The organism is Stenotrophomonas sp. CASM114 (assembly GCF_049384325.1).
In the GTDB taxonomy this organism is placed as follows: Bacteria; Pseudomonadota; Gammaproteobacteria; order Xanthomonadales; family Xanthomonadaceae; genus Stenotrophomonas; species Stenotrophomonas muris.
This window is the reverse complement of the sequence record NZ_JBMRGJ010000010.1, coordinates 1-54,600: the sequence shown is the minus strand read 5'-3', so window position 1 is coordinate 54,600 and position 54,600 is coordinate 1. Positions and strand designations below refer to the sequence as shown.

At 67.7% G+C, this 54,600-nt stretch carries 57 protein-coding genes and 1 riboswitch (1 of these 58 only partly in view); of the genes, 21 read left to right on the top strand and 36 right to left on the bottom strand.

Annotation, left to right across the window (positions count from 1 at the left end; translation table 11 throughout):
- On the bottom strand, positions 1–256 hold the start of the coding sequence (bioD, locus tag VG566_RS11835; protein ID WP_241884934.1) for a dethiobiotin synthase. Its footprint begins 428 nt before the window's first position; the window shows 256 of its 684 coding nt (coding positions 1–256); it begins with the start codon at positions 254–256; its stop codon lies beyond the left edge, outside the window.
- Between the two features lie 68 nt (positions 257–324).
- Here bioD and VG566_RS11830 point away from each other — a divergent pair, with 68 nt between their 5' ends.
- Both VG566_RS11830 and VG566_RS11825 read left to right on the top strand, forming a co-directional pair.
- Positions 325–807, top strand: coding sequence for a GAF domain-containing protein (locus VG566_RS11830; RefSeq protein ID WP_032959222.1), 483 nt, complete (start codon positions 325–327; stop codon positions 805–807).
- Positions 804–1,166 carry a TfoX/Sxy family protein gene (locus tag VG566_RS11825; protein WP_014645820.1) on the top strand — a complete coding sequence of 121 codons (363 nt, stop codon included), beginning with the start codon at positions 804–806 and terminating at the stop codon, positions 1,164–1,166. Before VG566_RS11830 ends, VG566_RS11825 begins: the two co-directional genes overlap by 4 nt.
- A 91-nt stretch (positions 1,167–1,257) precedes the next feature.
- Here the strand turns inward: VG566_RS11825 and VG566_RS11820 are convergent, their stop codons facing one another.
- Positions 1,258–1,836, bottom strand: coding sequence for a histidine phosphatase family protein (locus VG566_RS11820; protein ID WP_075076142.1), 579 nt, complete (start codon positions 1,834–1,836; stop codon positions 1,258–1,260).
- Between the two features lie 142 nt (positions 1,837–1,978).
- A riboswitch (cobalamin riboswitch) is annotated at positions 1,979–2,201 on the top strand.
- 115 nt (positions 2,202–2,316) lie between these two features.
- Between VG566_RS11820 and btuB the strand changes: the two genes are divergently transcribed.
- Positions 2,317–4,158: a TonB-dependent vitamin B12 receptor gene (gene btuB / locus VG566_RS11815; RefSeq protein ID WP_197562201.1), complete on the top strand. Its 1,842-nt coding sequence runs from the start codon at positions 2,317–2,319 to the stop codon at positions 4,156–4,158.
- Positions 4,159–4,257: 99 nt separating this feature from the next.
- Here btuB and gph read toward each other — a convergent pair whose 3' ends face one another.
- The 3 genes from gph to VG566_RS11800 all read right to left on the bottom strand — a co-directional run bounded on the left by gph (position 4,258) and on the right by VG566_RS11800 (position 6,696).
- Positions 4,258–4,914, bottom strand: coding sequence for a phosphoglycolate phosphatase (gene gph / locus VG566_RS11810; protein WP_075076144.1), 657 nt, complete (start codon positions 4,912–4,914; stop codon positions 4,258–4,260).
- A gap of 64 nt (positions 4,915–4,978) precedes the next feature.
- Complete coding sequence (locus VG566_RS11805) at positions 4,979–5,770, bottom strand: class I SAM-dependent methyltransferase (protein WP_014645816.1); 792 nt, start codon at positions 5,768–5,770, stop codon at positions 4,979–4,981.
- Positions 5,767–6,696 (bottom strand): LysR family transcriptional regulator, encoded by a 930-nt coding sequence (locus VG566_RS11800; RefSeq protein ID WP_014645815.1) that lies wholly within the window; start codon positions 6,694–6,696, stop codon positions 5,767–5,769. Before VG566_RS11800 ends, VG566_RS11805 begins: the two co-directional genes overlap by 4 nt.
- A gap of 108 nt (positions 6,697–6,804) precedes the next feature.
- On the opposite strand from VG566_RS11800, the gene VG566_RS11795 reads away from it, so the two are divergent.
- Together VG566_RS11795 and VG566_RS11790 are read left to right on the top strand one after the other, a co-directional pair.
- Entirely contained in the window at positions 6,805–7,443 is a 639-nt protein-coding gene (locus VG566_RS11795) for an NAD(P)-dependent oxidoreductase (RefSeq protein ID WP_053495240.1), read from the top strand.
- A gap of 91 nt (positions 7,444–7,534) precedes the next feature.
- Positions 7,535–8,446, top strand: coding sequence for an MBL fold metallo-hydrolase (locus VG566_RS11790; protein ID WP_241884883.1), 912 nt, complete (start codon positions 7,535–7,537; stop codon positions 8,444–8,446).
- Between the two features lie 250 nt (positions 8,447–8,696).
- Here the strand turns inward: VG566_RS11790 and dinB are convergent, their stop codons facing one another.
- A complete protein-coding gene (gene dinB / locus VG566_RS11785; protein ID WP_053495238.1) occupies positions 8,697–9,791 on the bottom strand; it encodes a DNA polymerase IV in 1,095 nt (364 codons plus the stop codon).
- Between the two features lie 191 nt (positions 9,792–9,982).
- On the opposite strand from dinB, the gene fabA reads away from it, so the two are divergent.
- Complete coding sequence (gene fabA, locus VG566_RS11780; protein WP_014035851.1) at positions 9,983–10,498, top strand: 3-hydroxyacyl-[acyl-carrier-protein] dehydratase FabA; 516 nt, start codon at positions 9,983–9,985, stop codon at positions 10,496–10,498.
- Positions 10,498–11,706 (top strand): beta-ketoacyl-ACP synthase I, encoded by a 1,209-nt coding sequence (fabB, locus tag VG566_RS11775; protein WP_049408278.1) that lies wholly within the window; start codon positions 10,498–10,500, stop codon positions 11,704–11,706. The genes fabA and fabB overlap by 1 nt, the downstream gene beginning before the upstream one ends.
- Positions 11,707–11,801: 95 nt before the next feature.
- Here fabB and VG566_RS11770 read toward each other — a convergent pair whose 3' ends face one another.
- From VG566_RS11770 to VG566_RS11760, 3 genes are read right to left on the bottom strand one after another with little or no spacing between them, the layout of a single operon-like run.
- The gene (locus VG566_RS11770; RefSeq protein ID WP_053495237.1) at positions 11,802–12,485 is read right to left on the bottom strand and encodes an HAD family hydrolase; all 684 of its coding nucleotides are present in this window, start codon (positions 12,483–12,485) and stop codon (positions 11,802–11,804) included.
- Complete coding sequence (locus VG566_RS11765) at positions 12,482–13,183, bottom strand: pseudouridine synthase (protein WP_014645809.1); 702 nt, start codon at positions 13,181–13,183, stop codon at positions 12,482–12,484. Before VG566_RS11765 ends, VG566_RS11770 begins: the two co-directional genes overlap by 4 nt.
- Positions 13,180–14,244 carry a class I SAM-dependent methyltransferase gene (locus VG566_RS11760; RefSeq protein ID WP_164166966.1) on the bottom strand — a complete coding sequence of 355 codons (1,065 nt, stop codon included), beginning with the start codon at positions 14,242–14,244 and terminating at the stop codon, positions 13,180–13,182. Before VG566_RS11760 ends, VG566_RS11765 begins: the two co-directional genes overlap by 4 nt.
- A gap of 157 nt (positions 14,245–14,401) precedes the next feature.
- Here VG566_RS11760 and VG566_RS11755 point away from each other — a divergent pair, with 157 nt between their 5' ends.
- Positions 14,402–14,665: a hypothetical protein gene (locus VG566_RS11755; RefSeq protein WP_053495235.1), complete on the top strand. Its 264-nt coding sequence runs from the start codon at positions 14,402–14,404 to the stop codon at positions 14,663–14,665.
- A 65-nt stretch (positions 14,666–14,730) separates the two neighbouring features.
- On the opposite strand, the gene VG566_RS11750 is transcribed toward VG566_RS11755, so the two are convergent.
- Positions 14,731–15,024: a DUF3247 family protein gene (locus tag VG566_RS11750; RefSeq protein ID WP_032959238.1), complete on the bottom strand. Its 294-nt coding sequence runs from the start codon at positions 15,022–15,024 to the stop codon at positions 14,731–14,733.
- A gap of 43 nt (positions 15,025–15,067) precedes the next feature.
- Positions 15,068–17,056 carry a hybrid sensor histidine kinase/response regulator gene (locus VG566_RS11745; protein ID WP_014645806.1) on the bottom strand — a complete coding sequence of 663 codons (1,989 nt, stop codon included), beginning with the start codon at positions 17,054–17,056 and terminating at the stop codon, positions 15,068–15,070.
- Positions 17,057–17,300: 244 nt separating this feature from the next.
- Between VG566_RS11745 and VG566_RS11740 the strand changes: the two genes are divergently transcribed.
- Positions 17,301–17,867 (top strand): DUF3016 domain-containing protein, encoded by a 567-nt coding sequence (locus tag VG566_RS11740; RefSeq protein ID WP_014645805.1) that lies wholly within the window; start codon positions 17,301–17,303, stop codon positions 17,865–17,867.
- Positions 17,868–17,973: 106 nt separating this feature from the next.
- Here the strand turns inward: VG566_RS11740 and alr are convergent, their stop codons facing one another.
- Both alr and VG566_RS11730 read right to left on the bottom strand, forming a co-directional pair.
- Positions 17,974–19,041 carry an alanine racemase gene (alr, locus tag VG566_RS11735; RefSeq protein WP_241884882.1) on the bottom strand — a complete coding sequence of 356 codons (1,068 nt, stop codon included), beginning with the start codon at positions 19,039–19,041 and terminating at the stop codon, positions 17,974–17,976.
- Positions 19,020–20,324: a D-amino acid dehydrogenase gene (locus tag VG566_RS11730; RefSeq protein ID WP_241884881.1), complete on the bottom strand. Its 1,305-nt coding sequence runs from the start codon at positions 20,322–20,324 to the stop codon at positions 19,020–19,022. Before VG566_RS11730 ends, alr begins: the two co-directional genes overlap by 22 nt.
- A gap of 149 nt (positions 20,325–20,473) precedes the next feature.
- Here VG566_RS11730 and VG566_RS11725 point away from each other — a divergent pair, with 149 nt between their 5' ends.
- Complete coding sequence (locus tag VG566_RS11725; protein ID WP_004140558.1) at positions 20,474–20,953, top strand: Lrp/AsnC ligand binding domain-containing protein; 480 nt, start codon at positions 20,474–20,476, stop codon at positions 20,951–20,953.
- Between the two features lie 110 nt (positions 20,954–21,063).
- Here VG566_RS11725 and VG566_RS11720 read toward each other — a convergent pair whose 3' ends face one another.
- On the bottom strand, positions 21,064–21,243 hold the full coding sequence (locus tag VG566_RS11720; RefSeq protein WP_014645802.1) for a hypothetical protein: 180 nt from the start codon (positions 21,241–21,243) through the stop codon (positions 21,064–21,066).
- A gap of 144 nt (positions 21,244–21,387) precedes the next feature.
- The gene (locus tag VG566_RS11715; protein ID WP_241884880.1) at positions 21,388–21,762 is read right to left on the bottom strand and encodes a classical arabinogalactan protein 4; all 375 of its coding nucleotides are present in this window, start codon (positions 21,760–21,762) and stop codon (positions 21,388–21,390) included.
- Positions 21,763–21,902: 140 nt separating this feature from the next.
- Here VG566_RS11715 and msrB point away from each other — a divergent pair, with 140 nt between their 5' ends.
- From msrB to VG566_RS11690, 5 genes are all read left to right on the top strand, one after another.
- Entirely contained in the window at positions 21,903–22,370 is a 468-nt protein-coding gene (gene msrB / locus VG566_RS11710; protein ID WP_005415117.1) for a peptide-methionine (R)-S-oxide reductase MsrB, read from the top strand.
- 91 nt (positions 22,371–22,461) lie between these two features.
- Positions 22,462–23,316 carry a flagellar motor stator protein MotA gene (gene motA / locus VG566_RS11705; protein ID WP_014645799.1) on the top strand — a complete coding sequence of 285 codons (855 nt, stop codon included), beginning with the start codon at positions 22,462–22,464 and terminating at the stop codon, positions 23,314–23,316.
- 3 nt (positions 23,317–23,319) lie between these two features.
- On the top strand, positions 23,320–24,270 hold the full coding sequence (motB, locus tag VG566_RS11700) for a flagellar motor protein MotB (RefSeq protein ID WP_014645798.1): 951 nt from the start codon (positions 23,320–23,322) through the stop codon (positions 24,268–24,270).
- A 97-nt stretch (positions 24,271–24,367) separates the two neighbouring features.
- Complete coding sequence (locus VG566_RS11695; protein WP_049408290.1) at positions 24,368–24,856, top strand: hypothetical protein; 489 nt, start codon at positions 24,368–24,370, stop codon at positions 24,854–24,856.
- 13 nt (positions 24,857–24,869) lie between these two features.
- Positions 24,870–25,145 (top strand): DUF4031 domain-containing protein, encoded by a 276-nt coding sequence (locus tag VG566_RS11690; protein WP_032959248.1) that lies wholly within the window; start codon positions 24,870–24,872, stop codon positions 25,143–25,145.
- Between the two features lie 55 nt (positions 25,146–25,200).
- Here the strand turns inward: VG566_RS11690 and VG566_RS11685 are convergent, their stop codons facing one another.
- Positions 25,201–25,743, bottom strand: coding sequence for a DUF6630 family protein (locus VG566_RS11685; protein WP_032959249.1), 543 nt, complete (start codon positions 25,741–25,743; stop codon positions 25,201–25,203).
- 90 nt (positions 25,744–25,833) lie between these two features.
- On the opposite strand from VG566_RS11685, the gene VG566_RS11680 reads away from it, so the two are divergent.
- Complete coding sequence (locus VG566_RS11680) at positions 25,834–26,082, top strand: DUF3297 family protein (RefSeq protein ID WP_005415112.1); 249 nt, start codon at positions 25,834–25,836, stop codon at positions 26,080–26,082.
- A 79-nt stretch (positions 26,083–26,161) separates the two neighbouring features.
- On the opposite strand, the gene VG566_RS11675 is transcribed toward VG566_RS11680, so the two are convergent.
- The 3 genes from VG566_RS11675 to VG566_RS11665 all read right to left on the bottom strand — a co-directional run bounded on the left by VG566_RS11675 (position 26,162) and on the right by VG566_RS11665 (position 29,159).
- Positions 26,162–27,811: a Na+/H+ antiporter gene (locus VG566_RS11675; protein ID WP_046428622.1), complete on the bottom strand. Its 1,650-nt coding sequence runs from the start codon at positions 27,809–27,811 to the stop codon at positions 26,162–26,164.
- Positions 27,812–27,928: 117 nt separating this feature from the next.
- Positions 27,929–28,717, bottom strand: a complete 789-nt coding sequence (locus VG566_RS11670) for a DODA-type extradiol aromatic ring-opening family dioxygenase (protein ID WP_241884879.1) — start codon at positions 28,715–28,717, stop codon at positions 27,929–27,931.
- 31 nt (positions 28,718–28,748) lie between these two features.
- On the bottom strand, positions 28,749–29,159 hold the full coding sequence (locus VG566_RS11665; protein ID WP_046428617.1) for a DoxX family protein: 411 nt from the start codon (positions 29,157–29,159) through the stop codon (positions 28,749–28,751).
- Between the two features lie 96 nt (positions 29,160–29,255).
- Here VG566_RS11665 and VG566_RS11660 point away from each other — a divergent pair, with 96 nt between their 5' ends.
- On the top strand, positions 29,256–30,137 hold the full coding sequence (locus tag VG566_RS11660; protein ID WP_046428614.1) for a LysR family transcriptional regulator: 882 nt from the start codon (positions 29,256–29,258) through the stop codon (positions 30,135–30,137).
- 177 nt (positions 30,138–30,314) lie between these two features.
- On the opposite strand, the gene VG566_RS11655 is transcribed toward VG566_RS11660, so the two are convergent.
- The gene (locus VG566_RS11655) at positions 30,315–33,377 is read right to left on the bottom strand and encodes an EAL domain-containing protein (protein ID WP_241884878.1); all 3,063 of its coding nucleotides are present in this window, start codon (positions 33,375–33,377) and stop codon (positions 30,315–30,317) included.
- A 176-nt stretch (positions 33,378–33,553) separates the two neighbouring features.
- Between VG566_RS11655 and VG566_RS11650 the strand changes: the two genes are divergently transcribed.
- Positions 33,554–35,665 (top strand): M13 family metallopeptidase, encoded by a 2,112-nt coding sequence (locus tag VG566_RS11650; protein ID WP_241884877.1) that lies wholly within the window; start codon positions 33,554–33,556, stop codon positions 35,663–35,665.
- 169 nt (positions 35,666–35,834) lie between these two features.
- On the opposite strand, the gene VG566_RS11645 is transcribed toward VG566_RS11650, so the two are convergent.
- Positions 35,835–37,007: an MFS transporter gene (locus VG566_RS11645; protein ID WP_197561753.1), complete on the bottom strand. Its 1,173-nt coding sequence runs from the start codon at positions 37,005–37,007 to the stop codon at positions 35,835–35,837.
- Entirely contained in the window at positions 37,004–38,218 is a 1,215-nt protein-coding gene (locus VG566_RS11640; RefSeq protein ID WP_423172673.1) for an MFS transporter, read from the bottom strand. The genes VG566_RS11645 and VG566_RS11640 overlap by 4 nt, the downstream gene beginning before the upstream one ends.
- A gap of 133 nt (positions 38,219–38,351) precedes the next feature.
- On the opposite strand from VG566_RS11640, the gene VG566_RS11635 reads away from it, so the two are divergent.
- Together VG566_RS11635 and VG566_RS11630 are read left to right on the top strand one after the other, a co-directional pair.
- A complete protein-coding gene (locus VG566_RS11635) occupies positions 38,352–38,939 on the top strand; it encodes a TetR/AcrR family transcriptional regulator (protein WP_014645786.1) in 588 nt (195 codons plus the stop codon).
- Between the two features lie 233 nt (positions 38,940–39,172).
- Positions 39,173–40,087, top strand: coding sequence for an IS110-like element ISStma6 family transposase (locus tag VG566_RS11630; protein WP_423172672.1), 915 nt, complete (start codon positions 39,173–39,175; stop codon positions 40,085–40,087).
- A gap of 98 nt (positions 40,088–40,185) precedes the next feature.
- Here VG566_RS11630 and VG566_RS11625 read toward each other — a convergent pair whose 3' ends face one another.
- Positions 40,186–41,115, bottom strand: a complete 930-nt coding sequence (locus tag VG566_RS11625; protein WP_164110285.1) for an oxygenase MpaB family protein — start codon at positions 41,113–41,115, stop codon at positions 40,186–40,188.
- A gap of 309 nt (positions 41,116–41,424) precedes the next feature.
- On the opposite strand from VG566_RS11625, the gene VG566_RS11620 reads away from it, so the two are divergent.
- On the top strand, positions 41,425–42,039 hold the full coding sequence (locus VG566_RS11620; protein WP_014645784.1) for a hypothetical protein: 615 nt from the start codon (positions 41,425–41,427) through the stop codon (positions 42,037–42,039).
- Positions 42,040–42,078: 39 nt separating this feature from the next.
- Here the strand turns inward: VG566_RS11620 and VG566_RS11615 are convergent, their stop codons facing one another.
- The 13 genes from VG566_RS11615 to VG566_RS11555 form a co-directional block, all read right to left on the bottom strand.
- A complete protein-coding gene (locus VG566_RS11615; RefSeq protein ID WP_241884917.1) occupies positions 42,079–42,423 on the bottom strand; it encodes a hypothetical protein in 345 nt (114 codons plus the stop codon).
- Between the two features lie 33 nt (positions 42,424–42,456).
- The gene (locus VG566_RS11610) at positions 42,457–43,227 is read right to left on the bottom strand and encodes a LytR/AlgR family response regulator transcription factor (protein ID WP_014645782.1); all 771 of its coding nucleotides are present in this window, start codon (positions 43,225–43,227) and stop codon (positions 42,457–42,459) included.
- Positions 43,217–44,476, bottom strand: coding sequence for a sensor histidine kinase (locus VG566_RS11605; protein WP_049441365.1), 1,260 nt, complete (start codon positions 44,474–44,476; stop codon positions 43,217–43,219). Before VG566_RS11605 ends, VG566_RS11610 begins: the two co-directional genes overlap by 11 nt.
- A 174-nt stretch (positions 44,477–44,650) precedes the next feature.
- Positions 44,651–46,300: a M28 family metallopeptidase gene (locus VG566_RS11600; RefSeq protein ID WP_032959265.1), complete on the bottom strand. Its 1,650-nt coding sequence runs from the start codon at positions 46,298–46,300 to the stop codon at positions 44,651–44,653.
- Positions 46,301–46,530: 230 nt separating this feature from the next.
- Positions 46,531–48,180 carry a CsgG/HfaB family protein gene (locus VG566_RS11595; protein ID WP_049419264.1) on the bottom strand — a complete coding sequence of 550 codons (1,650 nt, stop codon included), beginning with the start codon at positions 48,178–48,180 and terminating at the stop codon, positions 46,531–46,533.
- Between the two features lie 16 nt (positions 48,181–48,196).
- The gene (locus tag VG566_RS11590; RefSeq protein WP_241884918.1) at positions 48,197–48,883 is read right to left on the bottom strand and encodes a hypothetical protein; all 687 of its coding nucleotides are present in this window, start codon (positions 48,881–48,883) and stop codon (positions 48,197–48,199) included.
- 98 nt (positions 48,884–48,981) lie between these two features.
- On the bottom strand, positions 48,982–50,082 hold the full coding sequence (locus VG566_RS11585) for a hypothetical protein (RefSeq protein ID WP_014645777.1): 1,101 nt from the start codon (positions 50,080–50,082) through the stop codon (positions 48,982–48,984).
- A complete protein-coding gene (locus VG566_RS11580; protein WP_241884919.1) occupies positions 50,073–51,269 on the bottom strand; it encodes a hypothetical protein in 1,197 nt (398 codons plus the stop codon). The genes VG566_RS11585 and VG566_RS11580 overlap by 10 nt, the downstream gene beginning before the upstream one ends.
- Positions 51,270–51,375: 106 nt before the next feature.
- Entirely contained in the window at positions 51,376–52,638 is a 1,263-nt protein-coding gene (locus VG566_RS11575; protein ID WP_241884920.1) for a sigma-70 family RNA polymerase sigma factor, read from the bottom strand.
- 45 nt (positions 52,639–52,683) lie between these two features.
- Positions 52,684–53,040, bottom strand: coding sequence for a DUF1428 domain-containing protein (locus VG566_RS11570; RefSeq protein ID WP_032959272.1), 357 nt, complete (start codon positions 53,038–53,040; stop codon positions 52,684–52,686).
- Between the two features lie 23 nt (positions 53,041–53,063).
- Complete coding sequence (locus VG566_RS11565; protein WP_014645773.1) at positions 53,064–53,474, bottom strand: VOC family protein; 411 nt, start codon at positions 53,472–53,474, stop codon at positions 53,064–53,066.
- A 36-nt stretch (positions 53,475–53,510) separates the two neighbouring features.
- On the bottom strand, positions 53,511–53,933 hold the full coding sequence (locus VG566_RS11560) for a VOC family protein (RefSeq protein ID WP_014645772.1): 423 nt from the start codon (positions 53,931–53,933) through the stop codon (positions 53,511–53,513).
- Positions 53,934–54,000: 67 nt separating this feature from the next.
- Positions 54,001–54,414 carry a YciI family protein gene (locus VG566_RS11555; RefSeq protein WP_134967173.1) on the bottom strand — a complete coding sequence of 138 codons (414 nt, stop codon included), beginning with the start codon at positions 54,412–54,414 and terminating at the stop codon, positions 54,001–54,003.
- Positions 54,415–54,600 lie beyond the last annotated feature (186 nt).

The following is a 54,600-nucleotide window of genomic DNA, read 5'->3' as shown; positions in this document are numbered from 1 at the left end:
GCTGCCGCAGCGCATACGGGTTCAGATCGGCATAGTCCGGCACCGGCCAGCTGGCTGCCTGCAGCGCCAGCGCGTCTTCGTTGCGCAGGCCCTGCCCCAGGTCTTCGCTGCCGCTGGCCACCGGTTTCATACCCACCGCGCGCAGGCCGCGCCGGCGCAGCCCATGCAGCAGCGCGGTGCTGGCCGCGGTCTTGCCGATCTCCGTATCGGTGCCGGTGATGAACAGGGCGGGCGGCAGCGTAGCGGGCAACGGCATCGATGGGCTCCAACAGGGCAACAGAGCGTGCATTATCGCCGGCCCGGCGCGCTTGCTAGACTGCGGGCATGTTCGCCAATGCCTCGCTTACCGGCAGCAAGCCGGAACAATACGCCCAGCTGCTGGAACAGGCCCGTGGCCTGGTCTACGCCGAGTCCGACCGCATCGCCAACGCGGCCAACCTCTCCGCACTGGTCTACCACGCCCTGCCCGACCTGAACTGGGTGGGCTTCTACCTGTACGACGGCAAGGAACTGGTGGTCGGCCCGTTCCAGGGCCTGCCGGCCTGCGTGCGCATCCCGCTGGACAAGGGCGTGTGCGGTGCCGCCGCCAGCCAGCGCGTGACCCAGCGCGTGGACGACGTCGATGCCTTCCCCGGCCATATCGCCTGCGATTCGGCCTCGCGTTCGGAACTGGTGGTGCCGCTGCTGCGCGGCGATGAACTGATCGGCGTGTTCGACATCGACAGCCCGAAGATCGGCCGCTTCGATGCCGATGACCAGGCCGGCCTGGAAGCCATCGCCCGCGTGTTCGTCGAGGCGCTGGGATGAGCGCACCGAAGCTGCGCAACATCGGCCCCAAGAGTGCAGCGTGGCTGCGCCAGGTCGGCCTGCGCAGCCGCGAGGACCTGGTTGCGACCGGCGCAGTCGGCGCCTTCGTCAAGGTCAAGCGCGCCGGCTTCAAGCCCAGCCTGAACCTGCTGTACTCGCTGGAAGGCGCGCTGCTGGACTGCCACTGGCAGGAACTGAGCGAGCCGCAGCGTGAGGCGCTGGTGCAGGATTACGAAGCACGCATCGCCGCGCATCCGCTGAAGGCGGCCGGCCCGGCGTCGGGTCCGGTGCATGAGCAGCGCTTCGATGCCGACGATGACGCGGAAGACAGCGTGACCGAGGATGCGGACGAGGATTGACCGCACCGGTAGTGCCGGCCGCTGGCCGGCAACTGCGTGGTCTTTTCAACGATCCTGAGACTGCCGGCCAGCGGCCGGCACTACCGATGGGTTACGGCTGCTGCAGTTCTAGCAGCTCGCCTGCCAGCCCGGCTTCGCCACGTTCCAGCCGTACCCGCAGGCGCGTACCGTGGTCGATGCGCAGTGCCCAGCACAGCGACATCGGCAGGCCGCAGACCTGCGACAGCACCATGCGCAGCGGGCCGCCATGGCTGACCACCAGCGTTGGCACCGGGTCGTCATCATCGAGCAGTCGATCCAGCGCGCGCGCGATACGCCGCTCGAAGTGGCCCCAGCTTTCACCGTTGGGCGGTGGGAATGCATGCGGATCGGCATGGAAGGCCGCCAGTGCGTCCTCCGGCAGGTCGAACAGCGGCTGCCCGTCCCAATCGCCGAAATCCAGCTCTTCCCATTCCTCCTCCGCTTCCACGTCCAGCCCGCGCGGGGTGGCCAGGGCCATCGCCGTGTGCAGCGAGCGCAGCCGCGGCGAACTGATCACCCGTTCCCAGGGCTGCGCAGCATAGGCGTCGACCAGTTCCTGCGGCAGGCGGGCCAGCTGCGGTGGATCGCTGCGGCCATCGAGGAACTCATCGCGACCGTTGCCGGCATGGCGGACCAGGTCGAGGATCATGCGTGCGTCCTGTACAGACAACGCGGGAACAGCGGAAAACGGGCGGACATCGGCAACGGCACCACGGGATCGAGGGACCATTCTAAGGGCACAGCAAAGGCAGTCGGGTACGCTCGACGCTACGGGCCGCCTGCGATGCCGTAGACTGCGCCCACTTCCAGGTGACCTGCGGCCACGGCCGGCAGGTTGAAACGGGAAGCCGGTGACGCGTGAATCCACGCCAGGCCGGCGCTGCCCCCGCAACGGTAAGCACGTCAGTTCCAGGCAACAAAGCCACTGTGCCGCAGGCATGGGAAGGCGCCTGGACGGTGGCCTCGCGCCACCCGGCGGCAAGCCCGGAGACCGGCCCGGAAGCCTCAGGTCGCGGTGCGGTGGGCATGGCGCTGGATGACCGCAGCCTGCGCTGCGGCGTCGGCGCATGCCTGCCTTCGCGGCTCCTCCCCTTCGCCACGCGGGCGTGCGTGGCACCTGGAGTCCCCCATGAAGCTGCAGTCCCGAATGCTGTCCCTGGCCGTGCTGGCCGCCCTGCCCGCGCAGGCCCAGGCCGCCGATGACACCACCGCGCTCGACCAGATCCTGGTCACCGCCACCCGCACCCCGATCGCCCTGCAGGACAGCATCGCACCAGCCCAGGTGATCGACCGCGCGCAGATCGAATCCAGCCAGGCCACCTCGTTGCAGGAACTGCTGCGCGGCCGCGCCGGCATCAACCTGACCAATGCCGGCGGGCTCGGCAAGCAGAGCTCGCTGTTCCTGCGCGGCACCAACTCGGGCCACACCGTGGTGCTGGTCGATGGCGTGCGCATCAACAGTGCCGACCTCGGCCTGGCCATGTACCAGGACCTGCCGCTGGCGCAGATCGAACGCGTGGAAATCGTGCGCGGCCCGCAGTCCAGCCTGTACGGCGCCGACGCCATCGGTGGCGTGATCCAGATCTTCACCCGCCGCAACCAGGGCGATTTTGCTCCGCACTTCCAGCTCGGTGGTGGCAGCAACGGCCTGCGCGAAGCCAGCGGCGGCATCGGAGGTGGCACCGAACGCGGCTGGTTCGGCGCCGACATCGCCTACCAGCATTCCGATGGCGTCGATGCCTGCCGTGGCTCGGCGACGCTGTTCACCGGCTGCTTCGCCGACGAACCCGACCGCGACGGCTACCGCAACCTGTCCAAGAGCCTGCGTGGCGGCTACACCTTCAACGACCAGTGGAATGTGGAAGGCAGTGCGCTGCGCGCCGACGGCAGGAACCACTACGACGGCTATTACAACTACTCGGAAATCCGCCAGCAGGTGCTGGCCGGCAAGGTGCGCTACACCCCGTCCGGGCGCCTGGCCGTCACCGCCAACGTCGGCCGCAGCGACAACGAGTCGGACAACTTCGGCGACTTCGGCGCACGCGGCAGCGCGCAGACCCACCGCGACAGCGCCTCGCTGCAGGGTGACTTCACCTTGACCGGAAGCCAGCTGCTGAGCACCGGCGTGGACTGGAGCGAAGACAACCTGGATGGCAGCAGCGCGGGCTACCTTGTCGACAGCCGCCGCAACACCGGTGTATTCGTGCAGTACCAGGGCCGCTTCGGCCGCCACCAGCTGCAGGCCAGCGCGCGCAACGACGACAACCAGCAGTTCGGCAACCACGCCACCGGCAGTCTCGGCTGGGCAATGCAGCTGGACCACGGCCTGCGCGTCAATGCCAGCTACGGCACCGCCTTCAAGGCACCGACCTTCAGCGACCTGTACGACCCGTGGAGCGGCGTGCCGACGTTGAAGCCGGAGAAGTCCAAGAGCGCCAACCTCGGTGTTTCGCAGCAGGGCCAGGGCTGGCATTGGGGCCTGGACGTGTACGAGACCCGCATCGATGACCTGATCACCTACGATGCGTCCACGATGAAAATGCAGCAGGTGGAGAAGGCGCGCATCCGTGGCGCCGAACTGACCGGTGGCGTGCTGCTGGCCGGCTTCGACCTCAACGCGCAGCTGAGCTACACCGACCCGCGCAACCGCACCCATGGCAGCACCCAGTTCGACAACTGGCTGCCGCGCCGTGCACAGCAGACCGCGCGCCTGGACGTCGACCGCCGCTTCGGCGATTTCCGCGCCGGCCTGACCGTGCAGGGTGCGGGCAAGCGCTATGACGATGCCGCCAACGCGGTGAAGGTCGGTGGCTACGGCACGCTGGACCTGCGCGCCGAGTACGCGCTGACGCCGGCGTGGTCGCTGCTGGCACGTGCCGCCAACGTGTTCGACCGCCGCTACGAGACGGTGGCGTGGTTCAACCAGCCCGGCCGCGAATACCAGCTGAGCGTGCGTTACCAGCCGAAATGACCGCGACGGTCATGGTAGTGCCGGCCGCTGGCCGGCAACATCGTGACCCTCGGCAACGTCCTCGGGGTTGCCGGCCAGCGGCCGGCACTACCCCCTGCGTCAGCCCTGCAACCCCGGCAACTCACGCAGGTCGTCAATCACCGCCACCGCCTGTGCGGTGGCCAGGTCCAGGCCACGCGGATAACCGTAACGCACCAGTGCGATCGGCATACCCGCCTCTTCAGCGGCGCGGTAGTCGGTCAACGAATCACCCACCATCAGGCAGGCATCCACCGCCAGCCCGAAGTGCGCAGCGATGTGCCGCAGCGGCTCACCGCTGGGCTTGCGCTGCGGCAGCGAATCGCCGCCCAGTACCAGCGCGAACGCATCACCAATGCCCAGGTGCTGCAGCAGTGGCGGCACCAGCGCTTCGGGCTTGTTGGTGCAGATCGCCAGCGGAACAGCGCGTGCACGCAGCTGCATCAGCGCTTCGGCCACGCCATCGAACAGGCGCGGGCTGCGCAACAGGCACTCACGGTAGTGCACCATGAACACCGGCATCACTTCGGCCAGGTCGACCTCACGACCCGCGGCATGCACGGCCTGCTCGACCAGGCGGCGCACACCGTCGCCGATCCAGCCCAGAACCGTGGCTTCCGGCACGCGTGCCATGCCGATGTCTTCCAGCGTGCGGTTCAGTGCTTCGGCGATATCAGCTGCGCTGTCGACCAGCGTGCCATCAAGGTCGAACACGACCAGCGGATAGGGATACGACAAGGGACGGCACCTGCACGACATTGGGCCGCCCATTGTACGCCGCTGGTTTCTGCGCCGATCCGCCTCAACCGATCCGGCGTGCGCGGGTGGCCAAGAACGTGGGCAGGTAGCGGTCGATCAGGAAGCGCGGCTGCGGCTGCCAGTCTTCCATGAAGCGATCGATGACGAACCCCGCATCCAGCTGCCCGCCGATCAGTTCGGTCAGGCTGTGGCCAAAGGTCAGCGCATCGCCGCGGCCGAGTTTCGCCTCACGTTCTGCGGCGGGCAGGTCTTCCAGGTCCGAATAGGGAATGGCGTACTGCGGCCGGATCAGGCCCTGCGCATCGAGCTGCGGATCGCGCGCGCCGACGAACAGCACCGGGTTGTAGAAGCTGGCCATCAACATGCCATCGCGCGCCAGCACGCGGCGGCATTCGGTCCACACCGGGCGCACGTCGGGTACGTACAGGTTGGAGATCGGATGGAACACCACGTCGAAGCTGTCGTTGGCGAATACGTGCAGGTCGCGCATGTCGCCCTGCACCGTGCGCAGCTGCAGTCCATCGCGCGCCGCCACGCTGCGGTCCTGTTCCAGCTGCCCGTCTGAGAGATCGAACACGGTGACGTCGGCGCCCGCAGCGGCCAGCACCGGTGCCTGCTGGCCCCCGCCCGAGGCCAGGCACAGGATGCGGCGGCCACGCACATCGCCCAGCCAGTCCAATGGCAGCGCGCGTGGGGTCAGATGCACCTGCCAGCGGCCTTCGCGCGCGGCGGCAATGGTTGAACTTTCCACCGGGCGCGACCATTCGCGCACTTCGCTGGCCTGGCGGTCCCAGGCAGCACGGTTGTGGTCGATCAAGGCCTGTCCATGGTTCATGTGTTCTCCTTGCCCGGTGGGCGCCAATCCAGATCCTGGAAGGCCGGGCTGGCGAAACACTCGGCCAGGTAGTCCAGGAATCGCCGCATGATAGCGGGCTGCTGTCGCCGTGACGCGTACACGGCATGAATGCCGAGTTCGTCCAGGCTGAATTCGGGCAGCAGTTCGATCAGCTCGCCGGTACGCAGCAGCGGCGCCACCTGGTAGGTCGGCAGCATGGCGATACCGGCACCGGCCCGCACTGCCTCCAGCAGCAGCGAGGCCTCGTTGGCGCTGATGTTGCCGCCCACCGCCACCGACAGTGAACGGCCGTCCCGGTGCAGCTGCCACAGGCTCTTGCCGACGTAGTGGTGGGTCAGGCAGTTGTGCGCGGCCAGATGCTCGGGAGCAGTCGGCGTGCCGCGTGCCTGCAGGTAGGACGGCGTCGCGCACAGCACCGAGCGGCAGGTGGCCAGCCGCCGCGCGATCAGGCTGGGATCGATCTGGCGCGCGATGCGCACGGCCAGGTCCACCCGCTCCTCCACCAGGTTGACCGTGCGGTCGACCAGCAGCAGCTCGATGCGTGCCGCCGGATGGCGCGCAACAAAGCCGGCCACCGCCCGCGCCAGGTGGCTCTGCCCGAACGACACGCTGGCAGTCACCCGCAGCGTGCCATGCGGCTCCGGATCATCGCTGGCCAGCTCGCCCTGCAGTTCCTCGCCGATCGCCAGCATCTGCCGGAAGCGCGCCAGCGCCGCCTCGCCCGGGCCGGTCAGGCTGACCCGGCGCGTGGTCCGGTGCAGCAGGCGTGCGCCCAGCCAGCCCTCGACCTCAGCCAGGTAGCGGCTGACCATCGCCCGCGACATGTCCAGCACCTCTGCCGCCGCGGTCAGGCTGCCGCGCTCGGCCACCTCGACGAACACGGTCATGGCGGTCAATCGGTCCATATGCTCGATCCATGCAACAAACAAGCGCGTTATACGCTGTTTTTCGAGCGACTGCAGCGGCCTAGAGTGGCGCCATTCCCACCCCACAGCGCCCCACGGAGTCCTGCCATGAAGATCGCCCTCGTTGGTTCCACCGGCAACATCGGCCGCCAGATCGCCCGCCACGCGCTGGCCCGCGGCCACGAACTCACCGTCATCGTGCGCAGCGCGCAGGACCTCCCGGCCGAGCTGGCCAGTGCCCATCCGGTGATCGCCTCGCTGGATGACCAGGACGCGCTGGTTGCCGCCATCGCCGGCCACGACGTGCTCGCCAGTGCCTACGGCCCGCGCCCGGGCGATGACATCGGCCGCGTCGGCGAGGTCGCCGCGCAGCTGGTGGCTGCCGCGCGCAAGGCCGGCGTGCCGCGCCTGGTGGTGGTTGGCGGTGCCGGCAGCCTGGAAGTCGCACCCGGCGTGCAGCTGGTCGACACCCCCACCTTCCCGGAGGCCTACAAGCCGTACGCGCTGGCCCACCGCGAGGCGTTCAACCGCCTGCAGGCAGTGGACGACCTGGACTGGACCTTCTTCTCGCCGGCCGCCGAAATCGGCCCGGGTGAAGAGCGCGGCCAGTACCGCGTGCAGCCCAAGGCGTTCCTGGCCGATACCAGCGGCCACAGCCGCATCAGCTACGCCGACTATGGCGCGGCGTTCGTCGCCGAACTGGAAGCGCACGCGTATCCGAAGCAGATCATCACCGCAGCGTATTGATCCACGCACGTCCCATGTAGAGCCAAGCCCGCGCTCGGCTCTACGCGAACATGCAGCCGGGCATTGGCCCGGCTCTACACAAGGAGTTCCCATGCGTACCGCTGCCCTGCTGCTTCCCCTCGCCCTGGCCGCCAGCTTCACCAGTGCGCCGCTGCTGGCCGCACCGGCCACCACGACGCCGGCGGCGGCGACGAAATCCCAGCTGCACCTGCAGACCTTCCATCCCGGCCCGCAGGCAATGTTCTCGGTGTCCTCGGTGCTGATCGAAGGCCGCCACGACGCGATCCTGGTCAATGCGCAGTTTGGTGCCAGCGATGCGCGCAGACTGGTCGAGCTGATCCGCGCCAGCGGCAAGCAGCTGACCACCATCTACATCAGCCACGGTGATCCGGACTACTACTTCGGCCTGGCTACCCTGCAGGACGCGTTCCCGCAGGCGCGCATCGTCGCCACCGCGCAGACCGTCGCCCATATCCAGCAGACCCAGGCCGGCAAGCTGGCCTACTGGGGACCGAAGATGGGTGCCGACGTGCCCGCGCGCATCGTGCTGCCGCAGGTGCTGGATGGCGATGCCCTGGAGCTGGAAGGCCAGCGCCTGCCGCTGATCGGCCTGGATGGCCCGACCCCGGACCGCACGGTGCTGTGGGTGCCGTCGCTGCGCGCGATCGTCGGTGGCATTCCGGTGGTGGCCGGCGAGCACGTGTGGATGGCCGACACGCAGACGCCGAAGTCGCACACCGACTGGCTGCAGACCCTGCAGCGGTTGCAGGCACTGAAGCCGAAGGTGGTGGTGCCGGGGCATTACGCGCCGGGTGCGGCGCTGGATGCCAGTGCGTTGCGCTTCACCGCGGACTACATCCGCGCGTTCGATGCCGAGACGGCAAAGGCCAGGGACAGTGCGGCGCTGGTGAAAGCAATGCAGTCGCGCTACCCGAAGCTGGATGGCGTGGCATCGCTGGAGCTGAGTGCGAAAGTGGCCAGGGGCGAGATGCAGTGGCCTTAAGGTAAAGGGTTGTTTTGCAGGGCTGCGCCCTGCACCTGCTCAATGCAACGGCAACAGCTGGATATCTGTGGGTTGGCGGGGTGGGTCCGATGGCAGGGGACGCCGTGAACCCGTCCATGGGGGCTTGGTCGCGGCATCCATGCCGCTCACGCCCCCGCAACCGGACCCACCTCGCCTTCGACAGATCTCGGCAATCTGCTGGGGTCGGATCCCGTTGCTGCGCAACGGGCTCTGACCCCGCCTTTGCCGATCAGAGGGATGTGGAATCGCTCGGTCCGTGCTCGAACAATTCCCCCTGCACCATGGCCTCCTTTTCGCGGAACCCACCCAGCCCGACGCCGACCAGGCGGTAACGCGTCTCCGCCGGCAGGTCGACGCGGGCGCGCAGGGCCAGTGCGATGTCGCGCAGTTCTTCCATCGATTCCGGCGGGCGCTCCGGGGTGAAACTGCGGGTGAGGATGCGGAACTGCGCGGTCTTCAGCTTCAGCACCACGGTGTGGCCGACGCGTTCGGTCTTGCGCGTGGCATTCCAGGTCTTCTCCGCCAGTTGCACGATCGCCTCGCCCAGGTCTTCCAGCAGCAGGTCCTCGGCAAAGGTGTCCTCCGAGGAGATCGACTGTACCTGCTGGTCCGGTTCCACCGCCCGCTCGTCGATGCCGCGTGCACGGTTGTACAGGCTGCGGCCGAAACTGCCGAACGCCTCTTCCAGGTCGACCAGGGACCACTGCCGCAGGTCGCCGCAGGTGACGATGCCACGCGCGGCAAGTTTGCCTTCCATCACCTTGCCGACGCCTGGCACCCGGTTCACCGGCAGCGGCAGCAGGAAGGCGTCCACCCGCTGCGGTGGAATCACGAACTGGCCATCGGGCTTGCGCCAGTCCGAAGCGATCTTGGCCAGGAACTTGTTCGGCGCGATCCCGGCTGAAGCGGTCAGGTTCGTCTCCTCGCGGATCTGCGCACGGATGGTGCGGGCGATGTCGGTGGCCAGTTCGATGCCGCTCTTCGGCTCGGTCACGTCCAGGTAGGCCTCGTCCAGCGACAACGGCTCGACCAGGTCGGTGTGGCGCAGGAATATCTCGCGTACCTGGCGTGACACCGCCTTGTAACGTGCAAAGTCCGGCGGCACGAAGATCGCGTCCGGACACAGGCGTTCGGCGCGCAGCGCCGGCATCGCCGAACGCACGCCGAACACGCGTGCCTCGTAGGACGCCGCACACACCACCGAGCGCGCGCCGCGCCATGCCACAACCACCGGCTTGCCGCGCAGTGACGGATCGTCGCGCTGCTCCACCGACGCGTAGAACGCGTCCATGTCGACGTGGATGATCTTGCGCAGTCGGGTCATGTCAGGCGGAAAGGGCGGGGGCGTGCCGAACGGGCCACACGCCGAAGTATGGTCGTTGCACATCAACAGGATGCGCGTATTCCATTGAAAACACTACGGTTGCGTACGGTTGAAATGTTTGATCGGCGCAGTTTCCACGGGCATCCTCGAACGCTTGTTTCCCTGTTTCCCCGCTTCCAGGATTGTGCTTCATGACCCGTCTCCACGCGTTCAACCGCGAACAGCTGCTGGCCAGCGCACGCGGTGAACTGTTCGGCACCGCCGCCGGCCGTTTGCCCAACGATCCGATGCTGATGTTCGACCGCATCACCGACATCCACGAGGACGGCGGACCGCACGGCAAGGGCATGGTACGCGCCGAGCTGGATATCCGCCCGGACCTGTGGTTCTTCGGCTGCCACTTCATCGGCGACCCGGTGATGCCCGGCTGCCTGGGCCTGGACGCCATGTGGCAGCTGACCGGCTTCTTCCTGACCTGGCTGGGTGCCCCCGGCAAGGGCCGCGCACTCGGCTGCGGCGAGGTGAAGTTCACCGGCCAGGTACTGCCGGACGCCAAGCTCGTGCGCTACGAGATCGACATCAGCCGTGTCATCAACCGCAAGCTGGTGATGGCCCAGTCGGACGCCCGCATGTACGTGGATGACCGCGAAATCTACAGCGCGCGCGACCTGCGCGTCGGCCTGTTCACTGAAACCGGGAGCTTCTGATGCGTCGCGTCGTCATCACCGGCATGGGCATCACGTCCTGCCTCGGCAATGATCTGGATACCGTTTCGGCCGCGCTGCGCGAAGGGCGCTCGGGCATCACCGCCTTGGCCGACCATGCCGAAGCGGGCCTGCGCAGCCAGGTCGGCGGTCGCGTCGACCTCGATCTGGAGGCGCTGATCGACCGCAAGCAGAAGCGCTTCATGAGCGATGCGGCGGCCTTCGCTTACCTGTCCATGCGCGATGCCATCGCCGATGCCGGGCTCAGCCCCGAGCAGGTCAGCAACCTGCGCACCGGCCTGATCGCCGGTTCCGGCGGCGGCTCCAGCGAATGGCAGATCGGCGCGGTCGACCTGCTGCGCGAACGTGGCGTGCGCAAGGTCGGCCCGTACATGGTGCCGCGCACGATGTGCTCGACGGTCTCGGCCTGCCTGGCCACGGCCTACCAGATCAAGGGCGTCAGCTACTCGCTGTCGGCCGCCTGCGCGACCTCGGCGCACTGCATCGGGGCTGCCGCGGACATGATCCGCCACGGTGCGCAGGACATCATGTTCGCCGGTGGCGGTGAAGACCTGCACTGGTCGATGAGCGTGATGTTCGATGCGATGGGCGCGCTGTCGACCAGCTTCAACGAGACCCCGGCCAGCGCCTCGCGTCCGTACGACAAGGACCGCGACGGCTTCGTCATCGCCGGTGGCGGCGGCATGCTGGTGCTGGAGGACTACGACCACGCCGTTGCGCGTGGCGCGCGCATCCATGCCGAGCTGATCGGCTACGGCGTGACCTCCGATGGCGCCGACATGGTCGCGCCGTCCGGCGAGGGCGCGGTGCGCTGCATGAAGATGGCACTGCAGGGCGTCGATCGCCCGCTGGACTACCTCAACACCCACGGCACCTCGACCCCGCTGGGCGATGTCACCGAGCTCAACGCGATCCGTGAAGTGTTCGGCGATGCGGTACCACCGCTGTCCTCGACCAAGGCGCTGTCCGGCCATTCGCTGGGCGCGGCCAGCGTGCACGAGGCGATCTACTGCCTGCTGATGATGCGCGATGGCTTCGTCGCCGGTTCGGCCAACATCGGCGAGCTGGACCCGAAGGTGGAGAGCTTCCCGATCCTGCGCGAGAGCCGCGAGCAGAAGCTGGACACGGTGATGTCCAACAGCTTCGGCTTCGGTGGCACCAACGCTGCGCTGGTGTTCGGGCGGGTGTGATTGAACAGGTGTGCCGACCAACGGTCGGCACCCACCAGAAGATGTGGAGCCGAGCCCATGCCCGGCTCAGTGCCAACCAAGGTCGGCACCCACCGCTACTTCGGCAGCAGCGGCAGCAGCAGGGCGTGCGCGTCCACCAGCGAGTCGACGATGCGGTGGCCCAGTGCGCGCAGCTCTTCATCCGGATGCACCAGGTCCGGCACCTGGATCACGGTCATGCCGGCGGCCAGTGCGGCCCGCGTGCCGGCCGGTGAATCTTCCAGCGCCAGGCAACGTTCGGGCGCCTGGCCCAGCCGCTGCGCGGCCAGCAGGTAGATATCCGGCGCCGGCTTCGGCCGCGCCACATCACCACTGGTGATCACGGCATCGAAGTACGGCAGCAGGCCTGCGGCCGCCAACTTGCGGTTGGCGCGCGGCTGCCGCGTGGTGGTCGCCACCGCACGCGGTACCGCGTGCGCCTTCAGCAGCTCCAGCAGCTCCAGGATGCCCGGCCGCAGCGGCAGCCCGGTCTGCGTGCGTGCTTCGTACAGCTCATGGCAACGCGCCGCCACCGCGTCGATCACGCTGTCCTCGATGCCCTGCGCGCGCAGCAACGCATGCGTATCGTGGTCGCCGAGGCCGACCATGCGCAGGAACACCGCTTCCTCCAGGCCCAGCCCGAATTCGTCGGCGGCCTCGCTCCAGCAGGCCAGCGAGACCCGCTCGCTGTCGATCATCAGGCCGTCCATGTCGAAGATGACGGCGTCGGGCAGGAACGGCAGCGCAGCGAAGGGGGTCATGGAGCGAACAACGTATCCAGGTCGGTGGAAGTGAGCTGCCGCCATTGCCCTTCGTCCAGCCCCTGCAGGTCCAGCCCGCCGACGCGGCTGCGGTGCAGGGCCTGCACGTGGTTGCCGGTGGCGGCGAACATGCGGCGTACCTGATGGTAGCGGCCTTCATGCAGCACCAGGCGTGCGCGACGCGCCTCCAGCACTTCGAGTTCAGCCGGCAGCAGGGGCGTCTTCTCGGACTCCAGCATCAGCGTGCCGCTGGCGAACAACGCCACTTCGTCGCCGCGCAGGTCCTCGCTCAACTCGACTTCGTAGACCTTCGGCAGCTTCGACTTCGGCGAGATGATCCGGTGCAGCAGGCCGCCATCGTCGGTCAGCAGCAGCAGGCCACTGGTCTCGCGGTCGAGGCGGCCCACCGTGGACAGCACCGGATCACGGTCGCGGAAGCGCGGCGGCAGCAGGTCGTAGATCAGGCGGCCGGTGTCCTTGGTCGAACAGGTGTAGCCGGCGGGCTTGTGCAGCGCGATCGACAGCCCCACCGGCGGGTCCAGCGGCTCGCCATCGACGCGGATCGCCTCGTGCGGCACCTGGTCATCGGCGTACAGCACCTCACCGTCGGCGTCGGTGACGCGGCCTTCGCGGAACATCCACTGCACCTGCTTGCGGCTGCCATAGCCCAGGTTGGCGATCAGCTTGACCAGCTTCACTTGCCCTTCCCCTTCACTGCTTCAACCAGCTTGAAACCGTCGCGCTCGGCGACCACGCGCACCGCACCGAAGCTGTCGTTGAGGGTGTGCTCGTACGGCAGATGGCGGTTGGCCACCACGTACAGGCGCCCGCCCGGGCGCAGCGCCTGCGCGGCCACGGCGATGAAGCGCTGGCCGATGTCCGGGCGGTCGGCACGCGACGGCGTGTGGAACGGCGGGTTGCTGATGATGACGTCGTAGCCCGGCTCGATGCCGGCGGTGACGTCGCGCCACAGGAAGCGCAGCGGCAGCGCGCGCGGCGGCGGCGCCAGGTTCAGTTCGGCCAGGGCCAGCGCACGCTGCTCGGCCTCGTACAGGTCCAGCGCGGTGATCTTCGGGCAGCGTTCCAGCAGCTCGCGCGAGAGATAGCCGTAGCCTGCGCCAAGGTCGGCGGCGCGGCCGGCCAGGTCGGCCGGCAGGTGCTCGGCCAGCAGCGCCGATGCCGGATCGATGCGGTCCCAGGCGAACACGCCCGGGCGGCTGAGGAAGCGTCCGCCCATGATCGGGCGCACCGCATCCAGCGCCGACCAGCGCTTGGCCAGGTCGGCGTCGTGCTGGCCCTGCAGCGGGGCGGTCCAGTACACGCGGCAGTGGTTCTTGGTCAGGCAGCCGCCGAGACCGGCCAGCTGCTTGAGGTCGCCTTCACCGGAGCGCGCGCCTTCGTTGTTGGACTGGCAGGCGACGATACGGCCGCCCTCGGCGACCAGCGCCAGCGCGCGGGCGAACAGCGCACGGGCTTCTTCACGCTGGCGCGGCGGCAGCACCAGCACCAGCGGGTAACGGCCCTTGCCGGCCACATCGTCCAGCTGGCCGCTGACGGTCCAGCCGGCGGCCTGCTGCAGCGGCTGCGCGAACGGGGCAAAGCTCTGTTCGCAGTGCAGCTCGCGGTTGCCGGCCGCTTCGCGCAGCGGCCAGCCATCGCGGGCACGCAGGAAAGCCACCGGGCCCTCCGGCCAGCGCAGGGCGCCTTGGGAGAACGGCAGGAGCAGGGTCTGCAGGGGGGCGTCGTCGCTGGAGGCCATCGGCGCGGGTACTTCAAGCGTGAGGGCCGTCCATTGTACCGGCTTGGCCGGGCCGGCCCCGGCGGCCCGCTTTGCGAAACCCGAACGGGGCCTTGATCCGCCAGAAACATTGAAACGTTCAGGGTAGAGGCTCCCCCGGAAACCCAGGAGAACCTGCATGCGAGCCTTGTTCGTCGGTGGCGTGGTCGACAACAGTGAAATGGACCTGGAAGGCAGCCATCCGCCCGTGCACTACCCCGAGGACACCGGCGGCGGGCACTCGCGCTACCGGCTGCACCAGGTCGGCCATGGCGCCGATGGCAGCGTGGCCTATGCGGTATACGGCGCACCGGACCTGGCCGATGAAGAGGTGGCCCGGGTGGCGGAAGAACGCGCCTACGCGCGCCGGTTCGAAGCGACGCCGACCTTGTTCGAGCATTGACGCATCTGTAGCACCGTCGCCCACGCTCGGGCGCCAGCCGAGCGTGGGCCCGGCTCTATATCGGATCAAGGCGCCTTGGGTGGCAGGCGGTTGATGCTGGCGATCTCGTCCAGCCACACATGGTGCTGCTGCACCGGCGTGTCGTAGTCATCCAGGCGCAACTGGCCGTTGCTGCCTTCATCACCAGCGACGTTGCGGTACTGCTGCACGGTTGGCCTCACGGCCACCGTGCCGAGCAGGCGGCGGCCATCGTGCAGAATCAGTTCCACCTGCGTTTCGCCTTCCAGCTGCGGCAGCAGGGCTTCCAGGCGCGCGATCTGCGCCGGATCGGTATGGATACGGGGAGCTATGCGGGACATCGGCGACCTCCTGCATGCAGGGTCGCCGATCGGCCGTGAATGCTCAGTGCAGCGCGCTGTCGGCGCGGGGTACCTGCACCTTGCGCACCGCAGCCACCAGCTGCGCCACCGAGTACGGCTTGGCCACGTGTTCCTGGAAACCCGACGCCAGCGCACGGCGGCGGTCATCGGCACGCGCCAGCGCGGTGACGGCGACCGCGGGCAGGGTCGTGGCATCCACGCCCATGTCCTCGCGCAGCGTGCGCACCAGGCCATAACCATCCATGCCCGGCATGCCGATGTCGGTCAGCATCACGTGGTACTGCAGATGGCCGGTGTCGGCCAGCAACGCCAGCGCCTCACCGGCCGAACTGGCCGCCGATACGCTGGCGCCCTGCTCTTCCAGCATGCGCCGCAGGTACTCCAGCACTTCCGGCTGGTCTTCCACCGCCAGCACGTGCATGCCGCGCAGCGGATACGGCTCGACGATCACCGGTTCCAGGATCGGCCCGCTGATCACTTCGCGCAGCGGGCGCCGCTCGGCATCGGGAAGGTGCTGCGGCAGGCGCACGGTGAACGTGGCGCCATGGCCGTGGCCCTCGCTGGCCGCAGCGACCGTGCCGCCATGCAGTTCGACCAGCTGCTGCACGATCGCCAGGCCCAGTCCCAGTCCACCATGGCGCCGGGTGGTGGTGCCATCGGCCTGGCGGAAGCGGCTGAACAGGTGATTGAGGAATTCGGGTGCGATGCCATCACCGGTGTCGCGCACGGTGATCTCCCAGTGGTTGCCGTCGGCCCGCAGCTGCAGGTCGATGCGGCCTTCAGCCGGGGTGAACTTGATCGCGTTCGAGAGCAGGTTCCAGAACACCTGCTGCAGGCGCGTGGCATCGCCCAGCACCAGGCTCGGCTGTTCGGGCAGCTGCAGGTGCACGTCCAGTGCCTTGCCTTCGGCCACAAGTTCCTGCGCGCCGATGGCCTCGCCCAGCACCGTGCGCAGGTCCAGCACTTCCACCTCCAGCTGCACTTTGCCCAGCAGCATGCTGCTGAGGTCCAGCATGTCCGAGATCAGCCGCTTCTGCGCGCCGGCGCTGTTGGCGATCACGTTCAGGCCCTTGTACAGAGGGCTGGTGTTGTCCACACGCTGCAGCAGCAGCTCACTCCACCCGAGGATGGTGGTCAGCGGCGTACGCAGTTCATGCGACAGCGTGGCCAGGAACTCGTCCTTCAGCCGCGCCATGTTCTCCGCAGCGCTGCGCGCGGCGCGTTCGGACTGCAGCAGTTCCTCGCGGGCCAGTTCGATCTCGCGGCGTTCGGTCACGTCCGGGCTGCTGCCGGCCAGGCCGATGAAGCGGCCCATCCGCGAGAAACGCGGGCGTGCGTTCATCTCCAGCCAACGCCACTGGCCATCGGCGCGCCGCGCACGCACCAGCGCGTGCATCGAACGCTGCGCCTTCAGCGCTTCCTGCAGTTCGTATTCGAATACCGACGCATCGTCCGGATGCACCAGGCCGCGCCAGACATCTTCCGGCACACGCGTCTCGTCGCCACCGAAGAACTCGCTGAAGGCGCTGTTGACGAAACGGGCATGGCCGCGCTCATCGAGCACCCACACCGGCATCGGCAGGCCGTCGGCCAGTGCGCTGAAGCGCGCTTCGCTCTCGCCCAGCTCCACTTCCATCTGCTTGCGCGCGGTGATGTCGAAGAACAGGATGCCGACCTTGTCCTCGCCTGGCCGGCCCACGCGCACCGCGTCGACCGCGAACGAACGACCCAGCGCACGCGCTTCCATCTCGAACTGGGCGGGACGGCCGCTGCGTGCGACCTCGCCGTAGATGCGGAACCAGTCCTGCTCATGGTTGGGTTCCAGCTCGGTCATGCGCTGTCCACGCGCATCCTTCAGCCCGGTGTGGCGCTCGAAGGCATCGTTGACCTCGAGGAAACGATAGTCGACCGCACGATCGCCCTCGAACAGCACCTGGATCACGCAGAAACCAGCGTTGATGCGCTCAAGCACGCCATGATGCAGGTCGGGTTCGGGCGCCTGCACCATCATCGGTGGGCGCTCCACGAGGGGCGGCAGTGTGGACAAGGGCGTCTGGACGGGCCGGATTGGAAGCACAGCATCTTCCAAAGCGCGTATTCACAGCGTCAAGCGCCGTCAGTCATGGTTGACGACGATGAATTGGCGGCAACCGCTCTTGTCGGTGTCGCAATCGGCCGTTGCGGTGGCTGGAAAGCAGGATCACACTCGATCTGTAAACCGCATCGTCCCCGTCGATGGGACGCAGGAGACCGTCATGAACCGCTCGTTGGCCACTGCCCTGCTGCTGGCAGGCGCCCTCATGGCGGGCAGCGCGAACGCCGCGCCGCGCGCCGTCACCGATCCGGATGCGCCCCGCGCGCTGCAGGCCAATGGCCCGGTCAGCGTGAAGTGGGACGATCCAGCCGGATTCACCGAAATCCGCCAGAGCACCAACCGCTTCGAGGCCGAACGCGGCAACTGGGTGCAGCAGCTGGCCAGCTACGTGCAGACCACGGCGGCCAAGCCGCTGCAGCCCGGGCAGACCCTGGACGTGACCCTGGTCGACATCAAGCGCGCCGGCGACTACGAGCCCTGGCACGGCCCGCGCGGCAGCGACATCCGGATCATGCGCGACATCTATCCGCCGCGGATCACCCTGCAGTACACGCTGAAGGACGCCAGTGGTCGCATCGTCGATGAGGGAGAAGCCAAGCTCAGCGACACCGGCTACCTGCACAACCTGGGGCTGAAGAGCGACAGCGATCCGCTGCGCTACGAGAAGCGCCTGATCGACGACTGGGTGAAGCGCGAGCTGAGCACGCGGGCTACTGCTGCACGATGATTCCGGGCAGCTCTACCTGCCGGCAGGTGTCGACCTTGGTCGACACGCATTGCACGGTGCCGACCAAGGTCGGCTGCTACCACCAGAGCCGAGCGCGGGCTCGGCTCTACACGTAGACTTTCGCCACGCGCTTGACCGCGCACGGCAGCTGGTAGGCACTCACGCCGCAGCGCGGCGCCAGTTCCGACAGCGTCGGCGCAGAACCCCACAGTTCCACCACACTGCCGATGCCGGCCTGCGCATGCGCGGTCAGGTCCACCGTCAGCATGTCCATCGACACGCGCCCGATCAGTACGCCGGGCTGGCCATCGATCAGTACCGGCGTGCCGTTGGGGGCGAACTGCGGATAACCGTCGGCATAGCCAAGCGCGACCACGCCCACGCGGGTGCGCGCCTTGGCCACGAAGCGTGCGCCATAGCCCACCGGCTCACCGGCCTCGATCCAGCGCTCGGCAATCACCTTCGACTGCATCGTCATCACCGGGCGCAGGCGCTCGGTCAGCGCGGTGTTGTCCGGCAGCGGATTGGCGCCGTACAGCATCAGGCCCGGGCGCACCCAGTCGCTGCGTACATCCGGCCAGCCCAGCAGTGCCGGCGAATTGCACACGCTGGTCTCGCCGTCCAGGCCGTCGATGGCGCGCGCGAAGGTCGCCGCCTGTTCATGGGTGCGTTCGCTGTCCAGCTCGTCGGCACGCGCCAGGTGGGTCATCAGCACGATGCGCTCGACCTGCGGCAGCGCCGACAGGCGTGCATGCGCGGCGCGGAAGCTGTCCACGTCCAGGCCGAGGCGATGCATGCCGCTGTCCAGCTTCAGCCACACGGTCAGCGGGCGCGGGCTGTCGAATGCGACCAGCGCTTCCAGCTGCCACGGCGAACCCACCGCGAACCAGAAATCGTGCTCGGCCACCAGCGCCATGTCACTGGGTTCGAAGATGCCTTCCAGCAGCAGGATCGGCGCACGGATCCCGGCCTGGCGCAGTTCCAGCGCCTCTTCAATGGTGGCCACGCCGAAACCATCAGCCTCGCCTTCCAGCGCCTGTGCACAGCGCACCGCGCCATGGCCATAGGCATCGGCCTTGATGATCGCCAGGGCCTTGCCACCGCCCAGTTCACGGGCAAGCCGGTAATTGCTGCGCAGGGCGCCCAGATCGATCAGCACGCGGGCAGGACGCATGTGCGGTTCTCATGTTGCGGGGCGTGACCGTACTGGCCGTAGCGGAAAATATCCAGGCCTTCGGTGCTGATCTGCGGCTGGCGCGCGCTCATCAGGTCGGCCAGGTAACGGCCCGAGCCGCAGGCCATGGTCCAGCCCAGGGTGCCGTGGCCGGTGTTGAGGTACAGGTTGCGGAACGGCGTGGCGCCGATCACCGGCGTGCCGTCCGGCGTGGCCGGGCGCAGGCCTGTCCAGAACTGTGCGCGCGACAGGTCGCCGCCCTTCGGGTAGAGGTCGCTGACCACCAGCTCCAGGGTCTCGCGACGGCGCTGCGACAGCGACAGGTCGAAACCGGCCACTTCGGCCATGCCACCGACGCGGATGCGGTCGTCGAAGCGGGTCACCGCCACCTTGTAGCTCTCGTCGAGGATGGTCGAGGTCGGCGCCATCGCCGGGTCGGTGATCGGCAGGGTCAGCGAATAGCCCTTCAGCGGGTACACCGGCAGGTGCATGCCCAGCGGTGCGACCAGCGCCGGCGAATAGCTGCCGAGCGCGACCACGAAGCGGTCGGCGGTTTCCAGCTTGCCGTCGATGCGCACGCCGGTGATGCGGTCGCCCTCGAACTCGAGGCCGGTGATGTCCTGGTCGAAGCGGAACTCGACGCCGGCGTCCACGCACATCTGCGCCAGGCGCCGGGTGAACAGCTGGCAGTCGCCGGTCTGGTCACGCGGCAGGCGCAGCGCGCCGACCAGGCCGTCGACATGGGCCAGGGCCGGTTCGGCCTGGATGATGCCGGCGCGGTCCAGCACCTCGTACGGCACGCCGTACTGAGCCAGGATCTCGATGTCCTGCGCGGAGGCATCCAGCTGCTGCTGGGTGCGGAACAGCTGCGTGGTGCCCAGGTCGCGGCCTTCGAACTCGATGCCGATCTGCGCGCGCAGCTCGTTCAGGCAGTCGCGGCTGTACTCGGACATGCGCACCATGCGCGCCTTGTTGATCGCGTAGCGCTCGTGGGTGCAGTTGCGCAGCATCTGCCACAGCCAGCGGTACTGGGCCAGGTCCATGCCCGGCTTGATCGCCAGCGGCGCATGCTTCTCGAACAGCCAGCCGATGGCCTTCTTCGGCACGCCCGGGGCGGCCCACGGCGAGGTGTAGCCGAACGACAGCTGGCCGGCATTGGCGAAGCTGGTTTCCAGCGCCGGGCCGGGTTGGCGGTCGATGACCGTGACTTCAAACCCGGCCTGTCGCAGGTACCAGGCACTGGTGGTGCCGATCACGCCGCTGCCGAGAACTAGGACTCGCATGGGACTTCTCCAACCCGATCATTCCCTGCACTGGAGCGTGCCGGGACCATAATTGGGGAAGTATAGACAGCCAATCCCAGTTGATTTGCCTGATTTGAAATCAACCGGCAGGATGTTCTCCTGCAATTCATTCCCCAAGGTTGACGGCCATGGCCACCCGTACCCGCGAACTGGACAAGATCGACCGCAAGATCCTGCGCATCCTGCAGGCGGAGGGCCGTATTTCCTTCACCGAACTGGGTGAGCGGGTCGGCCTGTCGACCACCCCGTGCACCGAGCGCGTGCGCCGGCTCGAGCGCGAAGCGGTGATCACCGGCTACCACGCCCACCTGGACCCGGCGGCGGTGAAGGCCAGCCTGCTGGTATTCGTAGAGATCAGCCTGGCCTACAAGTCCGGTGACATCTTCGAAGAGTTCCGGCGCGCCGCCCTGAAGCTGCCCAATGTGCTCGAGTGCCATCTGGTCTCGGGCGACTTCGATTACCTGCTGAAGGCGCGGATCAGTGAGATGGCCTCCTACCGCAAGCTGCTCGGCAGCACCTTGCTGACACTGCCGCATGTGCGTGAATCCAAAAGCTACATCGTGATGGAAGAAGTGAAGGAAACGCTGAGCCTGCCGATTCCGGATTGAGGCGGTCGCAGGTTGGGGTCAGAGCCCGCGCTGCGGGATCCGGCCCCGGTCGGGGTCAGGCAAGGGGTCAGATCCCGCGCAGCGGGCTCTGACCCCGGTCATGTCGACAGTCAGCGCTGCTGCGGATGCTTCTGCGAGCGCTGTTCCTGCTGCTTGCCACCCTTGTGCGGCTGCTGCGGTTCCATCTGTTGCTGTTGCTGCTGATGCTGCGGGTTGCGGCCCTGCGGTTCCTTGCCGGGATGACGGTTCTGCTGGTTTTTCATGATCGCGATCCAGTGGACAAAGGACATGCGGCGGCGGAATGCCGGCGCAGGGCCACGGTGGTCCCGGCACGGTTAATCGCAGGCGAAAAAGCAGTGATCGGCAGGATGTTGTTTTCGTGCGTTCAGGCCGTGCAGTGTGTGGAAGCTGCCACCCTTGCCTGGCATCCGAGGTCAGCGCTTGATCTGCTGCCCATCGCCGGCCGGCACGCTGTCGTAATAGCGGCCGGTACGCGAATCGAACACCCGGTTCGGGCCAGCCGGGCGCACGCCAGGCACGATGCGGCCATTGCGGTCATAGACCTTGTCGGCCGGCCTCGGCGCCGGGGCGGGCGCAATCCGGGCAGGACCCGTGGACCTGATCGGCTGCGCCGGCTGCGGCGACGGCAGCACCTGCGGCTGCGGGCGTGCGGCCTGCAGCGGCGGTACCACCGGCGCCGGAGCCACGGTGGTCGCGCTGCGGGTGACCGTCGGGTCGGCAGCAGGCACCTGGGCCAGCGCCAACGTGGGCAACAGGGCCATCAGCAGCAGGGGAAGGGTCGGTTTCATGGCACGCTCCGGCGTGGATCGCATTTACCTTGCGCCTGCACCTGTGTGCCGCCCATGAACGGCCGTCACACTTGCAAGCGCGCGCCGGCACCCCCACGTTTCCCGGCATCCCCAGGCCATCGACCCCACGGAGAGCCGGCATGACTGCCTTCGACCTGACGCCCCCCACTGCCACCCAGACCGAGGCGCTGATCGCCGGCCTCAGCAGCGAAGAGCGCCGCGTGCTGCTGCAGCACGGTACCGAAGCGCCGTTCTGCGGCGTGTTCCTGGACAACAAGCGCGAGGGCGTCTACTGCTGCCGGCTGTGCGCGCTGCCGCTGTTCCGCTCCAGCACCAAGTTCGATTCCGGCACCGGCTGGCCCAGCTTCTTCGCCCCGTTCGACCCGGCGCACGTGCGCGAGATCCGCGATACCAGCCATGGCATGGTGCGCACCGAGATCACCTGCGCGCGCTGCGGCAGCCACCTCGGCCACGTGTTCCCGGATGGTCCGCCGCCCACCTACGAGCGCCACTGCCTGAACTCCGTCTCACTTTCGTTCACCGGCAATGGCGAGCCCTGGCCCGACCCGTTGCAGCGTGGCGGCGCGGAAAGCGGTGTGGCGGGCTGAAACACCCCGCTGACCGATTTCACAGAATTCCCTCTTCAGAAAACCGGGTGACGGGCCGACAAGGAGATATCCCCTCTCCTTGCGTCGCCCCATGCTCATCATCGTTGGATTCCTGGTCGTCATCATCAGCGTGATCGGGGGCTACCTCGGTGCCCACGGCCGCCTGGGTGCCCTCTGGCAGCCCTACGAACTGGTCATCATCGGCGGTGCCGCACTGGGCGCGTTCCTGGTCGGCACCCCGGCCAAGACGGTCAAGCAGACCCTGCAGGCCATGGTCGGTGTCTTCAAGGGTCCGCGCTACAAGCAGCAGGACTACATCGATGTCCTCAGCCTGCTCTATGAACTGCTCAACAAGGCTCGCCGCGAAGGCTTCATGGCCCTGGAAGACCATGTCGAGCGGCCGGCCGAGAGCGCCCTGTTCGCCAACTACCCCAAGGTGCAGGCCGACCACCACCTGATCGACTTCATCACCGACTGCCTGCGCCTGATGATCGGCAGCAACATCGAGCCGCACGAGCTGGAGCCGCTGCTGGAGCTGGAACTGGAAAAGCACCACGCCGAGGCCATGGCGCCGTCGCAGGTGCTGACCAAGGTCGCCGACGGACTGCCCGGTTTCGGCATCGTCGCGGCGGTGCTCGGCATCGTCATCACCATGGGCTCGATCGGCGGTGACATCGTCGAGGTCGGTGGCCACGTGGCCGGCGCGCTGGTCGGTACCTTCCTCGGCATCCTGCTGGGCTACGGCTTCGTCGGCCCGATGGCGGCAGCAATGGAGGCACGCGCCGAGCAGGACAGCCGCATCTACGAATCGGTCAAGACCGCCCTGCTGGCCTGCCTGCGCGGCTACAACCCGAAGATCGCGCTGGAATTCGCCCGCAAGACGCTGCCGTCGAACGTGCGCCCGGCCTTCTCCGATTTCGAGCAGCACCTGAAGACGGTCAAGTAAACCATGGCCGAGACCAAGCCCACTGTCATCGTCCGCCGGGTCAAGAAGGCCGGCCACGCCGCCCATCATGGCGGTTCGTGGAAGGTGGCCTATGCTGACTTCGTGACCGCGATGATGGCGTTCTTCCTGGTGCTGTGGCTGATGGCCACCACCAACAAGAACGACCGTGCGGCCATTTCCGAGTACTTCCGCAACCCCAGCCCGCTGAGCGGACAGAACGCCACGCCGGCGCCCGGCATGGCCGGCCCGGGCGGCGCCAGCACCTCGATGATCAAGCTGGGTGGTGCCACCGACATCTCGCGCGGCAGCAGCAACGATCCCTTCCAGAACCAGAAGGAAGCGGTGCCGCAGCCGGTGGACCAGCAGCAGCGCGACAAGCAGCAGCTGGAAGCGTTGATGAAGGAACTGCAGGAAGCGATCAGCAGGAGCCAGGCACTGGAGCCGTTCAAGGACCAGCTGCTGCTGGACCTGACCCCGGAAGGCCTGCGCATCCAGATCGTGGACAAGCAGAACCGGCCGATGTTCGACCTCGGCAGCGCTACGCTGAAGCCGTATACGCAGCAGATCCTGCACGAGCTGGCCAACTACCTGAACCACGTGCCGAACCGGATCAGCCTGACCGGCCACACCGACATCACCGCCTATTCGGCCGCGCGCGGCTACGGCAACTGGGAGCTGAGCGCCGATCGTGCCAACGCCGCACGGCGTGCGCTGGTGGACGGTGGCCTGGAGGACAGCAAGATCACCCGCGTGGTCGGCCTGTCTTCGTCGGTGCTGTTCGACAAGGCCGACCCGCAGAACCCGATCAACCGCCGCATCAGCATCGTGGTGATGACCCAGGCCGCCGAAGCGGCCGCCCTGGCCGGTGCCGGCCCGCAGGTGGGACTGTCGGCGCCGACCGCCGACCCGGACGTGCAGGCCGCGCAAGGTGAGGCCGCGCCCGTGGCACATTGAACCGGGGTCAGATCCCTTTCCCATGGAAAGGGATCTGACCCCGCCTGCGTGCGGCCGGTACAATGGCGGTCTTTCCGCTTCCAGGTGACCCCACCCCATGTCCCAGAACTCCAAGGCCAAGCGCGACAAGCGCAAGAAGCAGCAGGCCAAGCGCCCGTTCCTCCGCCTGAATGCCCAGCAGCAGGTGCAGAACCATGCCGTGCTGACCAACGAAGACGGCCAGGTGGTAGCGGCCATCGGCCTGCAGGGCCGTGAGTGGCTGCTGGCCATCGGCGGCCAGACCATGGGCAACGCCGAAAACCCGGTGCCGATGCTGGCCATGCTCAAGCACCTGGCCAACGTGCAGGAGAAGGAAGGCCGCAAGGTCAACCTGGAGTACTCCGAACTGCTGCAGAAGCTGCTGGACACCCTGGCTGCCGAATCCGAGCAGACCGCTGACGAATACCTGGACAAGCTGGTTGCCGAGTTCGAAGGCGTCGACGCTGCTGAAGGCGAAGAAGGCGAAGCCGTCGAAGGCGACGCGGCCGAAGAAGCCGCTGCCGAGGCCGCCCCGGCCGCTGACAGCGACAGCAAGCCGCAGGCCTGAACCGGCCGCGGCGGTGACGGTCTACGTCGATGACGCGGTGCATCCCTGGCGCGGACAGCGCTGGGCGCACCTGATGGCCGACACCCTGGCCGAGCTGCACGCGATGGCGGCGCAGCTCGGCATTCCCCCGCGGGCCTTCCAGAACAAGGCCAGCGGTGCTCACTACGACGTCACTGCCGAGCTGCGCGCACAGGCAATAGCGCTCGGTGCGCGGGCGATTTCCCGGCACACCGACCGTGACCTGGTCAAAGCGGTGATTGCCAACGCCAGGGCGCAGTACCGGCCGTAGGCCGCGCCCAGCAGATCGTCCCCGCCGGGTCGTGCCCGGCGGATCGGCCCATCGCTCAGAACGGGTCGCTGCCCAGCCGGATTTCCACGTTCAGCAGCGAGCACAGCGCCAGCATCGCGTCGTCGTCGCGGGTCAGCGCCATCACGCCGGTGAAGCCGTCGCTGCCGGCATCCACGCTCCACAGCGTGTAGTTGTGCTCGCGCAGGCGGTCGAAGGCGGTGGACATCAGCTGCACGCCGTCCAGGCCCTCGGCGAAGTCCTCGTCGTCCAGGTCGCCGCCCCAGTCGAGTTGCAGGTTGAAGCGCGCCGACAGCTCGTTCACCGCCGACTGCAGCGATTCCAGGTCATCGCGCTCCACATCGAAACCGGACTGCCAGGCGATGGCCGTGAACAGGGCCGGCAGCCAGTCGCTGTCCGCTTCCAGCGGCTGCCCGTCCTCGGACAGGTGCTCGCGCCAGCGGTTGAACTGCTGCAGGGCCAGCTCTTCGTCGCCCGGGTTGATCAGCACCAGCAGGTTCCAGACCCGCGCCTCGAAGCCCTCCTCGTCGAAGTCGTGGATGTCTTCCTCGAAGTCGAAATAGTCGCTGTTGTCGGGCATGGCGGAACGTCCTCTGGGGCAGGCCCGCATTCTACGGTTTATCCTGTGCCGCTGAAGCCGGCCTTGGTGGCCGTCACTGTGAATGAAGCGATGAGCGATACCCCTCCCGACCACCTGGCGATCAACCCGGCCAGCCCCTTCCATGATGCACAGGCGCTGGAGCGCGGCGTTGGCGTGCGTTTCAACGACGTCGAGCGCGACAACGTCGAGGAATACTCGGTCAGCGAAGGCTGGATCCGCGTGCAGGCCGGCAAGGCCCGCGACCGCCGCGGCAATCCGATGACCATCAAGGTCAAGGGCAAGGTCGAGGTGTATTTCCTGGACCAGAAGCCGGAATAACCCGCTGTTCCGACCTGGGGTCAGGTCCCTTTCCTGCGGAAAGGGACCTGACCCCGCTCGACGGCGCACGACCGCCGCGTCATTCGCGCTTGCGCGATTCCAGCAGGTCCAGGTTGCGGATCAGGCGCCGCGAGATCTCATCGGAGATCACCCCGCGCCGGGTCAACCGGAACAGTTCCTCGCGCTCGGCATTCAGGCCCGCGCTGCGCAGCTGGCGGTAACCCAGCTCCATGCGCCGCACCTTCTCCGGGTCCACGTCGGGGCCGTCGTTGTCTTTCTCCAGGTGCCGCTGGTACAGCAGGCTCACCCGCGAGGCAGCATCGTTGTACAGCTGCACGTTCTCGGTGTTCTGGTTCATCACCAGCTGCTGGCGCATGCGTTCGACCCCGGCCAGCGCGGCCTTCGAGGACAGCTTGCGTGCCAGGTCCTCTTCCTTGCGCTCGCCCGAATCGGCTGGCAGCTGCAGGCCCTTCAGCAGCTGCGGCAGCGCCACGCTGGCGCCGACCAGCGAGAACAGGATCACCGCCGCGGCCAGGAAGATCACCAGGTCGCGCGCCGGGAACGCACTGCCATCGGGCAGGAACAGCGGCAGGGTCAACACACCGGCCAGGGTGATCGCGCCGCGCACACCAGCCACCGAGGTCGCCACCACGATGCGCCAGTTCGGCGCCTCGCCCCGCTCCAGGCCACGGCGGCGCGCGCGCAGCAGGTTCCAGCGCAGCGACAGCCATACCCACAGCAGGCGCAGCAGGATCAGCGCCAGGTTGATCACCACCACGTATACCAGCAGCCACCATGCACTCTGGTGGCCGGACTCGTTCATGGTGGTGGTGGCGCGCTCGACGATGCCCGGCAGCTGCTCGCCCAGCAACACGAACATGATGCCGTTGAAGCTGAACTGCAGCATGTTCCAGACGCCCGCGCGCTGCACGCGCATGCTGCCGGAGACACGGCCGGTCAGCTCGACGTAGCTCATCGCGATACCGGCGGCGACCGCAGCGAGGATGCCCGAGGCATGGATTTCTTCGGCCAGCAGGTAGGCCGCGAACGGAATCAGCAGGTTGACCAGCATCGCCGCACCCGGCTCTTCGCCGAAGCGGCGCCACAACCAGCGCTGGAAGGTGGACACGCCGAGGGTGACCGCCACGCCCACGGCAAGGCCGGCCACCGCCACCCACAGGAAGGTCAGCGAGGCCGTGGCCAGCGAGAAGGAGCCGGTCATCACCGCGGCCACCGCGAAACGGAAGCAGACCAGGCCGGACGCATCGTTGAGCAGCGACTCGCCTTCCAGGATGTGCATCAGGCGCTTCGGGATCGGTGCCTTGGAGGCGATCGCCCCGACCGCCACCGGGTCGGTCGGCGAGACGATGGCCGCCAGCGCGAAGCACACTGCCAGCGGCATCACCGGAATCATCCAGTGGATCAGCAGGCCGGCGCCGATCACGGTGAACACCACCAGGCCGAACGCCAGTTCAAGGATCGCGCCCTTGTCGCGGAACAGGCCCTGCTTGGGAATGCGCCAGCCGTCCAGGAACAGCAGCGGCGGCAGGAACAGCAGGAAGAACACTTCCGGCTCCAGCGCATGGCCGCGGTTGAACACGCCGGCGATCACCGCGCCCAGGCCGATCTGCACCAGCGGCAACGGCAGCGAGAACGGGAGGACGCGAACCAGGTAGCCGCTGGCGACAACGGCCACCAGCATCGCCAGGACGACTTCAATGGTATGCATGCTTCTTCCAGGAAGCGGCGCGTGGGGAGGCACGAGGGCCAGCGCCGGAAACCCGGAAAAAACTACCACATGCGGCCCTGACCGCGACGGCCGGGGCCGCCGCGCGTCAGCCCCGGCTCATGCCCCGTCGAACCGGTACAGATCCATGGCCAGGAAGCCGGCATCGATGCCGGCGTCGATGCGGCGTGCGCCGAAACCGCCCTCGCCGGCCGCTCCCATCGCGAAGAACAGCGGCAGCAGGTGCTCGTCGGTCGGGTGCGCACGCTCGGCGAACGGGGCCTGCCGGCGGTAATCGAACAGCGCCTGGCGGTCATCAGCGGCCAGCCGCTGCTCCACCCACTCGATGAAGGGCCGCACGTATGGCGCTTCCTTGCCGTCCTGGTAGTCGCCCCAGTCGTGCAGGTTGTGGGTGATGCTGCCCGAGCCGACCAGCAGCACGCCCTGTTCGCGCAGCGGCGCCAGCGCACGGCCCAACGCGAACTGATGCTCGGGGCCGAGCAGCGGCTGGATCGACACCGGCACCACGGGGATGTCGGCCTGCGGGCGCAACAGCCGCAGCGGTACCCACGCGCCGTGGTCGAGGCCACGCTGCGGGTCGATGGCCACTGTCAGGCCTGCGGCGGCGATGCGGCCGGCCACTTCTTCGGCCAGTGCCGGATCACCCGGCGCCGGGTATTGCAGTTCGAACAGCGCGCGCGGGAAGCCACCAAAGTCGTGGATCGTCGGCGGCTGCGGATGTGCGCCGACCAGCGGCTGCCGGCCCAGCCAGTGCGCCGAGGCCGTCACGATGGCGCGCGGCGGCGGCAGGTCGCGCGCCAGCTCGGCCAGGCGCACACCGACCTGGCCCGGATGCAGGGCGGTCATCGGCGAACCATGGGAGATGTACAGCGAAGGCAGGCGGGACATGGAATTCTCCAGTTGCAGGATCAGGCGGCGATCAGCGCGAACGCAGGGTCCACTTGCCATCGCCGACCAGGAACAGCACCACCAGCGCCAGCGCCCAGAACGCCGGGTATTCCCAGCCGCCGCCGGCATTGGCGAAACCGAAGCCGTTGGCGCCGTGCACGGTGACGATGGTGCCCAGCAGCAGCGGCACGCCGACCAGGCCCACCCAGCGCGCATAGATGCCCAGCAGGAGCGCGACAGTGATCACCAGCTCGACGCCGAGGGTGAGGTAGCCGAGCACGCCGGGCAGGCCCAGCGACTCGAAGAATGCTGCCGTGCCGGCCGGGGTGAATACCAGCAGCTTGGTCAGCGCATGGACCAGGAACAGCACGCCCAGTGCCAGGCGCAGCAGGGTGGCGCCATACGGGGCCAGCGGCGAAACAGGAGCGGTCGTGGCGTGCATCGGAAAGCACCTTGAAGGGAGTGGGCTCAGGTTATTGCGCCTTCACGGGCCGATAAATACGATCGATTGACCGTATTTATTTCAGAAGGCGCAACAATGGACACCCTCGAGGCGATGCGCGTGTTCGTGGCGGTGGTCGAGCGCAACGGCTTCAGCGCCGCCGCCCAGGCCCTGGACATGTCCACCGCCGGCGTTACCCGCCAGGTCGCCGCGCTGGAAAAGCGCCTGTCCACCCGTCTGCTCCATCGCACCACGCGGCGGGTCAGCCCCACCAGCACCGGCGCCGCCTACTACGCCCAATGCGTGCGCCTGCTGGCCGAGTTCGACGCGCTGGAGGCCAGCATCGGCGCGCAGGCGCTGGAGCCCTCCGGCACGCTGCGCATCAATGCACCGGTCAGTTGGGGCATCGCCCGCCTCGGCCCACTGCTGGCCAGCTACCGCGAACGCTTTCCGCAGGTGGAACTGGACCTGGCCCTGTCCGACCGCCTGGTGGACATGGTCGAGGAAGGCTACGACGTGGCCATCCGCATCACCCGCGAGCCGGGCCCCACCCTGATCGCCCGCCGCCTGGGCGAATCGCGGGTGAGCCTGTGCGCCGCGCCGGCCTACCTGGCCGCACGCGGCGCCCCTCAGACCCCGCAGGACCTGCAGGCGCACGCGTGCCTGGGCTACAGCTACTGGGCCGCCGGTGACCACTGGCCGCTGCAGGGGCCGGGCGGCGAAGTGAAAGTAGCGGTGAACAGCCTGCTGCACGCCAACAACGGCGACGTGCTGCGTGAAGCGGCGATCGCCGGCATGGGCGTCATCCTGCAGCCCGACTTCCTGCTGGAAGACGCGCTGGCCGATGGCCGCCTGGTGCGCGTGCTGCCGGAATGGGAGGCCTCGCCGATCGGCATCTTCGCGGTCTATACCAGCCGCAGCCACCTGGCACCGAAGGTGCGCAGTTTCATCGACCATCTGGTGGACACCGGGGTGTAGCCGAGTCTGGCGCTGGTCGGCAATCAGACACATCCCGGTCCTGGGCGAATGCCGGCCAGCGGCCGGCACTACCGTCATGCTTCGGTCGGGTGTGCCGGCCGCCGGCCGGCACATACGAAACCCCGTCATGCTTCGGTCGGGTAGTGCCGGCCGCTGGCCGGCACATACGAAACCCGATCAGGCGGGGACCTCATCCAGCGCGTCGATGATCTGTTCCAGCGGCGCCGGCCGCCCCAACAGGTAGCCCTGCACCTGGTCACAGCCATGCGCAGCCAGCCAGTCCAGCTGCCCCGGCGTCTCCACGCCTTCAGCGATGATGGTCAGGCCCATGCTGTGGCCCAGCGACAGCAGCGCGCGGCAGATCGAGGCATTGCGTGGATTGGTTTCCACGTCGGCGACGAAGCTGCGGTCGATCTTCAGGATGTCCAGCGGCAGGTGCTGCAGGTAGGACATGCTGGAATAGCCGGTGCCGAAATCATCCAGCGACACGCGGATGCCCTGCTCGTGCAGGCGCTGCATGGTCTGCATCGCCTGTGCCGGCTTGCGCATCAGGCTGCTCTCGGTCAGCTCCACGTGCAGCGCGCCACGGGCCAGGCCGAAATCCTGCTGGGCACGGGTGAATTCGGCCACCAGGTCGCTGTTGAAGAACTGAACCGCCGACACGTTGACCGCGATCGGCAACTCACCCCACCCGGCCTCGACCAGACGGCGCTGCGCCTTCGCCGCCGCGCGGATCACCCAGCGGCCCAGTGCCAGGATCAACCCGGTGTCCTCGCACAGCTGGATGAACTCGTTGGGCGGGATGAAGCTGCCATCGGCCTGCGGCCAGCGCAGCAGTGCCTCCAGCGCTGCCGGGCTGCCATCGCCGGCATGCCGGATCGGCTGGAAATACAGCTGGAATTCGTTGTCGATGGCGGCATGGATGCGCCCGGCCAGGCGCAGGCGGTCGGCCAGGCGCGTGGTCACGGCCGCGTCGAACCAGACCACCACGTTGCCCTCGGCGCGCGCCGCATGCGCGGCCTGCGCGGCCATGCCGATCACCTGCTCGGCCGTGTGCCCGTCACCAGCGATGTGCACGGCCACGCCGATGCGCGGCTCGAACTGGTGCAGCGAGTCCTTGCCGCGCATCGGCGCCGACACGATCTGCAGCAGGTCGTCCAGCACGCGCTGGGTATCGTGCTCGGCACCGATGGCGAAGACGAAATCCTCGGCCGGCTGGAACGCCAGCGTGCCACAGCGTGCGCCCAGGCCCCCGAGCCGGGTCGCCATCGACTGCAGCACCGCATCGCCGATCTCGCGGCCCAGCGTATCGGCCACCAGCTGCAGCCCGCGCAGCTGCACGAAGGCGATGGTGTAGCCCTCGTCCTGCTCGTCCAGCTGTTCGGTCAGGGCGCGCACATTGAGCAGGCCGGTGGCCGGGTTGTGCCGTGCCTGGTAGGCCAGGTCGCGCTCGTAGGCCAGCCGCTCGCTGACATCCTCGGCCAGCACCAGGCACGCGGGCTGTCCGTCGAAGTCGAGCTTGGACAGGTGTGCGCGCACCTCGAACACACTGCCGTCCTTGCGCCGGTGCAGGCGCACGGTCGCGTCGGGGGGATCGCCCACCTGCGCCCGCTGGATGGCACCACGCACTTCGTCCCAGCCTTCGCGCGGGCGGATGTCGAGGATGCTCATCGCCAGGAACTCGTCGCGGCTGTAGCCATACTGGCGCACTGCAGCGTCGTTGACCTCGATGAAGCGCAGCGTATCCGGGTCGAACACCCAGAACGGTGCAGGATTGCGATCGAACAGCAGGCGGAAGCGGCGTTCCACTTCGCTCATCTGCTCGCGCGCCTGATAGCGTTCGCTCAGGTCGGTCAGCGCACCGATCATGCGCCGCTCGCTGTCGGCCACTTCCACCCGCTGCCCGCGCGCGCCGACCCAGCGCACCTCGCCCCCGGGCAGCACCAGGCGGAACACCTGGTCGAGCACAGCGCTGCCGGCGAAGGCCTGGTCAAAGGCCTGCTGCAGGCGCGCGGCATCATCGCGATGCACGCGCGCGAAGAAATCCGCGACCGGCAAGGCGTCGGTCTGTACCCCAAAGATCTCGCGGGCCAGCGGCGACCAGCGCAGCAGCGCGGCGTCCTCATCCACGTACCAGGTGCAGACACGCCCGACCTGGTGCGCCAGGCGCAGCTCGGCGTGGCCCGTCTTCAGTTCCTCGGCCATCGCCTGCTGGCTGCGGGTGCTGCGGCGCACGGCGTACAGCAGTACCAGCAACACCGCGATGTAGGCCAGTACGATCGCCACCGACGCCTTCAGGTACGGCCACCACGGTGCGAGTACATCTTCGTCGGCCAGGCCGACCTGCACCGCCAGCGGGCTGCGTTCGAGCGTGCTGATGGTGAGGATGCGCGGCACGCCGTCGACAACGCCGGGCATGCTGCCCAGCTCGACCACTGCCTGCGTGCCGAGCAGGTCCCGGCGCGGCAGGTCATAGCGGCGGCCCACCGTGCCATGCGGATCGGGTACGCGGGCCAGCATGTAGCCCTGGGCATCACTGATCGAGACCAATCCGTTGGGACCGACATCCAGGCCGCCGACGATGCGCTGCAGTTCGCCACAGCGCAGCCGTGCCAGCAGCCAGCGCCCATCGGCCATCGGCAGCGCCAGCGGGACCACCCAGCCCCCGTCGCTGGCACGCTGCGGCGGGCCGATGTATAGCGCGCTGCCCGAGCCGCGCCGTTGCGGATCGGTCCACAACGGCAACTGCAGGTCGCCCTTGCCGGCCGTCAATGCGCGGCCATAGCTGTCGAGCACCACGATGCTGTGCAGTTCGGCGTGCCGGCGCAGCACGCCGCCGATGGAGGCATCCAGCAAGGCCGGCGCCTGTGCCGGCACGCTGCGGAACAGTTCCGCGGCGTCGGCGGCGATGCCGGTCATGGCCCGCTCCAGGTTGCGCAGCTCCAGCGCCAGCAGGCGCTCGCTGCCCACCGCCAGCGCGCGGCTCTGCCGCTGCGCCGCTTCCAGGCGGCGGTGGTGGTCGTTGACCAGCATGAGGGCCAGACCGGTCACCAGCAGTACGCCCAGCAGCACACCGCCCCAGGTGATGGCGCGCAGCGGCCGGGCCAACGCCCGTTTCAGCGCGGGCATCGGTTGATGTTCCTTGTGCAGTCGGCTGGCTTCATGCGCGAACGAATCCTCCACGTCCCCGACCTCAACGGCCGGCGGACGCCATTCTTGACGCCTGACCCCATCCTGCATGGCCACCTCCCCGTGTCCGCGCAGGGCTCGAGGGACCAGCATGCACCACCCCGGTGACGGCGTGAAGATCGCATCCGCACGTTCAGCCAGATCCTGCACAGGGCGGGCCCCGCAGGGGGGCGGCCAGTGGCGCCGGAGCGGATTAGACTTGGGGTTTTCCGCTGCAAGAGAAGTCCATGTCCAAGCTGCGCCGTCCCACCCTGGCGCTGGCCATTGTTGCCAGCCTGTCCCTGGCCGCCTGTGACCGCCCGGCCGACCCGGCCGTCGGTGCCACCGCGCCGGCCGATGCCGCCCCCGCTGCGGCCAAGCCGATGCTGGGCAGTTTCGGCTTCGATGCCAGCGGCATGGACCGCAGCATCGCCGCCGGCGACGACTTCTTCGGCTTCGCCAACGGCACCTGGGTGAAGAACACCGAGATTCCGGCCGACCGCTCGCGCTTCGGCAGCTTCAATGTCATTGCCGAGAAGACCCTGGCCGACACCCGCGCCATCCTGGAAGGGGCCGCCGGCAACACCCAGGCCAGCGGCGACGACAAGCTGATCGGCGACTACTACGCCGCCTACATGGACGAAGCCGGCATCGAGCAGCACGGTCTGGCGCCGGTGCAGCCGCAGCTGAAGGCCATCGATGCGATCGCCGACAAGGCCGGGCTGGCGCGCGCCCTCGGCGGCGACCTGCGCGCCGACGTCGACCTGCTCAACGCCACCAACTTCTACACCGACCGTCTGTTCGGCCTGTGGGTGTCGGTGGACATGCTGCAGCCGGACCGCACCGCACCGTACCTGGTGCAGGGCGGCCTGGGCATGCCCGACCGCGATTTCTACCTGGGCGATGGCCGCATGGCCGAACTGCGCAAGCAGTACCAGGCCTACATCGCACAGATGCTGCAGCTGGCCGGCGTCGCCGACCCGGCCGGCAAGGCGCAGCGCATCCTCGCGCTGGAAACGAAGATCGCGCAGGCGCATGCCACCCAGGAAGAAACCAACGACGTGACCAAGGGCGCCAACCCCTGGACCCAGGCCGACTTCAATGCAAAGGCGCCGGGCCTGGACTGGAACGCCTTCCTCGATGCGGCCGCGCTGGGCAACCAGCAGGACTTCATCGTGTGGCAGCCCAAGGCCGTGGCCGGCCTGTCCAGGCTGGTCGCCACCGAGCCGCTGGACGCCTGGAAGGACTACCTGGCGTTCCACGCGCTGGACCGTGCCGCCGCCTACCTGCCGAAGAGGTTCGCCGATGCCCGCTTCGCCTTCCATGGCACCGCGCTGAGCGGCACGCCGCAGCAGAGCGACCGCTGGAAGCGCGCGGTGGACGATGCCAACCATGCCGTCGGCGAAGCGATCGGCAAGCGCTACGTCGAAAAGCACTTCGACGCCAGGACCAAGGAGCGCGCGGACGAAATGGCGAAGAACATCATCGCCGCTTTCGCCAAGCGCATCGACGCGCTGTCGTGGATGTCGCCGCAGACCAAGGCGCATGCCAAGGCCAAGGTCACGGGCCTGACCGTGCGCATGGGCTATCCGGAGAAGTGGCGCGACTACACCGGCCTGGAGATCCGCCGTGATGACCCGCTGGGCAATGCACAGCGCGCCGAGCTGTTCGAGTACCAGCGCAACATCGCCAAGCTGGGCAAGCCGGTCGACCACAGCGAGTGGGCGATGCTGCCGCAGACCATCAATGCGATGAACGTGCCGCTGGAGAACCGCCTGGTGTTCCCGGCCGCGATCCTGCAGCCGCCGTTCTTCGACGGCGCAGCCGACGACGCGGTGAACTACGGTGCGATCGGTGCGGTGATCGGCCACGAGATCAGCCACGGCTTCGACAACGCCGGCGCGCTGTTCGACGAGACCGGCAAGCTGCACAACTGGTGGACCGCCGAGGACCTGAAGCAGTTCAACGCCGCCGGTGATGCGCTGGCCGCGCAGTTCAGCAGCTACGAGCCGTTCCCCGGCGTGCACGTGAACGGCAAGCTGACCCTGGGCGAGAACATCGCCGACGTGGCTGGCCTGGGTACCGCCTACGATGCCTACCAGCTGTCGCTGCAGGGCAAGCCGGGCCAGACCCTGGAAGGCTTCAGCCCGGACCAGCGCTTCTTCCTCGGCTTCGCCCAGGCGTGGCGCAGCAAGAGCCGCGAGCAGGCGCTGCGCAATTCGCTGCTGACCGATGTGCATGCCCCGGGCCAGTTCCGCGCATTGACCGTGCGCAACATCGACGCCTGGTACCCGGCGTTCGAAGTGAAGGAAGGCCAGAAGCTGTACCTGGCCCCGGACAAGCGGGTCAAGGTGTGGTGATGTAACCGGAACGGGCGCCGCAAGGCGCCCGTTTCATTTCCGGGTAGCGGCCAATCTTCGTCGGCACATACTCCGCTCTGGTGGGTGCCGACCTTGATCGGCACATACTTTGCTCTGGTGGGTGCCGACCTTGGTCGGCACGGGGTAGAAATCCACGCATGGCGTGGATCTACCTGCGGGTGATGGCAGCCATCAGCAGGGCACTCCCAGCCAACACCGCCGCAGCCCACAGATTCGCATGCAGGCCCACGCCATCCAGCAGGCGGCCACCACCCCACGCACCCATTGCGATGCCGATGTTGAATACCGCCACATACAACGCGGTGGCGATCTCCACGGCCTGCGGCACCGCCTTCATCATCCAGCTCATCAGGCCCACCGATACACCGCCATAGGCCAGACCCCACAGCAGCAGCACCGCAATACCTGCGGAGGGCGTATTTCCCACCCACAGGAACAGCAGAGGCGTCAGCAGCAGGCCCGAGGCTATCGCCAGCAGCATGCCCAGTGGATGGCGCGCAGCCAGCGGCCCGGCGATGAAGTTGCCGGCGATGCCAGCCAGGCCGTACCCAAACAGCAGTGCACCTATCCACGACGCATCCACGCCCGATACGGACGTCAGCAGCGGCCGCACGTACGTGAAGGCGATGAAGTGCCCGGACACCAGCAGCCCGGTCAGCCACAGGCCACGCCGCAGGTTGCGCTGGCCAAGCTGCTGCACGAACTGACGCGGCCGCACCGATGTGCTGACCGGCAACGCGGGAACCACCCGCAGATGCAGCAGCATCACCGCCGCACTGAACAACGTCATCGCCACGAACGCGCTGCGCCAGCCCAATGCATCCCCGATCAGCGCGCCCAACGGAACGCCGAGCACCGAAGCTGCGGCCACGCCTCCGAAGATGATCGAGGTGGCCAGACCGATGCGCTGCGCAGGTACCAGGCGCGCTGCCAGCCCACCGGCAATGGTCCAGATGCCGCCCATGCAGAACCCCACCAGCACACGCGCGGCCAACAGCCAGCCGATGCCAGGTGCCAGCGCCGACGCAAGGTTGGCGACCAGCAGCAGGCCCAACAGCGCACACAGGATGCGGCGACGATCGATGCCACCGGCTGCGATCACCGCAAGCGGGGCGAACACTGCCGCCAGCAGGGCGGGCAGTGAGATCATCAGGCCGGCGGTGCCGGTGGACGCGCCGAGATCTTCGGCGATGGGAGTCAGCAGGCCGACCGGCAGCATTTCGGTGGTCACCACCGAGAACGTGGCGAGGCCGACGGCGGAGACCGCCCACCACGGATGGCGGGGCACAGACGCGGCATGCGCAGGCGATGAAGCGCTCACGGGATGATTCCTTCAGGAGATGTGGACGCGGCAGACGGGCGCAGCGCACGTTGCACGAGCAAGGCGAACAGCAGCACGCCACCGCCTGCCGCCACCGCAACCACAAAACCGCTGCGCACGCCCGCCGCATCGACGCTCTGTCCAGACAGCGCCGCGCCCAGCGCCACGCCGATGTTGAGGCCGGCCAGCAGCCACGTCATGCCTTCGGTCAGGCGTGCTTCGGGCACGCGTTGTTCAACCAGCGACATCGCCACGATCATCGTCGGCGCGAAGAACACCCCGGCCAGCAGTACCGCAGCGGCCAGTGCCGGCAGACTGCCGACCCACAGCAGCGGCAACGTGGTCAATGCGGTGGCCGCTGCTCCGGCCAGCAACAGGCGCGGCAGCGGCATCGGCAGCTTCAGGGCACCAAACAGCAGGCCCGCCGCGCAGCTGCCCAGCGCGTAGGCCGACAGCACCCAGCTGGCAGCTAGTGGCTGTCCGCGCAGCTCGGCCAATGCCACGCTGGTGATGTCGACGGTGCCGACGATCACGCCCATCGCCAGCATCAGCAACGCCAGCAGGCGGATCTCCGGTTGCCGCAGCAGCGAGTGCGAGGATGTTGCACCTTCGTAGTGCTGTATCGGCGGCTCGGTGCCCCGCTGCAGCACCAGTGCGGCGACGCCGGCCACCAGCAGCAGGGCGGCCGCCAGTACGCCAGCCTGTGGCCATACCGCCACCGACAATCCGACGGACAACGGTGGCCCGGCGATGAAGGTCACCTCGTCGAACACGGTCTCCAGCGAATACGCGGTCTGCAGCTGTGGTCGTCCGCGATGGGTCGCGGTCCAGCGCGCTCGCACCATCGCCGACACGCTGGGCATGCAGCCGGCCAGCATCGCCGCAACGAACAGCGTCCAGTCCGGCGCGGCCAGCAGCGTGCACGCGAGCAGCAACAGCAGACCGGCCGCACTGGCCGCAGTGGCCCATGGCAGTACCCTGCCCTGCCCGCGCCGGTCGACCCAGCGCGACACCTGCGGCGACAGCAACGCATAGGTCAGCACGAAGGTGGCCGACACTGCACCGGCCAGTGCATAGCTGCCGCGCAGCTGGGACAGCAAGGTGATGATGCCGATACCGGTCATCGGCAGCGGCAGGCGTGCCAGCAGCCCGGCCAGGGCGAGGCCGGCGGTGCCGGGGGTCGCGAACAGGTCGCGATAGGGGGTGGCCATCAGGTTCTCCAAGGCAGCGACTTGCCTGGCGCACGGGGCGCCATGACAATACATACGGGGCGTATGAATAAGAGGCTACATTCATACGCGCCGTATGTAAATAATCATGCACTGCGTATGTAAGGAGCTCTGAATGGTTCGCCGCACCCGCGCCGAGATGGAAGAAACCCGCGCCACCCTCCTGGCCACCGCCCGCCGGGTGTTCAGCGAGCATGGCTATGCCGCCACCTCGATGGACGACCTGACCGCCCAGGCCGGGCTGACCCGCGGCGCGCTGTACCACCACTTCGGCGACAAGAAGGGTCTGCTGGCGGCTGTCGTCGCCCAGCTCGATGCCGAGACCGACCAGCGCCTGCAGGCGATCAGTGATGCCGCCGACGATGCCTGGGAGGGCTTCGTGCAGCGTTGCCGCGCGTACCTGGAGATGGCGCTGGAACCGGAGATCCAGCGCATCGTGCTGCGCGATGCGCGCGCGGTGCTCGGTGGCGCCTCACCGGAATCGCAGCGCCACTGCGTGCATTCGATGCAGCACCTGATCGAACATCTGGTTGCCCAGGGCGTGGTGGCGCCGGTGAATGCGCAGGCGCTGGCGTCGCTGATCTATGGCAGCCTGGCCGAGGCCGCGTTCTGGATCGCCGAGGGCGAGGATGGCGACGTGCGCCTGCGGCAGGCGACGGCGGCGCTGGAGATGCTGTTGCGCGGGTTGAAGTCGGCGGGGTAAGGCCCATCCACGCATGGTGTGGATCTTATCTCTTGCCGATCTGGCACCTTGGGGGCCGAGAGCCCGGCGTGGGCGACCGTGTGGATCCAGGTCTTGCGACCGAGAAGTAGCTTGGGTCCCCACGCCGGATTCTCCCTGAACCGCCCGAACAGTTGGTTGAGTTGGCGCTCGAACTGATAAGACTGGGCAAGCGGGGAGAGCTCTCGACCCTGTCAGCCTAGCGGAGTTCTGCCATGTTTGGGATCGGGATTGATGTGAGCAAAGCCACGCTGGATGTGGCCGTCCATGGAGAGCAGTTTCGCCAATTCAGCAACGACAAGCGCGGCTTTGTACGCTTAATTCGGTGGCTGAAGACGTGGCCGATCAAGCAGGTCGTTCTTGAGGCAAGCGGGGGTTACGAGCGTGCTGCTCTGGATATATTGCACGCCGCCGGCCTGCCGATGGTGCGAATCAATCCGGCGCGTGCACGGCGATTTGCCCAAGGCACAGGCCGTGCCGCAAAGACCGATCGGCTCGATGCGACAGTGCTGGCGCAGATGGCCCATTTGTTACCGCTGACCCGCTACGTACCGCCTGCCCCTTGGCAGCAGCGTCTGGCTGAATTTGCGCAATGCCGCAGGCATCTGGTGCAGATGCGGGTCAGTGAGATGCAGCGCTTGCGGCGATTGGTCGATCCGGATCTGATTGCGATGAAGCAACGCCATATAGCTCAGCTATCTGACGACCTGAAGCAACTGGACAAAGCTATTGCCGAGCAGCTTGAGGGACAGCCTGGCTGGAAGAACATCGGCGCGCTCAAAGGCGTCGGCCCCATCCTGATCAGCACACTGGCCAGCGAGTTGCCCGAACTGGGCAGCTTGGGAAGCAAAGCCATAGCGTCGCTGGTGGGGCTGGCCCCGATGAACCGCGAAAGTGGCACCTGGCAGGGCCAACGGCGGATCAGTGGTGGGCGCGCGGTGGTACGCGAAGCCCTTTACATGGCGGCCCTGACGGCCATCCGGTACGAGCCAAGACTGCGCACGTTTTACGCTGGCCTGAAGGCCAAAGGCAAAGCGAGCAAGGTGGCGCTCGTGGCGGTCATGCGCAAAATGCTGGTGATCCTAAACGCCCGTAAGCGGGACGCCGAGGTGGCCCTCGGCTGCCCCTGACAAGACAGTTGCTACTTCGGCATCCGCGCGGGTAGAGGCCAACCTTGGTTGGCGCTCCTGCGGCACCGCGCGCAACGCGTGCCAACCAAGGTTGGCACCTACCGGGGAACGGCGGGCCACTCGCGCAGCACCGACACCGGCACGCCCATGCGCGCACAGGCGCGGCTGGCCAGGCCATCAGGCAACGCACGGCGGAACAGCGGCGCCATGCCCTGCATCAGCTTCGCCGACGCGGCGGCCTGCGCGCGCTGACGGCCACTGCGTTCAAGCATGCCTTCGGCCCAGTCCGGCAGCAGTGCCGCGCCTGCACCCAGGAACACTTCGCGCGACAGCCCCGGCACCGGTACCGGCAGGCGCACGCCGGACAGCACCTCCAGCACCTCGCGCGAGCGCTCGTCGACGCGCAGCTCCGGCTGCCGCGCACAGAAGTACGCCGCCACTTCCGCTTCGCTGCGCGGCACGTCCACCGCACCCAGTGCCTCGGCCACGCAGCGGTACTCATCGTAGTAACGGTCGGCGATGTGTGCCGGCACCTCCCGTCCGTACCGGCGGAAGCCCTGAAGGAACCCGAACGCCTCGGTCACATGCACCCAGGTCAGCAGCTGCGGATCATCGGCGGCGTAGGGTTCGCCCTGTGCGGTCTGGCCGCGGATCCGTGCATGGATGCGGCGCACCTTGGCCACCAGCGCCTCCACCTCGCCGGTGGGCGCATAGCTGGTACCGGCAACGAACGCGGTGGTGCGACGCAGGCGACCCACCAGGTCCTGGCGGAAATTGGAGTGATCGTAGACCCCGGCCAGCGCGCGCGGATGCAGGGTCTGCAGCATCAGCGCGCACAGGCCACCGGCCAGCATCGAGGGGAACTCGGCGTGCAGGCGCCAGGTCACGCTGTCGGGTCCAAACCAACCCGGGTCACCCAGCGGCTGGTCGTAATCGATGCCGCTCTGGCCACGGGGGAAGGCCTCCAGCACCCAGCGCCGGATCGGCGCGGTGACGGGGCGGGAGAGTCGCTGCAGCAGAGCCGGCATCACTGGTCCAGGAAAAGCGAAAGAATGGCCGCAAGTTGCGCGGTCGGCCCCGATTCTGGGCGATCACGATGCCGGCGGCGAGTCTTCGTACTCAGCCACGGTTTCATGTGCGGCCGCAGCACATTTCACCCTGCGACATCCTGTCGCAGGCAGCGCCTTCGATGCTGCGGTGCAACAACATTCACCGATTCAGGGAAAGCCCTTGCGCAGCTTGGCATTGCGCCCATTGCACGGCTCGCTGGAAGTGCTAGAACTGGAACCGCCACACCGTCCAATGCTGATCGACGCACGTTCCACAAGGAGCCAGCCATGATTGCTTTGTTCAAGGGTTTGGGAATTCTGCTTCGCGACAACGAGCTCTACAGCAGCCCGTTCGATAAACAGGTCGCGCATTGGCGCAATCTCAGCGAGCAGCAGATCCGCGATGAAGTCGCGGTGCTGGCCCAGGCCAAGTGCCAATGGCTTATCGCCTCGATCGTCGGCTGGCAGGCAGCCTCGCTGCTGATTCTTGGCCTGATCGCCAACTACCTCTGGCGCGACGACTTCCATATCACGTTCACCCGCGTGGTAGTCGTGTTCGGTTCGTGGGTCTCGATCCTGTTCGTGATCTGGTTCATGGCCAACATGTTCGATCAGCAGGCCGGTTTCGAGCGCTGGATGAAGGCGTTCAACAGTCGCGCACGCATCAGCTCCAAGGCCGACAGCGTCGAGCACGTGGCCGAGGCACTGGACCTGGCCGAGCATTACCCGGAAGTGCTCGATTACAAGCAGGCGGTCACCGCCAAGCGCGAGCTGCGCCACGAGGACATCCGCATCATGACCGAGATCGGGCGCATGAAGCAGCACTCCGAACTGGTCGGCCGCCTCAACCACGTGGGCGAGAACGAGCACCACCACGACCTGACACTCCAGCCTGCCTACTGACCCTTCAGGGAAGCGGGGGGAGCCACAATGCCACCGTGATCACTCACGGTGGCACTGTTCTTTCCGATCCTCGCTGACGCACTGGGCGAAGCCCTTCGGCAGGCCCCTGAACTCCCGGGTCGTGCCGGCCGCCAACGCGAACGACCGTATCGGCGCTTTCGCACAGGCGGCATCAGGACGACAGGCCGGGTCCAGCACCAGGTAATGGCACTGGCCGCTGCGGCTGGCCATGCACTGGAAACGCGCCACGCCGTCCACTACCGTGCGCTTGCTGTACAGCGTGTCCACGCCATTGGCAGTGGTGCGGGTGATCGCGGTTTCAGTGGACTTCCGGCAACCGGCAAGCGCCAATGCGGCGAAGCCGACAAGCAGGAAAAAACGCATGCAATGCTCCTGGTGACAGAGGCTGCGGCGCGGCTACATGCCGCGGAACAGGCTCATGAACGGTTGGCTGACCACCAGCGTCTCCGTGCGCCCGCGCAGGCGCAGCACGCCGCGCCCGGTATCGTCGCGGCTCACCGCTGCCACCGCCTTCATGTTAACGATGGTGGAGCGGTGGATCTGGCGGAAGTGCTGCGGGTCGAGCACTTCCAGCAGTTCGCGCAACGGTGTGCGCAGCAGGCTCTCGCCGGCAGCGGTGACCACGGTGGTGTACTTGTTGTCGGCACGGAAGTAGGCCACATCTTCCAGCATGATCAGCTGCGTCTCGCGGCCGTTGCTGGCGGTGATCCAGGCCAGTGGCGGGCGCTCCGCTGCGCCCTGCGACGGGCCCAGCCGCTGCAGCAGGCGCTCAAGCACGGCATCGTCCTGGCGCGTCGATGGCAGCCGCGACAGGATGCGCTCGCGGGTGGCCAGCAGGCGCTCGTCACTGACCGGCTTCAACAGGTAGTCCATCGCGCCCTGCTCGAACGCATCGATGGCGTACTGGTCGTAGGCGGTGACGAATACCACCTGGGTGCGCGGGCTCAGCTCGGACAGCGAGCGCGCGACCTCGATGCCGCTGATGCCGGGCATGCGGATGTCGAGGAACGCGATGTCCGGCTGCGTCTCGGCCAGCTGCTCCAGCGCGCTGGCACCGTCCTCGCACTCGGCCACCAGCTTCAGCTCCGGCCACAGCCGGCCCAGCTGTTCCACCAGTGACTGCCGCAGCAGTTCTTCGTCTTCGGCGATCAGGGCTTCAAGCGGCATGGCTGCGCTCCTTGTGCGACTGCGGCAGGGTCATGGTCGCGGCCACGCCGCTGGGGAAGTTGGCAACGATCGCCACGCCGGCCTGCTCGCCGCAGGTCAGGCGCAGGCGCTCGCGCAGATTCTTCAGGCCGATGCCGGTACCGCTGGTGCCCTGGCCGAAGCCAAGCCCATCGTCGGCCACGGTCACGGTCACGTGGTCATCGAAGCCGCGCGCCAGTATCCAGATCGTGCCACCGCCGGGCTTGGGTTCCAGGCCGTGCTTGATCGCGTTCTCCACCAGCGTCTGCAGTGCCATCGCCGGCAGGTGCACGCCGTGCAGTTCGTTCGGTACCTGCATTTCCACCGCCAGGCGGGCGCCCATACGGATGCGCAGGATTTCCAGGTACGCGCGGGTGCGGTCCAGCTCCACGCCCAGCGTGGATACCGATTCGTCCACCTGCGGCAACGAGCTGCGCAGGTATTGAATGAGGTGGCCGAGCATCTGTTCGGCACGCGCCGGATCGGTGCGGGTCAGTACCTGCGCGTTGGCCAGCGTGTTGTAGAGGAAGTGCGGTTCCACCTGCGCATGCAACAGGTTCAAGCGTGCCACCGACAGCTCCTTTTCCACCTGGGTCTGTTCGGCCGCAGCCTGTTCGTCGCGGCGCTGGTCGGCGACGCGGCGGCTGATCGCACGGGTGACTGCTTCGGCGTTCTCGTAGTTGCTGCCTTCGTCCAGCGCCAGCAGGTCGGCCCACCAGCCGGCATCGGGTTCGAACAGCAGGGTGACGGTGCTGGTGCCCTGCCCCGGCGTGACCGTGGCCAGCACGCTGTTGCGCTTGATGGCCAGCCGCGCCGGCAGGTTCCAGCGCGAGGGCTGGCGGCCGTTCCAGAGGTCGACCCGGCGCACATAGGCGCGCACCTGCAGGCTGCCGGCCGAGCTTTCCACGTCTTCGACGCGCGGTAGTTCGGAAATCGCCGCCTCCACCACCGAGAAGGCGTGGCCCGCGTCCATCGGCAGTTCGATCTGGCGGCGCTGGCGGCCGGACAGGGTGGTGGCATCCAGGCGACCGGCCACCAGCCAGACCCGGCGGATGTGGGTGATGGCACTGCCCAGCGCGGAAATGATCAGGAACATCGCCAGCAGCCCGAAGATCCAGCCCGGGCCATCGTTCATGCCGCTGAAGATGCCGCTCCAGACCATGCCGGCGACAACCAGCGCGGCAGCCCAGGCCAGCAGGTGGCGGATCAGGAGAGAGAGGCTGGCGAACACGGCGGCGCCTTGAGGAAGGGGGTGAGCCGAGCATAAGGCGGCCCGCCGGGCAAGCAAGCAGGCTGCGACGAAGGCCGGGAAAGTTGGGATGGAAGCCGTTATGGAAACGCCGGGCACGGCCCGGCGTTTCCGGGGGCGGCAATGCCGGCCAGCGGCCGGCACTACCGGACGCCGTTATTTGCGCTGGTCGGCGCTGGCGTCACGCACGGCGCGGAACGCCTCGTCCTTGCTCCAGTTCGGCCAATCGCGGGAATTGGCCAGCTGGTTGCCCAGCGTGTACAGCACTTCCAGGTCGCGCGCGGCACCGGCAAACACCCAGTCCGGCTGCCACTCGTCGCCCTGCTGGTGATAGCGCTTGGCGGTGTAGTCCTCGGAGGCCTTCCTGCCTGCGGCCACGCCACCGTCCACCCAGTCCTGGCCGGCCGACCAGGACAGCGCCGGCACGCCACGCTTGGCGAACGGGAAGTGGTCGGAGCGGAAGAACAGGCCCGCTTCCGGCTTCGGGTCCGGCGTGTAGCGGATATCCCAGCCCTTGGCCACGTCCTTCAGCTGGTCCAGCAGCTCGAAGCGCGCGGCACCGTAGATGCCGAAGTCACGCGACGGGCCGAACGGCGCCATGCCGTCCATGTTGATCACGGCCACGGTCTTTTCCAGCGGATATAGCGGATGGGTGGCGTAGTACTCAGAACCCAGCAGGCCCTTTTCCTCGGCGGTGACCGCCAGGAACAGCAGCGAGCGCTGCGGGCGCTTCTCCTTGGCGAAGCCACGGGCCAGCTCGACCAGCGAGGCGGTGCCGCTGGCGTTGTCCAGCGCGCCGTTGAAGATGCGGTCACCGCGCGCGTCCGGCTCGCCCACGCCGATGTGGTCCCAGTGCGCGCTGTAGATGATGGTCTCGTCCGGATGGCGGCTGCCTTCCAGGCGCGCGGCCACGTTGTGCGAGGTGATCACTTCGGTCTTCACCGCGTACTTCGCGTCCAGGCTGGCGCCGGTCAGCGGCACCGGGGTGAAGTCGCGCTGCTGCGCCTTCTTCTTCAGTGCCTCGAAATCCTGCCCGGCCGAGCGGAACAGCTCCACGGCAAGGTCGCGCTGGATCCAGCCTTCCAGCAGCGGGTGGCTTTCTGCCGGGTTGTCACGCACCACGTCGAACATGGTGTTGGTGTTGGAGCCGGCCACGGTGGCCCAGCCATACGACGCCGGTGCGGTCTCGTGCACGATCAGCACGCCCAGCGCACCCTGACGGGCGCCTTCCTCGTACTTGTAGGTCCAACGGCCGTAATAGGTCATGCCCTTGCCGTCGAAATCACCCTGGCCGGTTTCGAAGTCCGGGTCGTTGATCAGCACCACGGCGATCTTGCCCTTCAGGTCCACGCCCTTGAAGTCGTCCCAGTTGCGCTCCGGTGCCTTCACGCCGTAGCCGAGAAACACCAGCGGGGCCTTGCTGATGTCGACGCTGCTGGCGCCGTTCATGGCGGCGCGCACGGCGATCTGCTTGCCCTGCTCCAGCGGCAGGGTCTTGCCGCCCTGGTGCAGCGCCAGCTGCGGTGCGCCGACGATGTCGCCCTTGCGCAGCGGCACGGCCTGGGTCCACAGGCGCTTGCCGTCCTTGAGGTCGCCGCCCGGCTGCAGGCCGGCGTCGGCAAACTGCCTGCTGAGGTAGGCGATGGTCTTTTCTTCGCCGGCGGTGGCCGGCGAGCGGCCTTCGTAGGCGTCGGAGGCCAGTTCCTTGACGTCGGCGGAGATCCGCGCGCCATCGAATTTCGGGGTGGCCGCCATCAGTGCGCTCGACACCGACAGGGCCAGCACGCCCAGTACCACTCGTTTCATTGCTCTCTCCAGCAGGGAAATCCTTCTGGAGTGTAATGGGATTCGCCAGGGCTGCGCCCTGCACCTGCCGAAACAACGGCAACAGCCGAAGCAACAGCAAAAGCTGGTTTCCTGAGGGTAGGCGGGGTCCCACTGCTGTTGGTGGGTGTCGACCTCGGTCGACACGCACGGAAACACGAAGGGGTCAGATCCTTTTCCCGCCGGAAAAGGAATCTGACCCCCTCAGGGTGTTACCAGTTCGGGTCTTCGGCCGGGGCGGCAGCGGGCTTGGGCTTCGGCTTGGCCGCCGGGCGTGCGGCGGCGGCGGGAGCGGCCGAGGCAGTCGCACCTGCGGCGGCGGCCGGCTTGCTGCCCAGCTTCTGGCGCAGTTCGATCTGGCCCGGGCGGAAACCGCCGCGCATCGCGTCGACGCCGTCTTCGATGGTGCCGTACGAGGTCTGTGCGGCCACGCGGTCGATGCGGATGGTGCAGCACGGGTGTTCACTGCGGCCCAGCGAGCGGCCGGTCTGCGGGTCCTTCAGTTCCTCGCCCAGGCGCACGGCCTGCCAGCGCTGGCCGGCCTGCAGGGTTTCGCCACCCTGGCTCAGCACCACCTGGTCACCGTCCACAGAAACCACCGACACCGGGAACAGCGTGGTGACGATGGTGGTACCGATCTGGCCCGACAGCGATTCCATCATCGCCGCGGCCATGTTGCGGCCGTTGACCACGCGGGGCAGGGTGCTCGGGCCGGTCGAGGCCAGCTGGTGGTCGAAGCTGTCGGACATCACCACCTGGCCGGTGGTGGCGTTGACCAGGCGCAGGGTGATGCGGCCGCCACCGGAGTACGAGGTCACCTGGCGGTCGGACATGCGCAGGTTGCGCACGCTGCGCGGGTACTCGAAGCGTTCGATGGTCGGTATCAGGATCAGGTCGGTCGCCAGCTGCTGGCCGACGCGTGCGGTGTCCTGCAGGCGTACGTTGCCGCTGTTGATATGGTCGATCTCGGCCTGCAGTTCGTCGCCGAACTCGCGATCCAGCACGATGAAGCGCTGGGTCTGGGTCAGCGTGTCGGACAGGCGCGCGCGGATCGCGTCGGCCACTTCATCGGCACTCACGCGGCCATCGCCCACGGCATAGCTGCCGGCCTTGGTGCGCGGCAGCGCGACCACGATCTTCGGCTTGCCCTGCTCGTCCGGTGCGCGGTACTGGGCAATCTGTGCACGCACGCGCACCTTCCAGTAGCTGCGCATGCTGCGGTGGGTCACATCCGAATCGAACGAGCTTGCGCCACGCTTGGCATCGACGCTGACCTTCTCGTCGTAGCTCTCCTTGACGCTGGCCGAGGCTCCGCCGCCCTTGGCCGTGGCCTCGCCGGACGCGCTGGCAGAGGCCGAACCCTTGAAGCTCCAGCCTTCGTCGCTGGCGCGCACGCGCGCGATGGTTTCTTCATCCAGCTGCCGCACTTCGTCCTGCGACAGGATTTCATAGCCCAGCACCGCGCCCTGCGAGCCGGCGATCATCTGCTGGGTGAACGCGTCGGCGCGGATATCGCCGACGTGTTCGTCATCCACATCCACATGCAGGCCTGCACGCAGGCGCTGCATCTGGCTGGCCACGCGTACGCCGTTGACCTGCGCCACCGCCGACTGCAACGCCGCCAGCACCGCCAGTTCCGGGGTGCTGCCGATGCCGTCGGCCTCGCGCGCGACCTGGGTGGTGCCGCCGAAATCCGGCGTGCCACGCAGGGGCGCTGCTTCCACTGGCGCATTGCTGGCCAGTGCACTGGTTGCCTTGTCCTTGGCAGGTGCGGGCGCTTCGGCCGGGGTGTCCTGCTTGCCACAGGCTGCAAGCAGCGCGGCAGCCAGGCCCAGGCCGATCAAACGGGAGGTCGTACGCATGGGGATTCGCCTCGGATCAGTTCATCTTGTCCAGCTGGCCCAGCATCGAGTCGGCGTTGGACGGCACCTTGACCTTTCTCTTCTTGGCGAAGGTCACAGCCGACTTGGTCGAACCGTACAGGCCCTGGATGAAGCCCGGCGATTCCTTGGCCACCCATGCACCAGCGGCCAGCTTGCGGCCGACGGTAGCCATCTGGGTGGCGCCCAGGTTCTTCATGCCGGCGGTGAAGTTGCTGGCTTCGCCACCGAGCTTCTGCGCTTCGGCAGCCGAGGACAGCAGCGAGACCAGGCCTTCGGCGTAGTGCTGCTTGGATTCAGCGTTCAGCTCCGGCTGCGCGGCCTGGCGCTCGTCGATCGCGGCCTGGGCGGCTTCGCTGACCGACACCGACTTCTTCATCGCATCGACGCTGACCGAACCCGACGACAGCGCCTGGCGCTCGGCTTCCAGCAGCTGCACCTGCTCGGCCAGGCCGAAGGCACGGGCGAACGAGGTCTGGGCCTGCAGCGAGTGCGACTGCGAGCTGACGAAACGACGCACCAGCGCTTCCTGCGCGGCTTCGTCCGGGGCAGCGGCGCTGGAGGTGCTGCTGGAGGAGCCGGTGGAGCCACCGGCCAGGTCCTTCAGCTTGCCCAGGCCGGCATGGGCCGGCATCGACAGGGTGGCGGCCGCGATGGCCAGGGCAAGAGCGGTATTGCGGATCATGTGAGAGTCCTTTGGAAGAAACGGCCGCGTGCGGCACGTGGGGAATCGGTAACCCAGGGGCGATGCCGAGCGAGCTCGGCACCCAACGGGGCGGCGGATCAGCGGACCGCCTTGACGTTCAGTTCGTTGATCATCTGCTGGGCGGCCTTTTCGGCAGCCAGCTGCAGGGCATTGGTACGGGCCACGGTTTCATTCGGGCCGGTGCCGGAGAACTGCACCGGGCCGACCGACGACACGGTGCGCGGGAAACGACCGGTCACGTCCAGCACCTTGCCGGTGACAGTGACGAACACGCGGGTGTTGCCGCTGGCCGGATCGCGGTCACGCATGCCGACGTCGAGGGTGCCGACGGCGATGTACGGGATGTTGGCCGCACGGATGCCATTGGCGGTGTCGCGCAGGGTGGCCGGGGCCAGGTCGTTGCCGGTGCTGAAGTCCTTGCGGATGCGCTCGATGCTGAGCAGGCCGCGCGACTCGCCTTCCACGTACTCGGCTTCAACCACCTCGTAGCCGGCGGCGCTGAAGGCACCGGTCATCGCGGTGTTGACTTCGGCGGCGTTGGCCACCTTCCAGGTGATGTTGTCGGCGCGCGCGGTGGTGCTGCCGCCGCTGGTGACCGACACCGAACCGTTCTGGTTGATGCTGCCGTTGGTGCTGACCGAGTTGCCGCGGAAGCTGTCGCCTTCACGGGTGTTCTCGCTGTAGCTGCTGCTGGCGTCGACGCGGCGGTATTCCTTGTCCTGGAACGACTGCACGGTGTCCTGCGAGCGCGCCATGAACAGGAAGGTCAGCAGCGAGCGCTGCGCAGCGGTGGCGCCGGCCACGGCCGAACCCGCATCCAGCTTGGTCTGCAGCAGGGTGGTGTTGATCTCGGCGCGGACGGTGACGCTGTAGGTCTTGGCCTTCTTGTCTTCGGTGTCCGACAGCTGCACGGCGCTGAGCACGTAGCGGTCGATCTCGCCGATGAACTCGGCGCGGCGCGCCTCGAACAGGCGCAGCTTGGCCGCACCGGTTTCGGCGATGTACGCCTCCAGGGCATTGACCTTGGCCTTGTTCAGGGCCTGGGCACGGGTATCGGCGCTCAGGCGCAGGCCGTAGCTGGCCGAGCCGGTACCGCGCGAACTCGCGGTCTGCGCAGCGACCGGCGAGGCCACCGCCAGCGCGATGAGGATGAGCAGGATGGTACGCATCAACGACATGACTTGATCAACTCCTGGAGGGCTTGGGTCTGCTGCTGCAACGGGCGGCCGCCCGGCTTCTGTTCGTCCAGCCAGGCGCGCGAATCGGCACGCTTGGCGGCGGCGCCGGCGAAGGCGTCGAAGCCGGCCAGCAGGGTTTCGTAGCTGGCCGACCACTGGTCGACCTGCCACTGCGTGACCGGCACCACCTTGGTGGCCCCCTTGCGCAGCGGCTGTTCGAAATAGACCTTGCCCGAGAACGGCTCGCTCACCTTGGCGGTGAAGAAGGCGCCGAACAGCATCGTCTTCATCGCCGGGGTTTCCTCGATCACGCCGTTCTTCAGTGCATCGACCTGCAGCTGGATGACGTAGTCGGGTTCGGGAATCTTCAACTGGTAGACCTTGCCGTCGGCAAAGCGGGCGGCCATCGCACCGCCGATCGCCTGGCCCGAGGCCGGCGGCAGCAGGCCAACGCCGGTGTTGGACGACAGCGTCTTGGACAGTTCGTGCGCAAGCGTGGCACGCAGCGGTGCTTCCCACTTCGGATCGGGCAGCTTGGCGCGTGCCGCGTCGGACAGGGTCACCCCGCCCACCTGCAGGCGACGCACGGCGGCATCGGGCAACCGGGCCTGCGTCAGGCTGGCCGCCAGTACCTGCGACAGGCTGGTATCGGCACCGCCGTACAGCAGATCGGCGACGATCGCGTCGATATCGTCGTTGTCCGGACGGTAGTCCTGCACGTCGATGCGCTGCAGGGTGAGCGGATAGGAGGCGATCACCTGGCGCTCGCGGAAGTCGAAGAACAACGCCTGCAGCGCCACTTCCACCAGCACCTTGTACTGGTCGCCGATCGGTTCGACCGAGACCAGCTCGCGATCCAGCGCAGCGGCCAGCACGGTGGCACTGGTGGTGCCGTCGAGCATCGCCACCGGCTGGTCGATCAGCTCCAGGTGGGCCGGTGCGTGGCGCTTGAGCGACTGTGCCAGCGTCTGGTTCAGCGGGACCAGCCCACGCCGTTCCAGCACCGCGTGCGCATGCGGGGTGGTCGCCTGCACGGCGGCGGCGTCAGCGGTATAGGCAAAACCGGCCCAATAGGCCTGCTGTGATTTGTCCGCAGCCTGCACGGCCATCGGCCATACGGCCACGCACAGGGCACAGGCAAGCAGGCGCGCAAAAGCGCGCGATGCGCTCTTCGTCCTTGAATACATCCAACCGCTCCTCGGTCAATACGCACGGATCGCGGACGCTGATGCGTCCGCTGGGCGCGAAACATAGCCGCTCAGGCGGCCGGCGACAAGTGCTGCCTTTGTCGGCTCAGTCCGTGGGGGGCAGGCCCGCCCGTTGCCGCAGCAGTCCGCGCTCGGCCTGGTTCTGGCTGAGCCGAGCGGCCTGGCCAAAAGCGTCACGTGCGTCCTGCTCACGCCCCAGTGCCTGCAGCAGCTCGCCGCGCACCACCTGCAGCGGCGCATAGTCGCGCAGGCGCGCGTCGACCAGCAGGGGCTGCAGCTGCGCCCACGCGGCGAACGGGCCTTCGCTGCGCAGGATCGCCACCACCCGGTTCAATGCCACCACCGGCGAAGGTTGCACCTGCAGCAGCTGTGCATAGAGCGCGGCGATACGCGGCCAGTCGGTCGCGTCGGCGCGCCGCGCAGCCGCATGGCAGGCCGCGATGCGCGCCTGCAGCACATACGGATCCTGGTCGCCACCGATGGCCAACGCGCGCGCCAGCACCTGCTGCCCGCGGTCGATCTGCAGCCAGTCCCAGCGCGCGCGGTTCTGCTGGTCCAGCAGCACCGGCGCGCCCTGCGCGTCCACCCGTGCCGCTGCGCGCGAGGCCTGCAGTTCCATCAGCGCCAGCAGGCCCAGTACCGGCGGCACCGGCAACCGATGCGCCAGGATGCGGGCCAGCCGCAGCGCTTCCTCGCACAGCGCCGGGCGCATCCAGTCATCACCGGCGCTGGCGGCGTAGCCTTCGTTGAACACCAGATAGATCGCTTCCAGCACCGAGGCCAGGCGATCCGGCATCGCGTCCGCGCGTGGCACTTCATAGGGCACCTGCTTCTGAGCCAGCGTGCGCTTGGCGCGCACGATGCGCTGGGCGATGGTCGGCTCCGGCTGCAGGAACGCACGTGCAATCTCGACGGTGGTCAGGCCACCGAGCAGGCGCAGGGTCAGTGCCACCCGCGCATCGGCCGGCAGCACGGGATGGCAGGCCACGAACATCAGCCGCAGCAGGTCATCGCCCAGGTCGTCCTCCAGTGCCCGGCTGTCATCCGGCGCCGGCAGTGCCGCCGGATGCAGTTCCTCGCCCCACTGCGCATGCTGCTGCGCCACCCGCTGGTGCTGGCGCAGCACATCGATGGCACGGTTGCGCGCGGTGGTCATCAGCCAGGCTCCGGGGTTGTCCGGGATACCCTGCTCCGGCCAACGCTCCAGCGCGGCCAGCCAGGTGTCCTGGGCCAGCTCCTCGGCACGGCCGACATCGCCACCGAGCAGCCGCGCCAGGCGCGCAATCAGCACTGGCGACTCCATCCGCCAGAGGGTTTCCAGACGCTGCGTCAGTGCGTGCTCGAGCATGCGCCGATCACAGCACGCACGCCCGGCCCGCACAAGCGCCGCAGCTCACGCTTCAACAATCGGCTTGAAGCCACCCCAGAACATGCGCCGGGTATCGAACGGCATGTCCTTCGGGCCCAGCGACGCCAGCCGCGGGTCGGCCATCACCTTTGCGTTGATGCGGTCGCGTGCCGCGCGCGAGCGGAACACCACGAAGGCGACGATCACCGTCTCGCCCGGTTTCGCCTTGACCGCGCGCGGGAAGGAGGTGCTCTTGCCCGGCGCCACATCGTCGGCCACGCATTCCATGTACTGCAGCGCGCCGTGGTCCTTCCACACCGCACCGGCCTTGCGGGCAAGGCGACGGTAGGCCGCCACCTTGTCCTGCGGGCACGGCAGCACGTAAGCGTCCACGTAAGCCATGCGGGTTCTCCCTGCGGCGGCCGTCAGCCCGGCTCGCCGTCCATGTGTGCGATTTCCCAGAGATGGCCATCCAGGTCCTGGAAGCCACGCTGGTACATGAAACCGTAGTCGCGCGCGGGCTGCGGTTCACTGGCGCCGGCCGCCAGAGCCTTGTCCACCATCACGTCCACCGCCTTGCGGCTGTCCGCCGACAGGCAGGTGATCACCTCGGTCTGGCTGCGTGCGTCGGCGATCGGCTTGGTGGTGAACTGCTTGAAGAACGGCTGGGTCAGCAGCATCACGAAGATGCTCTCGCTGATCACCATGCAGGCGGCATCGTCATTGGTGAAGGTCGGGTTGAAGCTGTAGCCCAGCGCTGCGAAAAAGGTCTTGGACGCGTTCAGATCCTGCACGGGCAGGTTGACGAAGATCATCTGCGGTTGCGGTGCACTCATCGGTGAAGCTCCTTGGGGATGAAAGAAGGAGAGGAATCAGGGCTGCTTCATGCAGTTGACCATCCACGGCTTGCCGTAGCGGTCGACCAGCATGCCCCAGCGGTGCGCCCAGAACGTTTCGGCGATCGGCATCTGCACCTGGCCCCCCTCGGCCAGCGCGGCAAACACGCGTTCGGCTTCTTCGATGCTGTCGACATCAACATTGATGGTGGTCGAGCCACCCTCGCCGCCGCCGGGGCCGTCGGCCGCCATCACGATGGCGTTGCCGATCTCCAGCTGGCTGTGGGCGACGTGGTCCAGGGTTTCCGGCGGCATCTCGTTGCAGCCCGGCGAGCCATCGGAGGGCGGCATGTCGCGGTATTTCATTTCCGAAGTGACCTGGCCACCGAGTGCCTTGGCGTAGAACGCCATCGCCTCGTGGGCCTGGCCGCTGAAGCCGAGGAAGGGAATCAGTCTCATGGCAATACTCCGTGATGTGGTTCAGGGCGGTAGCGCCGGGTCGTGCCCGGCGTGGAGATGAATCGGGTCAACCTTCCAGCTGTGCACGCAGACGCTGTTCCTGCTGCTGTAATTCGGGGGTGAAGGCTTCACCGAAGTCTTCAGCGGAGATCAGGGGACGCAGTTCGAGCGTGCCGCCACTGCCGAACGGTGCGCGGCTGGCCCATTCAACCGCTTCGTCCAGCGACCGCACCTCCCACAGCCAGAAGCCGGCGATCTGTTCACTGGCAGGACCGAACGGACCGGCCTCGACCTGGGGTGCCCCGCCGCTGAAGTGAATGCGACGGCCGCGCTGGGTGGCGTGCAGGCCTTCACCGGCCAGCATGATGCCGGCGGCCACCAGTTGTTCGTTGAAGGCGCCCATTTCGGACAATTCCTGTTCGCTGGGCATGCGGCCGGCTTCGGAGTCGGCGTTGGCCTTCACGATCACCATCACTTTCATTGCGGTCTCCCGTGGGGACGCGTGGTGCGTGCCCTTCATTGGGTACAACGAACCAGGGGGCTGGGAATCGACACGTCCTCTGAAAATTATTTCTTCCGTGGAAAGCGCGCCTTCGGCGGAGGTCGGCGAACGGCGGAGCCCCTCCGTGGTGGGTTTGGGTTGGTCGCTGAAAGCTGGTTTTCTGGG

What these genes read in the sequence shown, in the direction of transcription:
- VG566_RS11830 (WP_032959222.1), top strand. Translation starts at nt 325, where the DNA reads ATGTTCGCCAATGCCTCGCTTACCGGCAGCAAGCCGGAACAATACGCC.
- VG566_RS11825 (WP_014645820.1), top strand. Translation starts at nt 804, where the DNA reads ATGAGCGCACCGAAGCTGCGCAACATCGGCCCCAAGAGTGCAGCGTGG.
- VG566_RS11820 (WP_075076142.1), bottom strand. Translation starts at nt 1,836, where the DNA reads ATGATCCTCGACCTGGTCCGCCATGCCGGCAACGGTCGCGATGAGTTC.
- btuB (WP_197562201.1), top strand. Translation starts at nt 2,317, where the DNA reads ATGAAGCTGCAGTCCCGAATGCTGTCCCTGGCCGTGCTGGCCGCCCTG.
- VG566_RS11805 (WP_014645816.1), bottom strand. Translation starts at nt 5,770, where the DNA reads ATGAACCATGGACAGGCCTTGATCGACCACAACCGTGCTGCCTGGGAC.
- VG566_RS11800 (WP_014645815.1), bottom strand. Translation starts at nt 6,696, where the DNA reads ATGGACCGATTGACCGCCATGACCGTGTTCGTCGAGGTGGCCGAGCGC.
- VG566_RS11795 (WP_053495240.1), top strand. Translation starts at nt 6,805, where the DNA reads ATGAAGATCGCCCTCGTTGGTTCCACCGGCAACATCGGCCGCCAGATC.
- VG566_RS11790 (WP_241884883.1), top strand. Translation starts at nt 7,535, where the DNA reads ATGCGTACCGCTGCCCTGCTGCTTCCCCTCGCCCTGGCCGCCAGCTTC.
- dinB (WP_053495238.1), bottom strand. Translation starts at nt 9,791, where the DNA reads ATGACCCGACTGCGCAAGATCATCCACGTCGACATGGACGCGTTCTAC.
- fabA (WP_014035851.1), top strand. Translation starts at nt 9,983, where the DNA reads ATGACCCGTCTCCACGCGTTCAACCGCGAACAGCTGCTGGCCAGCGCA.
- fabB (WP_049408278.1), top strand. Translation starts at nt 10,498, where the DNA reads ATGCGTCGCGTCGTCATCACCGGCATGGGCATCACGTCCTGCCTCGGC.
- VG566_RS11770 (WP_053495237.1), bottom strand. Translation starts at nt 12,485, where the DNA reads ATGACCCCCTTCGCTGCGCTGCCGTTCCTGCCCGACGCCGTCATCTTC.
- VG566_RS11760 (WP_164166966.1), bottom strand. Translation starts at nt 14,244, where the DNA reads ATGGCCTCCAGCGACGACGCCCCCCTGCAGACCCTGCTCCTGCCGTTC.
- VG566_RS11755 (WP_053495235.1), top strand. Translation starts at nt 14,402, where the DNA reads ATGCGAGCCTTGTTCGTCGGTGGCGTGGTCGACAACAGTGAAATGGAC.
- VG566_RS11750 (WP_032959238.1), bottom strand. Translation starts at nt 15,024, where the DNA reads ATGTCCCGCATAGCTCCCCGTATCCATACCGATCCGGCGCAGATCGCG.
- VG566_RS11745 (WP_014645806.1), bottom strand. Translation starts at nt 17,056, where the DNA reads ATGATGGTGCAGGCGCCCGAACCCGACCTGCATCATGGCGTGCTTGAG.
- VG566_RS11740 (WP_014645805.1), top strand. Translation starts at nt 17,301, where the DNA reads ATGAACCGCTCGTTGGCCACTGCCCTGCTGCTGGCAGGCGCCCTCATG.
- alr (WP_241884882.1), bottom strand. Translation starts at nt 19,041, where the DNA reads ATGCGTCCTGCCCGCGTGCTGATCGATCTGGGCGCCCTGCGCAGCAAT.
- VG566_RS11730 (WP_241884881.1), bottom strand. Translation starts at nt 20,324, where the DNA reads ATGCGAGTCCTAGTTCTCGGCAGCGGCGTGATCGGCACCACCAGTGCC.
- VG566_RS11725 (WP_004140558.1), top strand. Translation starts at nt 20,474, where the DNA reads ATGGCCACCCGTACCCGCGAACTGGACAAGATCGACCGCAAGATCCTG.
- VG566_RS11720 (WP_014645802.1), bottom strand. Translation starts at nt 21,243, where the DNA reads ATGTCCTTTGTCCACTGGATCGCGATCATGAAAAACCAGCAGAACCGT.
- VG566_RS11715 (WP_241884880.1), bottom strand. Translation starts at nt 21,762, where the DNA reads ATGAAACCGACCCTTCCCCTGCTGCTGATGGCCCTGTTGCCCACGTTG.
- msrB (WP_005415117.1), top strand. Translation starts at nt 21,903, where the DNA reads ATGACTGCCTTCGACCTGACGCCCCCCACTGCCACCCAGACCGAGGCG.
- motA (WP_014645799.1), top strand. Translation starts at nt 22,462, where the DNA reads ATGCTCATCATCGTTGGATTCCTGGTCGTCATCATCAGCGTGATCGGG.
- motB (WP_014645798.1), top strand. Translation starts at nt 23,320, where the DNA reads ATGGCCGAGACCAAGCCCACTGTCATCGTCCGCCGGGTCAAGAAGGCC.
- VG566_RS11695 (WP_049408290.1), top strand. Translation starts at nt 24,368, where the DNA reads ATGTCCCAGAACTCCAAGGCCAAGCGCGACAAGCGCAAGAAGCAGCAG.
- VG566_RS11685 (WP_032959249.1), bottom strand. Translation starts at nt 25,743, where the DNA reads ATGCCCGACAACAGCGACTATTTCGACTTCGAGGAAGACATCCACGAC.
- VG566_RS11680 (WP_005415112.1), top strand. Translation starts at nt 25,834, where the DNA reads ATGAGCGATACCCCTCCCGACCACCTGGCGATCAACCCGGCCAGCCCC.
- VG566_RS11675 (WP_046428622.1), bottom strand. Translation starts at nt 27,811, where the DNA reads ATGCATACCATTGAAGTCGTCCTGGCGATGCTGGTGGCCGTTGTCGCC.
- VG566_RS11670 (WP_241884879.1), bottom strand. Translation starts at nt 28,717, where the DNA reads ATGTCCCGCCTGCCTTCGCTGTACATCTCCCATGGTTCGCCGATGACC.
- VG566_RS11665 (WP_046428617.1), bottom strand. Translation starts at nt 29,159, where the DNA reads ATGCACGCCACGACCGCTCCTGTTTCGCCGCTGGCCCCGTATGGCGCC.
- VG566_RS11660 (WP_046428614.1), top strand. Translation starts at nt 29,256, where the DNA reads ATGGACACCCTCGAGGCGATGCGCGTGTTCGTGGCGGTGGTCGAGCGC.
- VG566_RS11655 (WP_241884878.1), bottom strand. Translation starts at nt 33,377, where the DNA reads ATGCAGGATGGGGTCAGGCGTCAAGAATGGCGTCCGCCGGCCGTTGAG.
- VG566_RS11650 (WP_241884877.1), top strand. Translation starts at nt 33,554, where the DNA reads ATGTCCAAGCTGCGCCGTCCCACCCTGGCGCTGGCCATTGTTGCCAGC.
- VG566_RS11640 (WP_423172673.1), bottom strand. Translation starts at nt 38,218, where the DNA reads ATGGCCACCCCCTATCGCGACCTGTTCGCGACCCCCGGCACCGCCGGC.
- VG566_RS11635 (WP_014645786.1), top strand. Translation starts at nt 38,352, where the DNA reads ATGGTTCGCCGCACCCGCGCCGAGATGGAAGAAACCCGCGCCACCCTC.
- VG566_RS11630 (WP_423172672.1), top strand. Translation starts at nt 39,173, where the DNA reads ATGTTTGGGATCGGGATTGATGTGAGCAAAGCCACGCTGGATGTGGCC.
- VG566_RS11625 (WP_164110285.1), bottom strand. Translation starts at nt 41,115, where the DNA reads ATGCCGGCTCTGCTGCAGCGACTCTCCCGCCCCGTCACCGCGCCGATC.
- VG566_RS11620 (WP_014645784.1), top strand. Translation starts at nt 41,425, where the DNA reads ATGATTGCTTTGTTCAAGGGTTTGGGAATTCTGCTTCGCGACAACGAG.
- VG566_RS11615 (WP_241884917.1), bottom strand. Translation starts at nt 42,423, where the DNA reads ATGCGTTTTTTCCTGCTTGTCGGCTTCGCCGCATTGGCGCTTGCCGGT.
- VG566_RS11610 (WP_014645782.1), bottom strand. Translation starts at nt 43,227, where the DNA reads ATGCCGCTTGAAGCCCTGATCGCCGAAGACGAAGAACTGCTGCGGCAG.
- VG566_RS11600 (WP_032959265.1), bottom strand. Translation starts at nt 46,300, where the DNA reads ATGAAACGAGTGGTACTGGGCGTGCTGGCCCTGTCGGTGTCGAGCGCA.
- VG566_RS11595 (WP_049419264.1), bottom strand. Translation starts at nt 48,180, where the DNA reads ATGCGTACGACCTCCCGTTTGATCGGCCTGGGCCTGGCTGCCGCGCTG.
- VG566_RS11590 (WP_241884918.1), bottom strand. Translation starts at nt 48,883, where the DNA reads ATGATCCGCAATACCGCTCTTGCCCTGGCCATCGCGGCCGCCACCCTG.
- VG566_RS11585 (WP_014645777.1), bottom strand. Translation starts at nt 50,082, where the DNA reads ATGTCGTTGATGCGTACCATCCTGCTCATCCTCATCGCGCTGGCGGTG.
- VG566_RS11580 (WP_241884919.1), bottom strand. Translation starts at nt 51,269, where the DNA reads ATGTATTCAAGGACGAAGAGCGCATCGCGCGCTTTTGCGCGCCTGCTT.
- VG566_RS11575 (WP_241884920.1), bottom strand. Translation starts at nt 52,638, where the DNA reads ATGCTCGAGCACGCACTGACGCAGCGTCTGGAAACCCTCTGGCGGATG.
- VG566_RS11570 (WP_032959272.1), bottom strand. Translation starts at nt 53,040, where the DNA reads ATGGCTTACGTGGACGCTTACGTGCTGCCGTGCCCGCAGGACAAGGTG.
- VG566_RS11565 (WP_014645773.1), bottom strand. Translation starts at nt 53,474, where the DNA reads ATGAGTGCACCGCAACCGCAGATGATCTTCGTCAACCTGCCCGTGCAG.
- VG566_RS11560 (WP_014645772.1), bottom strand. Translation starts at nt 53,933, where the DNA reads ATGAGACTGATTCCCTTCCTCGGCTTCAGCGGCCAGGCCCACGAGGCG.
- VG566_RS11555 (WP_134967173.1), bottom strand. Translation starts at nt 54,414, where the DNA reads ATGAAAGTGATGGTGATCGTGAAGGCCAACGCCGACTCCGAAGCCGGC.